General features: G+C 59.9%; 53 protein-coding genes and 1 riboswitch (2 of these 54 cut by a window edge). Of the genes, 30 read left to right on the forward strand and 23 right to left on the reverse strand.

The genetic code is table 11. The features are described 5' to 3' along the window. A protein-coding gene (locus tag HGK27_RS29860) for a hybrid sensor histidine kinase/response regulator (protein ID WP_206245808.1) crosses the window boundary here: on the forward strand, positions 1–496 show its 3' portion. The gene continues 1418 nt to the left of window position 1, outside the view; only the last 496 of its 1914 coding nucleotides appear in the window; its start codon lies off the left edge, out of view; the stop codon is at positions 494–496. Positions 497–526: 30 nt separating this feature from the next. Here the strand turns inward: HGK27_RS29860 and HGK27_RS29865 are convergent, their stop codons facing one another. Next, positions 527–811 carry a hypothetical protein gene (locus HGK27_RS29865; RefSeq protein ID WP_322099076.1) on the reverse strand — a complete coding sequence of 95 codons (285 nt, stop codon included), beginning with the start codon at positions 809–811 and terminating at the stop codon, positions 527–529. A gap of 284 nt (positions 812–1095) precedes the next feature. Here HGK27_RS29865 and HGK27_RS29870 point away from each other — a divergent pair, with 284 nt between their 5' ends. Together HGK27_RS29870 and HGK27_RS29875 are read left to right on the forward strand one after the other, a co-directional pair. Then, positions 1096–1704: a PRC-barrel domain-containing protein gene (locus HGK27_RS29870; RefSeq protein WP_322099077.1), complete on the forward strand. Its 609-nt coding sequence runs from the start codon at positions 1096–1098 to the stop codon at positions 1702–1704. Between the two features lie 4 nt (positions 1705–1708). After that, positions 1709–2635 carry an NAD(P)/FAD-dependent oxidoreductase gene (locus HGK27_RS29875; RefSeq protein WP_206245761.1) on the forward strand — a complete coding sequence of 309 codons (927 nt, stop codon included), beginning with the start codon at positions 1709–1711 and terminating at the stop codon, positions 2633–2635. A gap of 1241 nt (positions 2636–3876) precedes the next feature. Here HGK27_RS29875 and HGK27_RS29880 read toward each other — a convergent pair. Further along, complete coding sequence (locus HGK27_RS29880; protein ID WP_241127987.1) at positions 3877–4488, reverse strand: sigma-70 family RNA polymerase sigma factor; 612 nt, start codon at positions 4486–4488, stop codon at positions 3877–3879. 429 nt (positions 4489–4917) lie between these two features. Further along, positions 4918–6093, reverse strand: coding sequence for a YihY/virulence factor BrkB family protein (locus HGK27_RS29885; RefSeq protein ID WP_206245762.1), 1176 nt, complete (start codon positions 6091–6093; stop codon positions 4918–4920). A 284-nt stretch (positions 6094–6377) separates the two neighbouring features. On the opposite strand from HGK27_RS29885, the gene HGK27_RS29890 reads away from it, so the two are divergent. Both HGK27_RS29890 and HGK27_RS29895 read left to right on the forward strand, forming a co-directional pair. Next, on the forward strand, positions 6378–8306 hold the full coding sequence (locus HGK27_RS29890; RefSeq protein ID WP_206245763.1) for a mechanosensitive ion channel family protein: 1929 nt from the start codon (positions 6378–6380) through the stop codon (positions 8304–8306). A gap of 135 nt (positions 8307–8441) precedes the next feature. Further along, positions 8442–9335, forward strand: coding sequence for an SDR family oxidoreductase (locus HGK27_RS29895; protein WP_206245764.1), 894 nt, complete (start codon positions 8442–8444; stop codon positions 9333–9335). 36 nt (positions 9336–9371) lie between these two features. Here HGK27_RS29895 and HGK27_RS29900 read toward each other — a convergent pair whose 3' ends face one another. After that, entirely contained in the window at positions 9372–11147 is a 1776-nt protein-coding gene (locus tag HGK27_RS29900) for a glycoside hydrolase family 15 protein (RefSeq protein ID WP_206245765.1), read from the reverse strand. A gap of 315 nt (positions 11148–11462) precedes the next feature. Here HGK27_RS29900 and HGK27_RS29905 point away from each other — a divergent pair, with 315 nt between their 5' ends. The 3 genes from HGK27_RS29905 to HGK27_RS29915 all read left to right on the forward strand — a co-directional run bounded on the left by HGK27_RS29905 (position 11463) and on the right by HGK27_RS29915 (position 14188). Beyond that, entirely contained in the window at positions 11463–11891 is a 429-nt protein-coding gene (locus HGK27_RS29905; RefSeq protein WP_206245766.1) for a DUF1810 domain-containing protein, read from the forward strand. 261 nt (positions 11892–12152) lie between these two features. Continuing rightward, positions 12153–13163: an SDR family oxidoreductase gene (locus tag HGK27_RS29910; protein ID WP_206245767.1), complete on the forward strand. Its 1011-nt coding sequence runs from the start codon at positions 12153–12155 to the stop codon at positions 13161–13163. Between the two features lie 572 nt (positions 13164–13735). Then, positions 13736–14188 (forward strand): PA2169 family four-helix-bundle protein, encoded by a 453-nt coding sequence (locus HGK27_RS29915; RefSeq protein ID WP_206245768.1) that lies wholly within the window; start codon positions 13736–13738, stop codon positions 14186–14188. 519 nt (positions 14189–14707) lie between these two features. Here HGK27_RS29915 and HGK27_RS29920 read toward each other — a convergent pair. Both HGK27_RS29920 and HGK27_RS29925 read right to left on the reverse strand, forming a co-directional pair. Continuing rightward, positions 14708–15058 carry a hypothetical protein gene (locus HGK27_RS29920; RefSeq protein WP_206245769.1) on the reverse strand — a complete coding sequence of 117 codons (351 nt, stop codon included), beginning with the start codon at positions 15056–15058 and terminating at the stop codon, positions 14708–14710. A 255-nt stretch (positions 15059–15313) separates the two neighbouring features. Then, on the reverse strand, positions 15314–15547 hold the full coding sequence (locus tag HGK27_RS29925; protein ID WP_241127976.1) for a helix-turn-helix domain-containing protein: 234 nt from the start codon (positions 15545–15547) through the stop codon (positions 15314–15316). Between the two features lie 497 nt (positions 15548–16044). Between HGK27_RS29925 and HGK27_RS29930 the strand changes: the two genes are divergently transcribed. The 5 genes from HGK27_RS29930 to HGK27_RS29950 all read left to right on the forward strand — a co-directional run bounded on the left by HGK27_RS29930 (position 16045) and on the right by HGK27_RS29950 (position 21465). Beyond that, positions 16045–16821 carry a histidine phosphatase family protein gene (locus tag HGK27_RS29930; protein WP_206245770.1) on the forward strand — a complete coding sequence of 259 codons (777 nt, stop codon included), beginning with the start codon at positions 16045–16047 and terminating at the stop codon, positions 16819–16821. Continuing rightward, positions 16814–17722: an NAD(P)H-hydrate dehydratase gene (locus tag HGK27_RS29935; RefSeq protein WP_241127978.1), complete on the forward strand. Its 909-nt coding sequence runs from the start codon at positions 16814–16816 to the stop codon at positions 17720–17722. The genes HGK27_RS29930 and HGK27_RS29935 overlap by 8 nt, the downstream gene beginning before the upstream one ends. Positions 17723–17778: 56 nt before the next feature. Continuing rightward, complete coding sequence (locus tag HGK27_RS29940) at positions 17779–20007, forward strand: hypothetical protein (protein WP_206245772.1); 2229 nt, start codon at positions 17779–17781, stop codon at positions 20005–20007. A 306-nt stretch (positions 20008–20313) separates the two neighbouring features. Beyond that, a complete protein-coding gene (locus HGK27_RS29945; protein ID WP_206245773.1) occupies positions 20314–21204 on the forward strand; it encodes an iron-containing redox enzyme family protein in 891 nt (296 codons plus the stop codon). 81 nt (positions 21205–21285) lie between these two features. Beyond that, entirely contained in the window at positions 21286–21465 is a 180-nt protein-coding gene (locus HGK27_RS29950) for a hypothetical protein (RefSeq protein ID WP_206245774.1), read from the forward strand. A gap of 672 nt (positions 21466–22137) precedes the next feature. Here the strand turns inward: HGK27_RS29950 and HGK27_RS29955 are convergent. Continuing rightward, on the reverse strand, positions 22138–22428 hold the full coding sequence (locus HGK27_RS29955) for a hypothetical protein (RefSeq protein ID WP_206245775.1): 291 nt from the start codon (positions 22426–22428) through the stop codon (positions 22138–22140). Between the two features lie 148 nt (positions 22429–22576). On the opposite strand from HGK27_RS29955, the gene HGK27_RS29960 reads away from it, so the two are divergent. Continuing rightward, entirely contained in the window at positions 22577–23209 is a 633-nt protein-coding gene (locus HGK27_RS29960; protein WP_206245776.1) for a type IV toxin-antitoxin system AbiEi family antitoxin domain-containing protein, read from the forward strand. 177 nt (positions 23210–23386) lie between these two features. On the opposite strand, the gene HGK27_RS29965 is transcribed toward HGK27_RS29960, so the two are convergent. The 3 genes from HGK27_RS29965 to HGK27_RS29975 form a co-directional block, all read right to left on the reverse strand. Beyond that, positions 23387–24151, reverse strand: coding sequence for a hypothetical protein (locus HGK27_RS29965; protein ID WP_206245777.1), 765 nt, complete (start codon positions 24149–24151; stop codon positions 23387–23389). Positions 24152–24566: 415 nt separating this feature from the next. Further along, entirely contained in the window at positions 24567–24725 is a 159-nt protein-coding gene (locus HGK27_RS29970) for a hypothetical protein (RefSeq protein ID WP_206245778.1), read from the reverse strand. A 306-nt stretch (positions 24726–25031) separates the two neighbouring features. Next, on the reverse strand, positions 25032–25205 hold the full coding sequence (locus HGK27_RS29975) for a DUF6771 family protein (protein ID WP_206245779.1): 174 nt from the start codon (positions 25203–25205) through the stop codon (positions 25032–25034). Between the two features lie 686 nt (positions 25206–25891). Here HGK27_RS29975 and HGK27_RS29980 point away from each other — a divergent pair. Continuing rightward, positions 25892–26128, forward strand: a complete 237-nt coding sequence (locus tag HGK27_RS29980) for a hypothetical protein (RefSeq protein WP_206245780.1) — start codon at positions 25892–25894, stop codon at positions 26126–26128. A 1002-nt stretch (positions 26129–27130) separates the two neighbouring features. Here the strand turns inward: HGK27_RS29980 and HGK27_RS29985 are convergent. Beyond that, entirely contained in the window at positions 27131–27397 is a 267-nt protein-coding gene (locus tag HGK27_RS29985; RefSeq protein ID WP_206245781.1) for a hypothetical protein, read from the reverse strand. Between the two features lie 173 nt (positions 27398–27570). Here HGK27_RS29985 and HGK27_RS29990 point away from each other — a divergent pair, with 173 nt between their 5' ends. After that, a complete protein-coding gene (locus tag HGK27_RS29990) occupies positions 27571–28080 on the forward strand; it encodes a GNAT family N-acetyltransferase (RefSeq protein WP_206245782.1) in 510 nt (169 codons plus the stop codon). A 182-nt stretch (positions 28081–28262) separates the two neighbouring features. On the opposite strand, the gene HGK27_RS29995 is transcribed toward HGK27_RS29990, so the two are convergent. Beyond that, on the reverse strand, positions 28263–28997 hold the full coding sequence (locus HGK27_RS29995; RefSeq protein ID WP_206245783.1) for a metallophosphoesterase family protein: 735 nt from the start codon (positions 28995–28997) through the stop codon (positions 28263–28265). A gap of 311 nt (positions 28998–29308) precedes the next feature. Further along, positions 29309–30241, reverse strand: a complete 933-nt coding sequence (locus HGK27_RS30000) for a LysR family transcriptional regulator (RefSeq protein ID WP_206245784.1) — start codon at positions 30239–30241, stop codon at positions 29309–29311. Between the two features lie 66 nt (positions 30242–30307). Here HGK27_RS30000 and HGK27_RS30005 point away from each other — a divergent pair, with 66 nt between their 5' ends. After that, entirely contained in the window at positions 30308–31372 is a 1065-nt protein-coding gene (locus tag HGK27_RS30005; protein ID WP_322099079.1) for a zinc-dependent alcohol dehydrogenase family protein, read from the forward strand. A 58-nt stretch (positions 31373–31430) separates the two neighbouring features. On the opposite strand, the gene HGK27_RS30010 is transcribed toward HGK27_RS30005, so the two are convergent. Beyond that, positions 31431–31979 (reverse strand): TetR/AcrR family transcriptional regulator, encoded by a 549-nt coding sequence (locus tag HGK27_RS30010; protein WP_322099080.1) that lies wholly within the window; start codon positions 31977–31979, stop codon positions 31431–31433. A gap of 143 nt (positions 31980–32122) precedes the next feature. On the opposite strand from HGK27_RS30010, the gene HGK27_RS30015 reads away from it, so the two are divergent. The 4 genes from HGK27_RS30015 to HGK27_RS30030 all read left to right on the forward strand — a co-directional run bounded on the left by HGK27_RS30015 (position 32123) and on the right by HGK27_RS30030 (position 42651). Next, positions 32123–32848, forward strand: a complete 726-nt coding sequence (locus tag HGK27_RS30015; RefSeq protein WP_206245786.1) for an SDR family oxidoreductase — start codon at positions 32123–32125, stop codon at positions 32846–32848. Between the two features lie 633 nt (positions 32849–33481). Then, positions 33482–35110 (forward strand): ShlB/FhaC/HecB family hemolysin secretion/activation protein, encoded by a 1629-nt coding sequence (locus HGK27_RS30020; RefSeq protein WP_206245787.1) that lies wholly within the window; start codon positions 33482–33484, stop codon positions 35108–35110. A gap of 11 nt (positions 35111–35121) precedes the next feature. Then, positions 35122–41595 carry an MBG domain-containing protein gene (locus HGK27_RS30025; protein ID WP_206245788.1) on the forward strand — a complete coding sequence of 2158 codons (6474 nt, stop codon included), beginning with the start codon at positions 35122–35124 and terminating at the stop codon, positions 41593–41595. Positions 41596–41853: 258 nt separating this feature from the next. Continuing rightward, complete coding sequence (locus tag HGK27_RS30030) at positions 41854–42651, forward strand: alpha/beta fold hydrolase (RefSeq protein WP_206245789.1); 798 nt, start codon at positions 41854–41856, stop codon at positions 42649–42651. A gap of 208 nt (positions 42652–42859) precedes the next feature. On the opposite strand, the gene HGK27_RS30035 is transcribed toward HGK27_RS30030, so the two are convergent. Beyond that, complete coding sequence (locus HGK27_RS30035) at positions 42860–43453, reverse strand: TetR/AcrR family transcriptional regulator (RefSeq protein WP_206245790.1); 594 nt, start codon at positions 43451–43453, stop codon at positions 42860–42862. A 60-nt stretch (positions 43454–43513) separates the two neighbouring features. On the opposite strand from HGK27_RS30035, the gene HGK27_RS30040 reads away from it, so the two are divergent. From HGK27_RS30040 to thiD, 3 genes are all read left to right on the forward strand, one after another. Then, entirely contained in the window at positions 43514–44440 is a 927-nt protein-coding gene (locus HGK27_RS30040; RefSeq protein WP_206245791.1) for an alpha/beta hydrolase family protein, read from the forward strand. A 40-nt stretch (positions 44441–44480) separates the two neighbouring features. After that, entirely contained in the window at positions 44481–44882 is a 402-nt protein-coding gene (locus HGK27_RS30045) for a tautomerase family protein (protein WP_206245792.1), read from the forward strand. A 36-nt stretch (positions 44883–44918) separates the two neighbouring features. Further along, a riboswitch (TPP riboswitch) is annotated at positions 44919–45034 on the forward strand. 116 nt (positions 45035–45150) lie between these two features. Beyond that, positions 45151–45948, forward strand: coding sequence for a bifunctional hydroxymethylpyrimidine kinase/phosphomethylpyrimidine kinase (gene thiD / locus HGK27_RS30050; protein WP_206245793.1), 798 nt, complete (start codon positions 45151–45153; stop codon positions 45946–45948). Between the two features lie 126 nt (positions 45949–46074). On the opposite strand, the gene HGK27_RS30055 is transcribed toward thiD, so the two are convergent. From HGK27_RS30055 to HGK27_RS30065, 3 genes are all read right to left on the reverse strand, one after another. Next, on the reverse strand, positions 46075–46917 hold the full coding sequence (locus HGK27_RS30055; RefSeq protein WP_206245794.1) for a hypothetical protein: 843 nt from the start codon (positions 46915–46917) through the stop codon (positions 46075–46077). A 73-nt stretch (positions 46918–46990) separates the two neighbouring features. Continuing rightward, positions 46991–48001 (reverse strand): pyruvate dehydrogenase (acetyl-transferring) E1 component subunit alpha, encoded by a 1011-nt coding sequence (gene pdhA / locus HGK27_RS30060; RefSeq protein ID WP_206245795.1) that lies wholly within the window; start codon positions 47999–48001, stop codon positions 46991–46993. A gap of 7 nt (positions 48002–48008) precedes the next feature. After that, positions 48009–48338, reverse strand: a complete 330-nt coding sequence (locus HGK27_RS30065; protein ID WP_206245796.1) for a DMT family transporter — start codon at positions 48336–48338, stop codon at positions 48009–48011. Positions 48339–48551: 213 nt separating this feature from the next. Here HGK27_RS30065 and HGK27_RS30070 point away from each other — a divergent pair, with 213 nt between their 5' ends. Both HGK27_RS30070 and HGK27_RS30075 read left to right on the forward strand, forming a co-directional pair. After that, positions 48552–49451: a LysR family transcriptional regulator gene (locus HGK27_RS30070; protein ID WP_206245797.1), complete on the forward strand. Its 900-nt coding sequence runs from the start codon at positions 48552–48554 to the stop codon at positions 49449–49451. Between the two features lie 83 nt (positions 49452–49534). Beyond that, a complete protein-coding gene (locus tag HGK27_RS30075; RefSeq protein WP_206245642.1) occupies positions 49535–50242 on the forward strand; it encodes a hypothetical protein in 708 nt (235 codons plus the stop codon). A 35-nt stretch (positions 50243–50277) separates the two neighbouring features. On the opposite strand, the gene HGK27_RS30080 is transcribed toward HGK27_RS30075, so the two are convergent. The 5 genes from HGK27_RS30080 to HGK27_RS30100 all read right to left on the reverse strand — a co-directional run bounded on the left by HGK27_RS30080 (position 50278) and on the right by HGK27_RS30100 (position 53630). After that, complete coding sequence (locus tag HGK27_RS30080; RefSeq protein WP_206245643.1) at positions 50278–51204, reverse strand: NAD(P)-dependent oxidoreductase; 927 nt, start codon at positions 51202–51204, stop codon at positions 50278–50280. Further along, complete coding sequence (locus tag HGK27_RS30085; protein ID WP_206245644.1) at positions 51161–51610, reverse strand: NUDIX hydrolase; 450 nt, start codon at positions 51608–51610, stop codon at positions 51161–51163. Before HGK27_RS30085 ends, HGK27_RS30080 begins: the two co-directional genes overlap by 44 nt. Before the next feature lie 26 nt (positions 51611–51636). Beyond that, positions 51637–52296, reverse strand: a complete 660-nt coding sequence (maiA, locus tag HGK27_RS30090) for a maleylacetoacetate isomerase (RefSeq protein ID WP_206245645.1) — start codon at positions 52294–52296, stop codon at positions 51637–51639. A gap of 109 nt (positions 52297–52405) precedes the next feature. Further along, entirely contained in the window at positions 52406–53014 is a 609-nt protein-coding gene (locus HGK27_RS30095; RefSeq protein ID WP_206245646.1) for a glutathione binding-like protein, read from the reverse strand. A 124-nt stretch (positions 53015–53138) separates the two neighbouring features. Further along, entirely contained in the window at positions 53139–53630 is a 492-nt protein-coding gene (locus tag HGK27_RS30100) for a winged helix-turn-helix transcriptional regulator (RefSeq protein WP_241127915.1), read from the reverse strand. A gap of 92 nt (positions 53631–53722) precedes the next feature. On the opposite strand from HGK27_RS30100, the gene HGK27_RS30105 reads away from it, so the two are divergent. From HGK27_RS30105 to HGK27_RS30120, 4 genes are all read left to right on the forward strand, one after another. Next, positions 53723–54835 carry an NmrA family NAD(P)-binding protein gene (locus HGK27_RS30105; protein WP_241127917.1) on the forward strand — a complete coding sequence of 371 codons (1113 nt, stop codon included), beginning with the start codon at positions 53723–53725 and terminating at the stop codon, positions 54833–54835. Between the two features lie 334 nt (positions 54836–55169). Then, positions 55170–55979: an AraC family transcriptional regulator gene (locus HGK27_RS30110; protein ID WP_206245648.1), complete on the forward strand. Its 810-nt coding sequence runs from the start codon at positions 55170–55172 to the stop codon at positions 55977–55979. 100 nt (positions 55980–56079) lie between these two features. Continuing rightward, positions 56080–56502: a hypothetical protein gene (locus tag HGK27_RS30115; RefSeq protein ID WP_206245649.1), complete on the forward strand. Its 423-nt coding sequence runs from the start codon at positions 56080–56082 to the stop codon at positions 56500–56502. 3 nt (positions 56503–56505) lie between these two features. Beyond that, positions 56506–57671, forward strand: the 5' portion of a protein-coding gene (locus HGK27_RS30120) for an efflux transporter outer membrane subunit (RefSeq protein WP_206245650.1). 325 nt of this gene lie beyond the right edge of the window; the window shows 1166 of its 1491 coding nt (coding positions 1–1166); the start codon lies at positions 56506–56508; its stop codon lies off the right edge, out of view.

Consider the following 57671-nt stretch of genomic DNA (forward strand, 5'->3'; position numbering starts at 1 on the left):
GGTGGGAGAGGGCACCACCGTCAGCCTCTGGCTGCCGGTTGCCAAGGATACAGCGCTCGAGGCTGCGCGACCTGTGGCGGTCGCCAGGTCCGACGGCCCACGAGGTGCGTTGACCATGCTTGCGGTCGATGACGATGACATCGTGCTCGTCAACACCGCTGCGATGCTGTCCCATCTGGGTCATACGGTGCTTAACGCGACGTCTGGAGCTCAGGCCCTGCGCCTTCTGGCCGAGCATACGGTCGATGTGCTGCTCACCGACTATGCCATGCCTGGCATGACCGGCGCCGAGCTGGCCGATGCGGCCCTGGCGGGATGGCCCGACCTGAAAGTTGTTGTGGTGACGGGCTACGCCGAGCTGCCAACGGGCGTGACGCTGCGCTTCCCCCGCTTGAGCAAGCCTTTCCGACAGTCTGATCTGGAGGTTGCCCTTGCAAGGCTGCCGAGATCACCAGCAGATCCGGCCAACGTCGTGGACTTGCGGCCCCGTCGTTAGAGCGCCCTTCCCGGCTGAAGCCGGGAAGCGCTATTCGGGCGGGCCGCCTTCATAATCCTCAAGGGCGGCCTGCACCATCCTGCGCCAAATGTCGGCATCGCCCGCATTGGCCATCACGATGTCCGGCTCGCGCAGCGTTTTGAGGATGGAAACGGCGCGGTCGATATAAAGATGCCACTCCGCCTCCACCTCATCGGCCGCCGAGGGCACATACCCTTCGGCGTTGAAGCTGATTTGTTCGGCGGCGAGCACACGCGCGATCCGCTCGATCGCGCCAAGTTCTGAAATAGGCATGCAACCTCCTGTTTCCGCCATTCCGCGTCCGTCCACACCACAGCCGGCTATCACGAATCAAGCTGCGCAACCGCATCCTGGTTTTGCAAACCTCGGAGTTAACCGCTTCGTTTCGGCCAGTCGGCGAGCCGGGTTACCAATGGGTAATACGGGAAAGCGCCGCATGTTGCAGGTGGCACGCTACCAGCATCATGCCCAGAACCGGCATGCGCAACATGGAACCTGTTCAGGCATTTGTCGACTTATGCAATGAGCATGGAGGCAAGTAGAATGGCTTATCCCGGAGCCGGGAGCTTGAGACCCCGATGATCCTCGATGACCTGCCTGCCTGGATCGCACCGGCGGCCACCATGATCGCGGCCATCATGACAGCCGCCAATCTTGGGGCGCGCGTTACCGGGTGGAGCTTTGTCGTCTTTACCCTCGGCTCGGTCTGCTGGTCATGGGTCGGCATTGCCTCAGGCCAGACCAATCTGCTTGCCAGCAATGGATTACTCACCATCGTCAATCTTGTGGGCATCTGGCGCTGGCTGGGGCGTCAGCGTGCCTATGAGGATGGCGGCAAGTCAGCGGCCGATGCGAGCCGACGCTCGGCCCATCCAACGCTGTTTGCCGGGACGCAGGTCGACGGCATGGAGGTTCGCGATTGCGAGGGTAACGGCGTGGGGCAGGCCGTTGAGGCGCTCATCTCCTGCAAAGATGGGTTGCTCAGCTACATCGTGGTGAGATCGGGAGGCATTGGCGGCATGGGCGAAGATCTACGGGCCGTCCCCCGGGCCCATGTGACCTTTTCCTGCGACCACGTCACTCTGCGCTGGGACAGCACATGGTTTGCGTCGCTTGGAACGCTTCAGGACGGGCGGTGGCCGGTGATACCCGACGTCCCGGCGCCGGCTGAGAGCGATGGTAGCTGATCACATGGCGAAGGATGATGAGGACGTTCTGGATTGTCTGGTGATCGGAGCAGGTCCGGCAGGGCTGACGGCCGCGATCTATCTGGCCAGGTTTCGTCTCCAGCTCAGAGTGGTCGATGCCGGGAAAAGCCGGGCGGCGATGATCCCGCGCATGCACAATCATGCAGGGTTTCCCGGCGGGATCGCCGGCAGCGAACTCTTGGCCCGGATGCGGAAGCAGGCAGTTTTATTTGGCGTAAACGTAACTGCCGGGCTGGTCGAGAGCCTGGCCCTGAAGGACGGCATCTTTACCGCCCGGGTCGCCGACGGCCTCCTTCGGGCAAGAACCGTGCTTCTCGCGACCGGTGTGGTCAACAATTCACCCCGGATCGCTCCGGAAATCCATGAGACAGCCCTCGCGCGTGGGCAGCTGCGCTATTGCCCGGTGTGTGACGGCTTTGAAGTGACCGACAAGCGCATCGCGGTCATCGGGACGCAGACGCATGGGGTCAATGAGGCCCTGTTCCTGCGTATGTATTCGCCGGACATCACGCTGATAGCGCCCGACGGTGAGCACGCCCTGAGCAGGGAAGATCAGGCGAACCTCGCGCAGGCCGGCATAGAGATTGTGCATGGGCCGTGCGGCGCCATGAGGGTCGAGGGCGAGCGCATGATCGTACCGGTTCGCGATGCCACGCTCACTTTCGATACTGTGTATCCAGCCCTTGGGTCGGTGATCCGGTCTGAGCTGGCGCTGATGCTTGGCGCGGAGGCAAGCGAGGAAGGATGCCTCGTCGTCGACAGCCACCAGCGCACCAGCGTTCCTGGCCTCTATGCCGCCGGCGATGTCGCCAGGGGTCTCGATCAGATCAGCCATGCGATGGGCGAGGCTGGCGTGGCCGCCACAACCATCCGCAATGATCTGGCGAAAAGCCGTGCCCTGTACCGTTAAGAGGGGATTTGTGGCCGGTAATCGGACGGTTGTCTTACCTCGTACGTCCCTGGGGAGGCAGTATCATTTTTTTGCGTCGCTGTCTTTGGTATCGGGCGTATCGGCAGGCACGGTCGTATCCGACGCGCATCGGTTGCCGGAGCTGATTTTGGCCCACCTATTGAGAGAATGAGGCGCAGGCCGATGACGACCGCATCTGGCGCGCCACCTCCGGCTGCCGGATGGCGCAGGTTTTGCGCGTCGGGTTGCATGCCCAGCGTTCGCTCAGTTTCACCCGATAATTGGCCTCGAACGAAGTCTCTGCATGGGGCAAATCTGACAGGGCGAAGGCCAGCGGGCTGATGCAGGTGGGGGCGAACGCCAAGCTGAGACGATCTTCATCTCGGCCCGGAATAGGCCCTATGCCAATCAGGCCTCCTCCAATCCGGGATCATATTTGCAATCGTATGAAACAGGGCGGCGCGATGGCGCTTTCCTTATGGCCCAACTTGGTCAACGTCAGCGCCGAAGCGGAAGAACATTGAGGCAGGGGCTGAGCGGGCCGGTGGGATCAATCAGCCGACTTTGGTCTTCTGGGAGAGGACTTATGCGTAATCAGGCTATCGACGATTGCATCAGGCGACTTGCTGTCATTCAAGAGCATCTACGTCACGCCGGGATGCACCAGGCCCTCCAGCATGTTTCTACGGCCATCTCCGAGCTAAAATTAGCGTTCCCCGGCTCGGATAGACGGGAGAGCTCACATAAAGGGGGCCCGCGAGCCCGAAGCGAAGAAGACAGCCATTCCGGTGGCCAGTGCGGCTAATCTTCCAGTCACCGAATGGAGTTGCAACCAAGCCCGCCCTCTGCGGACGGCGAAGCAGCGGGTGTGCCATGACGTGCGTGAGATCAAAAAAACGAACCGAAAGGGCGCTCAAAGCGTCGTGGGGATGTCGGCGCTCTGTGGGAATTGTGAAATCTGCAAACCGCAGGCGTCTTTGTCAGCAGACCAGGTCCTGTTGAGGTGGACAGGGCATCATCCTCGATGCCGGCCGTAGCGCCGGGCATCGTCTTAGCTCGCCGATTGAGCCGCTCGGCCCGCAAACTTCTTCCAGCCAGCCCGACTGGTCCAAGCCTCCCGGGCGGGCTGCGCCGTTATGCTACCCGTCGCCTGGTGACGCTGCGACACTTGTCGGGGTGACAATGCCCACAACACAGGTCAAGGCTTCGTGCCTCCGAATTTTGTGAGCCTGGCAGAATGTTCAAGCCGCAAGCTGTTCCAGAATATGGTCCGGTGCGACCTTGCGAAGCTCAGCGAAGAAAGCGTCGAGCACCTCGCCCTTCAGCACAAAGCTGCTCCGCGCGTCGGGCAGCACACCACTATCGATAGCCGCCGAAAGCGCTGCCCGCGCGCGCGCGATCCGGCTCTTTACGGTGCCAAGTGGGGTGCCGCAGATCTCAGCGATTTCCTCATAGGAAACGCCCCCAACACACACCAGCACCAGCACCTCTCGTTGCGCAGCAGGCAGAGTGGCCAGCGCTCGTAACACGTCGGCCGCTTCCAGACGGCCCTCTTGAGATCCGTGCATGTTGAGCACGCGTTCGGCCTCAGCCTCATCGTAATTTCCGACAAAGCGGTCACGGCGCATCTGGCCAAAATAATGATGACGCAGGATGGTATAGGTCCAGGCGCGCATGCTTGTGCCGCCGACAAAACGCCCTCGTGCCGCCCAGGCTTTCATCAGCGTTTCTTGGGCAAGATCATCCGCGCGATCCCTGTCGCCGCACAGCATGCGGGCAAAGGCCCTCAGGTGAGGAATGACAGCCGTAATTTCGCGGTGGAAGTCGGCATCAGAGAGCGGCTCGCCCTCGATCTTGTTTTTGGGCTTGTCAGCGCTTTCCTCTAACGAACATTGGGCCAGGCCAGCATCGCGACCGATCGGCTGCGACACCGCAAGGGGCTCAAAAGTTTCGATTTCAAGGTTGCTCACGGTGCGCCTCCAGGTCTCACTTGCAGTTTTCAACAAATGATTTCGAAACCGGTTCCGGCAAAATTTGCCTGTCGCCCCCAGAGGTTACGTGTCGGATTATATGGCACGCTGTCGCGACCATCTGCTGGTTTCACAGGATGGGGGCATTCGCAGGCCGGCGCCGGCAGCATGTGCTAGCGCCGATATGGCATAAGACAGATTGAAATTTGGCTGACCACGCTGGTCAAGTCAGATTGCAGGCCGAAGGAAGAGCCATCATAGGCAACCGAACTTCTGGCATCGTTCGATATTAAATCGTAAAAACGTGCGTAGTTAACCCCTCGTCTTCTTGCGCCGCTGGAGAAACTCAGCCGCGGCACCCAAAGCAATCAGCGCAAATCCTTTGCCGTTTCCCGCGCGGCTCCTGATCAACGAAAGGCCCATCGCTGCAAGAGAAAGCGGGAGCACCTCGCCGACGTCGCCCATTCGCAATTCGGGTCGTTCCGTTGATTGAAGCGCGAGTGCCGGAGCGGTTGTGACTCGACCGTCGGTAGCCTTGTCAGCATTCCATTCCTGGATCACTTTGTGCGGCGCTGACCGATTGATCTTGATGCGTTCCGAATTCAGTTCGGCCCCGAAGAGCAGAGCGTAGCTCGAAGAATAGAACCAGGTCAGCACGACAATGACTGCGCTGAGGGAGCCGTAAGTTGCGTTGTAGTGGCCAATTCCGGCGGCGTAGGCGCCAAAGCCCAGGCTCACAACCAGCCAGCTGACTGATGCCAGGACCGACCCGGGCGTTATCCAGGACCAGCGTATGTGATCGAGCGCCGGGCCATAGCGGTAAAGCGTCGCAGCCGCGGCCATTCCTACGCCGGTGAGCAGGGCATAGGAGACTATCTTTCCAAGCAGCAAAACCGCTTCCGGCAAGGTGGGCAGGAGGTGCTCAAGGTGGCCGAGGGCGGCAATGGCTATCAGTCCCAGGATCACCGTTACCACGGCCGCTCCGGTAATCGCGAGCGCCAGGCCGTTCACGGCCACGAAACTGCGATGCTCCTTGACCTCGAACGCGACATTGAGAGCGGTGATGATTGAGGCGGCTCCATTGCGGGCGCCAAACAAGGCGATCGCCAGGGCGGCAACGACGCCGAGTCCTTTTTTGCCGTCGGAGGCTTTGACCAGCTCCATAAGCTGCTGTCCGATCAGACGGGCGGCATCGGCGGGCATGACCGCTGCCAGCCTTTTGACGTCGTGAACGACGGTTCCAGGCTCGGCAAACATGCCATAGGTCAGGATGACGGCGGCAAGGAGGGGGACCAACGCCAGAAAGCCATAAAACGCGACGCCGGCGGCGATCAGACCTATGTTGTGCTCGCCCGCTTCACGCCAACTTTGCAGGAAGACCTTCTTCCAGCCTGACAACGGCAATCGGACTCTCTTCTTCATTGCGTGAGGCCAGGGATGAGAGAGCCATGCTGAAACCCTTAACATGTTGAAGATCAAAATAGGCATGGCGCGGCCGCACCTTCGGTCTGTCGCGACAGGCCCGCGCTCACGTCTAGCAACGTCCCTTCGTTGAAAGGGGTCCGGGACGGCGGCTTAGTTCTTGCCGAGCCATGGTCATCGAGTTGATGAGCGGGCGTTGCTCGTCTGCGGTTTGTGCAAGCTTCGAAGGGCGCGCGCTGCCACAGGAGGAAGACAGGTTCGAACCTTACAGCCGTTTGAAAGTTAACACTTGTGGCTGGCTCGCTTGGAGGGGTCGGCAACGCGGAAATCGGACGTCGAGGAGCGGTTTGGTGGAACATCGAAAAAAGGCCCTTTCCCTGGTGTTGGCCCTTTGTCTGCTCGGTGTGGCTGCCGGACCCGCACATGCCCAGATCGTTACCGATGCCAAGCTTCCAGTGCTGGAAGCTCTCCAGCGGGACCTTGGTACGGGCTCGTCTCTTCTCGAGCGTCAGCTCGACGAACCTTTTACCAACAGTTTTGGTTTTCCTCTCCTCCTCGCAATGCTGGGTATCGCGATCGCGGTGGTTTGGCCTGTCCGCCTGCGACTTCTCAAGGTCTACACCACCTGGCTGGACAGGCTCGCGCTCGACAAGAGACTGTCGGTCAGCGCGACTTCAGTGGGGAACGTGGTTCTGACCACATTGCTGGTGGCGCTGTCAGGGCAGTTTTTGCTTTGGGCTCTTGAGGCCAATCTATCTCTTCTCCCCGAAACGCTGATCCTTGCAAAGGCACTGGCGATCGGCATCGGCATCGCCGGTCTTGGTCTGGGCGTCGGCAGAGCGCTCGAGGCTCCTGACGATCCGGGTGACCGGCCCCTTCAAATACCGCCGGGGCTTGAGGAAACTGTCGGGCACTATCCCTTCGCGGCGGGAATCATGCTCGGCCTGACGAATCTGATCGATCAGACGTCCAGACTGCTCCACGCGACAAGCACCAGTTGGAACCTTGCGCAAGGCGCGATCGCGTTGATTGAGGGCATCGTCGTGGCCCGCTTCCTCATTCTTGCGGGCAAAGCGCGGGAAAGAGAGGTCGAGGCCGCGACTGCCGCGAAAAAGGGGCCTGTGGTCCCTGCCATTTTTGGCATGACGGCCATTGTGTGGATCGCTCTCGCGGCCGCGGGCATTGCCTGTCTCTTTGACCATATCCCGTTCGGCATCCTTATTCTTCAGGAGTTGCTGTGGTCCGGCCTCGTGCTGACGATCGCCTGGCTCCTGACTGGTTTCCTTGACGCGCTCTTAGCTCAGCTCTTCGATGCTGATCGAACCGTCGGGCGTTTTGCAACAGCTGTGATTGGTGTTCGCCGTTCCCGCGTGAAGCAGCTAGCCTTGCTGGCGAGCGCGTGCCTGACTGTCATGGTCTGGCTCTTTGCCATTGGAATGGTGGCAGCACCTCTTCACAGTGGCCACTCCATTGTCATCGATCAGATGAGGCCGCTGCCGCTTCTCAACTCGGTGCGCTCGCTCGATCTCTCTCCGCGCACCATCGGCATGGCGCTGCTGGTTCTGTTCATCGGCATTGCGCTGACGCGCATGGTGCGTGGTTGGCTGGAGAAGCGGTTCCTGCCCTCAACCACGCTCGACATCGGCGTGCGCACCTCTCTGGTCACCGGCCTGAGCTACTTCGGCATCCTCGCCGCTCTGCTCGGTGCGACAAATGTGCTGGGCGTTCAGCTGGAGAAGATCACACTGATCGCCAGCGCCCTGTCGGTCGGCATCGGTTTTGGCCTGCAGTCAATCATCCAGAACTTTGTCTCGGGCGTCATTTTGCTGATCGAGCGCCCGGTCAAACCGGGGGATTGGGTTTCGGTATCCGGCGCGGAGGGCACGATCCGCAGGATACGCGTTCGCGCGACCGAACTGGCGACGACCGATGGAGGCACCGCCATTGTTCCCAACTCGTCCTTCATCTCCGGCAACGTCTCCAACCAGGGAAACACGCGCATGGCCGAAAGGCTGGATCTGACATTGGCCGTCAGCGGTTGCTCGAGCCCGGCGGCCGCGCGTCAGGCGCTCCTCGACCTTATCGCCGATGATGACCTGCCGGTCAGGGCTGACCCGGCGCCCGATGTATGCCTCACCACGCTGGGCGACGGAGAATGGACCTTCAATCTGAGGCTTTTTGCCAAGCCCGGTGCCAATCCGAGAACGGCGCGGAGCGACATCTTGCTTCGCCTCGCAGCCCAGAGCGAGGCCAAGGGCATCAAGATCAAAACAAGCTGAAAACGGGGCGCAGCGTCTGGTCTTGGCCTTGGCTCGTCTTACCCCGGAAGGCTCGAACGCGTGGGGCCACGGGTGATCCCGCGCATTGAAAGCCTCGTCCCCCAAGCAATGGGGCCCCAAAAAAAGGAGCATTTCATGACCGATCGGCTCACTCTCCAGGACCCGCGTGTCCAATATCCCCGACCGCCCTTTCCGCGCCAGCCCCAGCCTGTGCCAGGTCTCGCCACGCAGATGGATCCCAAGCCTGATCATGGAGAGAAAAGCTACAGGGGCTCAGGCAAGCTGACCGGCCGCAAGGCGCTGGTCACAGGTGGGGATTCCGGCATCGGCCGGGCTGCCGCCATTGCCTTTGCCCGCGAAGGCGCGGATGTGGCGATCGTCTACCTGCCCGGCGAGGAAAGCGATGCGAAAGAGGTTGTCGCTCTGATCGAGGCCGACGGCCGCAAGGCCGTTGCGCTGCCCGGCGATGTAACGGACGAAGCGTTCTGCCGCCAACTGGTCGCAAATGCCGTTGAGGGTCTGGGCGGCCTCGATGTGCTGGTCATCAACGCAGGCCGCCAGCAGAATCGTGAGGATATCTCGAAGGTCACCTCCGAAGATTTCGACAAGACGCTCAAGACCAATCTTTATGCGCTGCACTGGATCGCTCAGGCCGCCATGCCGCATCTGAAAGCCGGGGCCTCGATCATCACGACGGCCTCGATCCAGGCTTATGAACCCTCAGCCATTCTGCTCGACTACGCGACGACCAAAGCGGGTATCGTCGCCTATACCAAGGCGCTCGCCAAGCAGACCATTGAGAAGGGCATTCGTGCCAACGTCGTGGCGCCCGGACCTTTCTGGACGGCTCTGCAGTCGAGCGGAGGTCAGCCGCCTGAGGCGGTCATGAAATTCGGCGAGGAAAGTGTTTACGGCCGCCCGGGTCAGCCGGTCGAGATCGCACCTGTCTATGTCCTGCTGGCCTCGCAGGAAGCGAGCTTCATCAGTGGTGAGGTCTATGGCGTGACGGGCGGCGCCGGAATCGCCTGAGGCCAAGCGCGGGCGGGTGCCAGGGCGCTCGCCCGCTCAACCGAGCGATGCTGCGGCGTGGATCAAGGCAAGATGGCTCAGCCCCTGAGGCATGTTGCCGAGGAAGCCGCCGGTCTCGGGGTCGATCATCTCGGGTAGTGTCTGGCCATGGTCGCCAATCCGATAGAGGAGTGACTCAAATTGGCTGCGTGCCTCCGCTTTACGCCCGAGCGCCGCTTTGGCGGATACCACCCAGAAACTGCATGCCAGAAAGCAACCTTCTTCGTCCTTGATGCTGGTGAGCCGACGATGAAGGCCGTTCGATCCCAGCACGCGATCAATGGCGTCAAGGGTGAGCGACAGGCGCTCTGCACCGTCAAAACCAAAAGGGACGGCAAGAGCAAGGGAGGCATCGAGTTCGTGGCTTCCCGCCCAGGCGACATAGCTCTGATGCTCAGAAGACCAGCAATGCTCACCGATCCACTTTTCGATGCGGTCCCGCACCCGCTCCCAGCGCGGCACACAGCGATCCGCGATATGACCATCCCGCGCCAGCTCAACCGCGCGCGCCAGGGCCTGCCAGCAGCTGATTTTGGACATGGTGTAATGGCGCAGTTCCGGTAGCTCCCAGATTCCGCTGTCTTTTTGCATCCAGCTGTCGGCACATTGGTCGGCAAGCTGAGAGAGGACACGCGCGGAGCGATCATCCAGCACATTGCCATGGGCGACAAAGGCGGCCGCGACTTCGAAGATGTCACCGTAAATTCCGTGCTGGTGCTGATCGGTGGCGATGTTGCCGCGCCGCACCGGCTGAGACTCGCGGTAGCCGGGCAGGTCGATGTCCCGAGCATCGGGCACCATATCGCCGCCCAGCGTGTAGCACACTCGAGCGCCGTGCTCATCGAGCCTTTTGATCAGCCAGGTGAAGGCGGCCTTTGCCTCCGGCTGTGCGCCGATCAGCAGGAAAGCCTTGATCGTGTATCCAGCGTCCCTGACCCAAGCGTAGCGATAGTCGAAGTTTTTGGGACCGCCGATCTTTTCCGGCAGGGACGTGGTCGCGGCAGCGGTGATGGCGCCGGATGGCGAGTAAAGCAGAAGTTTGAGCGCCAAAGCGCTGCTCAGGACCTGCTCCCGAAACGGACCGTCATAGCGCAGACCTTCGCTCCATTGCCGCCACTCCCTGTGCGAGGTTTCGACTCGCGCGTCGATCTGGGCGATTGTGGGCACCACCATGGGCTCGTCATCCCCGGCGACCACAGCAACGATCTCGCTTTCTCCGGCCGCCAGGGACAGCCGACCCCGAAAGATCAAATCCTCATCCTGCTCGACATGCAGCTTTTTACCATGCCGGATGAGGCCGAGCACGGTCCCCGCATGGAAAACCGTCCCATTGGCGGTGCGCACGAGATAGGGACTGCAGCTGTTGGCTCGCGTACCGATCCTGATTTCAACGATGAACGATACATGGCCTTCCACACCTTCGATCCGCCTGGCGAGTTCGCACCATGGGAGCCGCCCTGCCGGGCCGCTGTTCAAGGATTCGACGAGCCGAGCCGTTCCTGTTTCCGTCGAAAACAATGTTTCATGCACATTGCTCCCCGGGCGATAGGATTGCCGGGTTGTGAAAGGGCTATCAGGCGTGATCGAAAAACGACCACCTTCGTCAGGCCAGAGCAGCCGGTCGAACATCGGCGGTGCGTCCATATTGGGGACACACCACCAGTCGATAGATCCATCGGCGCCCGACAGAGCCACTGAGCGGCCGTCACCAAGCGCAGCATAATCGCTCAGTTCGAGCCACCCGTCACGGCGCGTGCCGGAGGGGGCCGTCATCGTTTGGACGTCAACCGGCGGGCAGCGCAAGGCGCGGGCGAGGTTCGCTGAGTCATTGGATCTGTCTCTTTGTCCCGGAATGGAGGCTGGCGAAGCGTTTAATGCGCTGATTTGACGCCTGTTCCACCGGGCATTCGCGAATGAGGCTCGGTTTCATCGGTCGGCATAGACATCGCTGCCTGTGTATCTGCGGGTTGCACTGGCCTTATGCCGGGGCAGGCGCTTGACCAGGATCTTTTTCGTGAACGCCGGCTTCATCCAGGATGAGGTTTCGACCCGTTTGTCGGGACCTGTGATCCGATGGAGGCATCAGCGATGGCTGGACTAAAGGCAGATGACCCGTTTGATCTGGATCGCTTCGTCGAGGCACAGACCGCGATCTACGACACCGCGCTTGGTGAGATCCGGCAGGGCGATAAACGGAGCCACTGGATGTGGTTTATATTCCCCCAGATCGTTGGACTGGGGACAAGCCCGATGGCGCAGCGCTACGCGCTCGAATCCCTGGATGAAGCCCGGGCCTATCTCGATCACGCTCTTCTCGGCCACCGATACCGCGAATGTGTCGGGGCTCTTCAGGCATTGTCCGAGCGCGATGCCGAAGCAGTCTTTGGGCCGGTGGATGCTCTGAAGCTACGCTCGTCGCTCACGTTATTTGTCAAGGCCTCAGGTGACAGTCTGATTGAGGATGCGCTCCAAGAGTGGTTCGGGCAATCCGATCCCGAGACCCTGAAGCGGCTTTGAAAATAACACTTGGACATGGCCGTCACCGTGAGGCCGCGGGGGCCGCATCTCATCGCCTGATGCGGTAGCGTTCCCTTCAGCCTCACCAGCCTTACGTCGAACCGGTTCTTACACCACTGACGGGCGGGCTCGGTCTGGATCAAGCCCGTTTTCCCCATTTTGCCTAGTGGTCTCTAAGCGCTTGGCGAGGTTGGAACAGCCGTGCGCCTCAGAGCTTAGAACAGCGTAGTCAGCCATGTCGCGGCGAACCGGAGTTCCATCATGCCCCCTCAGACGCCTGCCGCCTCGTCGCAGCCTCGCCTGCGTACCGCCGTCATCACAGGTGGTTCAAGCGGCATCGGCCAGGCCGCTGCAGAGGCGTTTGCCCAAAGCGGGTGGCGGCTTATTCTGGCCGCACGTGGAATTGAGGACCTCGAGGCGGTGGCTGAACGATGCCGGTCTCATGGCGTCCCGGTGTTGACCAGAGTCTGCGATGTCGGCGATGCCGAGCGCATACAAGCTCTGGCGCAGGAGGCGCGAGAGTTTGGCGATGGGATCGACCTGTGGTTCAGCAATGTCGGGGTGGGAGCAGTGGGCAAATTCCTCGATGTTCCTATCGCCATCCACGATCAGGTCATTCGCTCCAATCTGATGGGCCACATGCATGACGCTCACGCGGCGCTGCCGATCTTTCTACAGCAGGGGCAGGGGGTCTTCGTGAACATGATCTCGCTGGGTGGCTATGCCTCGACGCCCTTTGCTGCCGCCTATGCTGCCAGCAAGTTTGGGCTCCGGGGCTGGTCTGAAGCTCTGCGCGCCGAGCTATCCGACCGCCCGCGCGTGCACATCTGTGACGTCTATCCCTCTTTCGTGGATACCCCTGGGCTGCGCCATGCCGGGAACTTCACCGGCAAGCGTCTTTCCGCGCCACCGCCCCTGCTTGATCCCCGCCAGGTCGCGCAGGCGGTGGTTCGCCTGGCGGACAAGCCGAAGCCCTCGACAATCGTCGGGGTTCCCACCTGGGCCATCCGCTTGGGACACGTCCTGTCGCCGGCTCTGAGCGCGCGCGCCGCCAATATGCTGTTCGAACGCTATTTCGCCTCGGCCCGGCCGACGGAGATCACGAGCGGCAACGTGCTACATCCTCGGCATGATGGCGCAGGCATCGACGGTGGACTGCGCGCCTCGCCCCTGATGCGCAAGCTAGGCATGGCAGCAGCGGTTGCGGGCGCCCTGTTGGCCGGACATCTGGTGTCGAAAGTAACTCAGGGCCGGGGTACCGAGCGACCCTGATCAGGTCGGACGAAGCAGAGCAGCAATGCGATCGGGGATCTGCACTGTCTTTGGGATACATAAGGTCTTAGCCAGAATGGCGGGGCGTAGCGAGCGCCATTCAGGTGAGCTAGCCGCATGGCGCCTTTTGAGGGCGGCCGTCGGTCCGAGCACGAAAATAGGCATCAAAAGGCCGATTCATCGATACATCCTGCCTGAGCGGGCATGCATCGCATGCGCCGATTCGGAACATTGATTTTTTTGGAAGGCGAGCTTTCGGGCAAAATCAGGTCGTCGGCTGGCGATAATGTCTTCTCCCGATAAGGCTCTTCGCTGGGCTCAAGGTCAGTCGACAAGGCAACTGACCACGTGTTTTAGGGAAAGTCAGTCCCTTCACCATGGCACAATAGCAGGCGAGCGGGCCAACCGACCTCACAACAGCCGTCTGAAGACGGAACCCGAACCTCGAGATGGCGCTCCTCCGCCAAGCTGAAGAAAAAGTTTGGAGCTGACCGGGGTACTTTTTGCCCGCTGGGCCATTGGGTCAATGAGTCTGCTGCCTCCTGCGGCGATTCTCAATCTCAGGAGCTATTATGACCGAAGCCTCCCATGACATCTCCGTGCTCAACGGCCTCATCGCTGCCACGCTTGACAGCGTGGATGGCTATACCGAAGCTGCGACGGAGACCCAGAACGGCTCCTTTGCCACTCTCTTCAATGGCCTGGCGAGCGAACGCCGTCAGCTCGTGGCGCGCCTTCAGCAGGAAGTCGTGGCGTTGGGTGGTGAGGCCGAAGAGGATGGCACGATCCTGGCAAGCGCCCATCGCGTTTTCCTCAACCTCAAGGCAGTCGTGACCGGACATGACGACAAAGCCATCATCAACGAGGTTGAGGCGGGCGAAGATCACATCAAGGCGAAGTTTGAAGACGCGCTGAGCGACGACGAGCTTTCCGCATCGGTGGTGACATTGATCGGATCGGCCTACGACTCCGTCAAGGCCGGTCATGACGAGATCCGCGATATCAAACATTCGTTTGAGCAGTGATCCAGGTATGGGGTGGGGGCGGAACACCGCTCCTGCCTTCCGGCCTCATTTATGGCAAAGCATACATCGTGAGCCTCGGGCAGCGACAGCGTGGAACGCTGCAGGAAGGCCCATACTTTGAATTACTGAGATCGCGTAGAAGCGATGAATCAGTGCGGCTCGGTCAATATGTTGGACCAGCTCTCCGCCCAGTGTTGAGCAAGCGACGCGGGTTTCGCCCGTTGGAACGCCTCCGGGCAGGAATTTACGCCGACGCGATCTGTCCCCGACCAGGCGGTGCGGTCGCGCATGAGGAATTACCCACGCCGCGCCGAGCGCGACGACGCCGACCAGCAAAGTGGCAAGCGGGCGATAACCGGAATTAAGTTTCCGAAAACTGGAAGTGTGTTTCCGGTGTATCGCTCGATCCGTCACTCGATCATCATCCGAACGGGCCAGCACCCAAAGGGACTCGCTGAGGCGGAGCCGAGCAGAGCGCCGTCCCGGCCTATGCCGAGAGAGGGCTTGGTGGCCTTGTCGCTAGTAGGAAAAACTTCCGGCCTTTGCCTTGGAGAAACCGCCCTCCCTCGGCCCCTTATCAATGGGTGTCTTGTCGCCGGGCGCGCGAGGAACAAAGCTGAAGCGATCACCCACCAGCTTTTCGCCCTCGATCTTGAAGGTTCCTGAAAGAGAGCTGCCCGACAGGATCACGTTTCCGTTGCTGACCTCGTAGTTGCCGCTCGCACCGGTGGAGAGGCTGAAGGTTTTCTCGCCAAAGGTCGCGACCACGCCCTGAGCCGGTCCGTTGACCATATTGTAGGTGCCCTGCACCGATCTGTGGCAACCCGCCAGGGCCAGCGCGCTCACCATTACCAACCATGCTTTACGCATTTCCGCCTCCTGCCGACCGCTCACCTGCAGCGGTATACGTGCCTATAAGCTAGGTCGATTCGCGCTGAAAGGGCAGGCCAAACAGGACAAGGAGCAGACACCTTTTTTGATGCCGGGCATCTCCGGCCCCGCAGAACGGGATGCCATTATCCTTCTCGGCGGTGCTACAGCCGGTGCCATCCTACTGTGAGCGGGCCTAGGCATCTTAGGGCGGGGATTGCTTCACACTGCCCTGATGCCTGTATGACCTCTAAATCAAGTGGGAAGCCTAATGGCCCCGAAAAATAGGCCGCAGGCCACCATATGGGCGCTGTTACGCGCGCGCATCTTGAGTCTGATATTTTCGATGTATCGCTCGACTGTGCGGGGAGCCAAGCTAATATGTCGTGCAATCTCTTTGGCAGACATTCCTAAAGCCACAAATGCAAGAATCTCAGATTCTCGCGCCGTTAGACGCGGTTGAACATCCACCAGTTGGGTGATCAGCACGCAGTGTCTCCCTGTTTCTTTATTATGACAATTGCAAATCGGTTGAGTTTTTATCTGTCCAGAGATCGGTATTTTGAATTTAGATATTTTTAACTCGGCGTAATAACCTTTTTGGAGTGGAAACGTTCCTGCGGGACTGATCCTGGTTAAAATGAAATGTCAATCTTTCAGATTTTGGCTTTTCATTCAGATCTATCGCAGCCGATTTCTTCTAGCGGATTAGCAATAAAACTTGCGAGCCAGCACGAGCCCGGTTGCGCGGCAATTGAGCGCGCAGATCTTGCAGGGCGGTTCTTAAGCGAGGGGCTGATTGCCTTCCAAAAGCTGCGTGGTGGCGGGAATGGTGCGGTCAGTGCATGATGGGTGTCCTCTCTTTTTTCACTGAACTAACCTGGATCAGTGCATTAGTTTCCGCAGCCGTTTTCTTCCCGCCTTGGGGAACGCAGCGGCATCATGGAACATTCCGGCAGGGAGGCTAACTGATCGAAAGCGAGCCCATGAGCGCCACCAAATCGTCCCCGGGCCTGCGCTGGCCCAGCATTCTGTGGCTCGTCCGCCATGGTCAGAGCGCGGGCAATGTTGCGCGCGATCTCGCAATGCAGCAGGGTCAATTACGCATCGACCTCACAGGTCGCGATGTCGACGTCCCCTTATCCGCTCTGGGTCGGCAACAGGCCAAGGCGCTGGGCCGCTGGTTCGGGCGGGGCGAGGACCGGCCCGAGGTTATCATGAGTTCGCCTTATGCCCGCGCCCTCGAGACAATGCAGCTCTTCCGGCAGGCAGGGGGCAGCGAGTCCCTCGAGACCCATGTCGATGAGCGGCTGCGCGAGAAGGAGTTCGGCATTCTGGATGGATTGACCACAAAAGGCATTCATCGGTTGCATCCAGAACAGGCGGAATTTCGCCGCAGGCTGGGGAAGTTCTATCACCGCCCGCCGGGCGGGGAATCCTGGACAGACGTCATTTTCCGCCTCCGTGCGGTGCTCGATACGGTCTCCCTGCATCACGCAGGCCGACCGGTTATGATCGTGGCGCATCAGGTTGTCGTCCTGTGCCTGCGCTACATTATCGAGGGCCTGAACGAGGCCGAGATCTTGGCAATCGATCGCGCAGGCGACATCGCCAACTGCGCGGTGACCGAATATCGCTTCGATCCGGCGGTTGGCCATCACGGCGGCCTGCAACTGACGCGCTACAACGCTGTCGTGCCCATGGATGAACATGCGGCTCTTGTCACCAGCGAGCCCGATCATATGGTGGCGGCGCGTGGATAGGGGCGCCGTTACCCTCGATCTGGCTTGTCTGGGCGATCACCCGCTGCCCGAACCCGACCCGCAAACGGACAAGAACGGGCGCGGCCGAGTCCTGGCGGTCGGGGGCTGCCGCGAAGTGCCCGGCGGCATAGCCCTGACGGTCGAGGCCGCCCTTCGCGCGGGGGCGGGCAAGGTTCGTCTCGCCACCATCACATCGGCAGCGCTGACCTTGGGCATTGCCATGCCCGAAATCGCCGTGGTGGCCTTGGGCGAAAGCGCAGACGGACATATCGCCAATCTCGATGCCCTTGCAAAAAGCGAATGGGACGCAATGGTCGCAGGACCAGCGATGTCCTGTCACGATGGATGTTCCGCTCTGGCTGAGCGCCTCCTCGGCTTCGACGACGGTCACGCGGCGCTTATTCTCGATGCAGCACTGCTGATGGCTTTGCCCCGTTGTGGCCAGTCGCTCAAGACGCGCAGCACGCATGCCGTTTTGACGCCTCATATCGGCGAGATGGCGGCCATGTTGGAATGTGACGTCGAGGCGATAAAGCAGGACGGGGCGCGGGCAGCCCGGGAGGCGGCTGATCGGTTTGGCGCCGTTGTGGTGTTCAAGGGAGCGACGAACTGGATTGCGACGCCGGAAGGCCAGCTCTTCCGCTATAGCGGCGGCAGCGTCGGATTGGCCACAGGTGGTTCGGGCGATGTGCTCGCAGGGATTGCCGCCGGGCTGGCGGCACGGGGCGTCGGCCCCTTGAGCGCAGCGCTGTGGTCTGTCTGGCTGCACGGCGAGGCCGGGCGCGTATGTAGCGCAACCATCGGCCCGCTGGGCTTTCTGGCGCGTGACTTACCTCTTCACGTCCCGGCGCTGATGGCGGCTGCCGCAGCAACGAAACGTGTTGCACCCGATGACTCATGATCACCCGCACGAGCCTGGAGCCTGCGAAGATAAGACACTGTTATGCGAGAGTGACAATGAGGGACCAAGACCATAGCGACCATAGCCAGATTGCGGGATTGAGCCCGCAGGTTCTCGCGCTGCGCGCTGAGCTGGCCGAGCGTTCCATGCGGAGCATCGATGCCTTCAGTCTGGGAGATCTCACGGTCAATGTCTCTGAAGGTCGGGACTCGCTTTGGGCGCTTCTCCGCCGGCCCGGCCGGGGTGGACTGGCAGTTCGGTTGGCTTATGCTCCGGGCGGATTCGAGAAAACGAGCAGGCTTCGCCGCCGTGCCGGCGAAACGCTGCGGCTTTCGGCTCGAAGTGCCATCGGGCGCCATCTCGTCGTCTTGCGCACCGAAGGTCTTGACCTGCAACGTTTGCATTTCACCGTTCAGCTCACACCCGCCGCCGATCTGCTGCTGCCCTTCCTGCCGCGCGATATCTATCCTCTCGACGCTGACGACGATCCGGCCGGAGTTGTCGGCAATGTCGAAGCAGCGCAGCGCGGGCTGAACACAGGGCTTATCTATTTCCACCTCGACAAGCCGGAGATGGGGAGCGTGCTCTATCTGCAGAACCTGACGGCGCTGAACGACTATTTTCGTGCAACCCATACGAAACCTGACGGGGCCGTGGGCGGGGAGTGGCCCGAGCTCGGCTATTTGCCGCCCACGCCCCCGCAAAGCGGGACGCCGCCCACCCATCCCTTGCCCGCAGGCAAGCAATTGACCATTGCGGATGGTATTCTCGTACTGCGCGACAGCGCGCCGCCTGATGAGCGCGATTCAGCCCGGCGCTTTATCCAGATGCTCGGGGCTGCCTACACGGCGCTTGAGCTGCCCCCCATCGAGTACCATGATTGGGTTGATCGGGCGGAGCGCACCATCTCGGATCTGTCCCGCTCGCCCAAAGCCACCGTCCGCCATTACGGTCATCGCTATGCCCATCCTTACACGGCCAGCGAATATCCCGACATCATGGTCCAGATGGCACTTCTTGCACAAATGCACGATTTTGCCAGATGGAGCGAGACCCCTATCCCGCTCCAGACAGATTTCGAGGCAGGGCTCGAGAAATTCTACGACCCCAGGCTTAAAGCGCTGCGTCGCTATCTGCCTAATGTCGGCCAGGACAAAGACGCGGACGCGGTCGATAGCTGGTATCTCTACCACCCGCTGATGAACCTCTGTCGCCTTGCCATCGCGGGCAACGACAAGGCGCGAGACCTCTTCGGGCGCTCGATCGATTTCGGCATCAAGGCCGCTCACCATTTCAAATACAAATGGCCGGTGCAGTATAAGATTACTGATTTTTCAGTGATAACCCCCGTGGCGCCCGCTGACGGGCGCGGCCAGACCGATGTGGGCGGCATGTATGCCTGGGTCATGCTGCAGGGGTACGAGCTCACGCGCGAGGAGCGGTTCTTGCATGAGGCACAGGCCGCACTTGATGCCGCCCAGGACCTTCGCTTCAACCTCAACTACCAGGCCAATCTCACGGCATGGGGTGCCGCAGCCTGCCTGCGCCTCTGGCGCATCACAAACATCGATCGCTATCGGCTGCAGAGCCATGTCTATCTGGCCAGCTTCTTCCACAATTGCGCGATATGGGAATCGGACATCGCGCAGGCCGTGCATTACCGGAATTTCCTGGGCGTGACCTGTCTGCAGGACGCTCCCTACATGGCAGTATACGAGTGTTTCGACAGCTTCTGTGCCTTTGAGGATTACCTGCGCGATAGTGGCCCCGAGCTGGAACCGGCCGCACGCATGCTCATCAGTCAATATTGCCGCTATGCGCTCGACCGGGCCTGGTACTATTATCCCGACACCCTGCCCGAGGGCGGCTTGGCGCAGGACATTCGCAACGGGCATATCGATCGTAGTCTGTCGTTCCCGCTGGAAGACCTTTATGTTGATGGTCAGCCAGCGGGACAAGTTGGTCAGGAGATTTATGGTGCGGGGGCCGCGCTGGCCTTCGCTGTCCGGTCATTCCACCCGGTTGCAGGCGCAGCCTTCCGTTTGTTCTGTGACCACTTTATCATGGCAAGTGAGCGCACTGGAGAGCGAGCGATCACGATAAGCCTCGACGGCGGCGAGACATGCTCTGCCTTGCTGTCGGCAACACCTATCGGAAAAGAGCCTTTACCCAAATTCATCGTTCTGACAGCGGGTGGCGATCGCTTGCGCCCCTCTCGAACTGTCCCGGAAAGGATCGAGTTCCAGGTGCCTGCCAACGGCCGTCTCCTCATCAGCTGGATCTAAGCCCCGTCGGCGCACCGACCTACCGTGGAAACGAAAGGAGCACCGCAACCGGTTGACTGATTTCATGATGGCATGAGGCACATTGAACACAGACATGCTCGATCGGCAGTTGGTCTCGTATATCCCTCACCTGAGCCAGGGAAACGCTACGGCGACGAACTGTCGAACAGGCGTGTTCTCGCTAGTCTGGCGCTCCTGGCATCTTCGCGGGATCAATCTGGGTTAGCGCATTTGCGGCCCTGGTCGGCGAACAAAGGCATTCCCCGCAGCTTTCTTCAGCAGACCAATTACAAGAGTGGATGCGTCATGGCGACCAAATTTGAGCAACAAGAGAGAGCGTCACAGTTCCTCAACGATGACTTTCAGCGCGGCCTGGCTCAATGGAACAGACTTCGTCTGGCCCCGGGCCTGGCGGACGGCGATTGGCAAGAGGCACTCGAGCGTGACCACAAGATGCTTCGGCTGCAAGGTGGTTTCCTCGAGGAATTGCGCGACGAGGTAAGATCTGAAGCTGCGGAAGTACCGACGGAGGCCACCGCGTTCGTAGAATGGTTCGAGGATCTCAAAATCGAAGGACCGGGCCAGGGGGATGCTCTTTTTCCATGGTTGGCCGAGGAAGCGTCGCGCGACGAGCTCACATGGTTCTTCGAGCAGGAAGCGGCAGGAGAGGCTGGATTTGACGACTTGGTGGCCATGACGCAGGTCAAGCTGCCTGTCGGCCCTAAGCTGGAACTGGCTCGAAATTATTGGGATGAAATGGGTCGGGGAAATATCCGCGGCATGCATGGGCCCATGCTTGATGCGCTGGTCGATACGTTAGACGTTCGACCCTCCATTGGGACGACAGTCTGGGAAAGCCTCGCCCTGGCCAACGCTATGACGGCGATGGCTTCGTCTCGCCGATACGCATGGCATTCCGTCGGGGCACTCGGTGTGATCGAACTGACCGCGCCCGGTCGCTCCGCGCTCGTCGCGCAGGGACTGCGACGGGTGGGCCTGTCCGGGAAGGAGCGGCGTTATTTCGATCTTCATGCGGTTCTCGATGTGAAACACAGTCAGGATTGGAACCGCGAGGCGCTGACACCGGCCATTCAAGAAAACCCTGCCCGCGCCCAGGCTATTGCTGAGGGCGCTTTGATCAGATTGCGCTGCGGCGCCCGCTGTTTTGGACGCTATCGAATGCATCTCTGGGAATGAAACGCTCTCTCTGAACGTCGTACGGAGCAGCCTGCCTGCTGAAGTACCGGGACAAAACAACTCTCACCCAAGGAGAAACTCATGGTTGACCAAAAACGCGAAGGCCCGTTGGGCGACGTCATCCCGACCCCAGATGCCCCTGACATGGAAACACCGGGCGGGCAAAAGCCTGAGAAAATTGAGGACCGGCCCAATGTTAGCCACGTGACGCCAGAGGATTACCCCGAGGAGGAACGCGCCAAGCTCGAACCGAACGAATGAGCGGGCCAAGCTTGGCGAAGAGCTGAAGCTGCAGTTCGTCATAGCCCATGCCGGTTGGCTCGGTGCGATGAGGGCGATCAGCGGAAAGCCTCACGCCGACCGCATCGCCCGCCAGTATGAGCAGATCTATGCCATCGATCTGCACCGCGCAATTCAAGGCACGCATGGCTTCCAGCCCAGAGAGCAGCGGCATGCGCCGCAAGATGCGTCCATGCCCAACTTTATCCCGAGAGGACGAGACATGGGGCGACCTGCGATCATCGCGGGTTCTCCCGTTTGCCCGTTGCTTTTCAGCACATTGGCGCCAGCTATCATCTCAACATGCCCAATCCCATGGCGTACTCCTCAACGGGAATGATGGACAATTTGATGATCAGCGCCCCGGAGCTTCAACAGATGGGCATCATGAACCACGAGGCGCGAAGCTAGGGCACGCACACCGGGCCGGCCCCGATTGCACCGTCACCACCCCCTGCATTTGCCCCCGGAGATGGTGCGGAAGCCGTGAACAGCTATGTCGCAAGCATCTCTCGGCGGGACGCATCGCGCGCCGTCCAGTTGCCCGCGGCGCCTCCATCACCGCGGGGTGCAGAATGTGTGCAACAGCGTGGCGCCAGCCCTCGCACACGACCCGAAGAATGGCTTCGGCTGCGTATCGCGGGGGAGGCGAAGCTAGATTTCACACTCGTCAAAGCCAGTTGGCGGCACATTAGTGAAGGGAAATGGCCTGCCGATGCCGTTGCCCAATATCGAAAAAACGTCGCTCAGGGGCTCGCACGGGAGGGCGTCGATCTCAATGCCACGCAGCCCACTGCGGAAGGCTTTGTCCCAAAGTGAGTGTGAGAAAGCCTCGCGAAACGCGAACGAGCGGATCGCCCGCAGCAGCGCAATTGTCGAGGAACCGCCAAAGGGGCGGCAAAACAAGTCGCAAAACAGCCCTTGCGCAAGCAGGTGTGCAAGCACCTCCCGGAATCCCGGGCCTGAGCGCTTACGCCATTCAAACCAATGGCAGCTATTGGCGCGCCGGTTAGGGCAAGATGCTTATGGCTGAGTGCCGGCACGGCAAGGAAAGCGGCGATACACCTTTCACCGCTGTAGAAGGATCCGTCCAATGATCGTGCCTGAAAGATCTCAACGTGAGAGGCTTTTAGCCCTTTTTCAAACTCGGTCGGTGATGAAGGCCAGTGAGATTAAGGAGGCCGGCATCACTGCTGCGGCGCTTTCCAAGGCTATCGAGGATGGCGATCTAGAGCGGATTTCTCGTGGACTCTATCAGCGCTGCAATGTCGACCTCGCACATCATCACGCTCTCGCCGTCGCGGCAATGCGGGTCCCCAAAGGAGTCATTGCGATGCTATCGGCCTTGGCGTTCCACGAACTAACCGTTGAGGAACACCCTCGGGTCTGGATAGCGATCGGCGCAAATGGCTGGGCGCCAGCGCCGGCCTGCCCGCCACTGCGCATCGTTCGTTTCACTGAGCCCAGCCTTAGCCAGGGAGTCGAACAGCATTCCATAAGCGGGATCAATGTACCGATCTATTCTCTCGAGAAGACGCTGATTGACGTCTTTCGTCACCCACGGTTGATTGACCGTGAAGTGGCCCTATGCGCGCTTAATCAGGCCTTGCAGGAAAAGCGCGTGGACCCGGAAGCTCTACAAGAAAGCGCGCATGGCGCGGGGATATTGCCGGTCATACGGCCATTTCTCGCGCATTCGCTGTCGAGAATGGTCCGCGCTTCCTGAAACGCTAATACCTGCGTTCCGCCTTGGAATATTCCCGCTAAACATAGCGTATGGCTGGCCCAGCGGCCAATCACCGCTCGCTCCATAGGCCAGTGGCGGTTTTCAGGCAGCTTGCCCGGGCACCTTAAGTTCAAAGTACTCGCCCGGGCTTTAGAAGGGCAAGGGGATTTATCATGATCACGCTGCGGCCGAACGAGAGGTGATGGGCAGCGCTCCAGGACCGGCCAGCACGCGAGCGCCTCGGACCTGCGTCATGTACCTGCCATCCGGCATCCGGTTCATGACAATGGTCCTGTCTCGAAAGACCAGATCGAGATGCTGGTCTTCGCCGAGGACCGCACTGATCTCCTTGTCCTTGGCGCCCGAGCGCACTTCCATATAGACCTGCACCAGCACCCGGTCGCGCAAGGTGAGGTAGTCCTGCAGATGGTCGCGCGAAACGCGCGCCCGGGTCGGTGAGAGGTGCATCGCTTCGAACACGGCGGGCGCATCGACGATCGCCACGTCATTGTGCGGTTCCATCGGATCATCCCAGTGGATGCTGCCATCGGACCCAGCCCGTGGGATCAGACCGTAGGTCATGGCAAAGCCCGGATCGAGGACCAGTGTCGTGCGGTTGAGCGATTCCCAGTTCAGAATCAGAGGTTCAAGCTTGAGGCATTCTTCCTCTATCCATGCCTCGATCCAGAACTCGGGTCTATATCGCCCAGCTTCGCTTTCAAGCGGGCGGGGACCGTTGATTTCGACATCGGCGCCGAAGCTCGAAAGTTCGCCATTGAGGCGTTCCAGATCAGCAGGAGCGATCAGGGCGGTCGATGAATAACGCTGGCCGTCAATCGGCCCCTCGAAACTGCGCATCTCAGCCACCGTAACCATGGGAGCGGCCCACGGGTCTTCCTGCGCAATATGCTTCAGCAGGTCGGGCCACCATGTGTCATCCATTCGGGCTACCTCTCATCAAAGCCTGAAGCTGGTTGATGAGGTGTGCGGGGCCAGCAAGTCAATGTTGAAGACCCGTACCGAATCTTGCCAGCCACGCGAAGGCGCGCCGGTGCAGAGTTCAGATGTTAGCATCAGGGGCGCGTGAGAGCTCACTCGAAAGGGCATCTGATGCGCGGAAACCCTAAGTTCCTGGCCCCGGTTGGAACCCGCCCTCTGCCGAAAATCCAACGCGATAACAGACGTCATGTCCAGGGCGCCAAAGGGCAGGGGCTTGCTGTGACGCACGCTGGCCCCGCTATGACCTCAGGTCGTGGTCTCCGGAACGGCTCTTATCGGTGTCGAGAAGGCCTTATCTGCTGTTCGTTCATCGCCATAGGAGCTTAGTCGCCGACATGATTTTCAAGTCGGATTCAGGCTATGCCGCTGCTGATCCCATGAGCGCGCAGGCTTTCTTATCAAAGAGGTCGGCCCTTATCCGATATTTCTCAGCGATATGAGGGTTTGTTTGGTTGGCTTTCTCACGCTCTTCGCGCGCACGCATGCGGCAATATGCCGCGTCGATTTCGTCAAACATTGTCATTCCTCTCTAGGCGGTCGCCTTTGGCGACTCACAGAAGCCGTCTAAAACCACGAGGGCTGCCTTCGGCGTCGAATGTTACACGGAAATGGCTTTCCGGTGCGCAAGCGCTAAATGGCGACGAGGAGGGCCTCGCTCAAGCCCAACAGCTTCGAACACCGTACTATGAGGACAAAATGATGGAACGCCGACGTTGCAACGGTGACGTTGATCCGGGTGCCGTAACGCTGCCGCCTTCAGCAGGGTGGTTGCCTGCAAAGCGCCTGTAGCGGTCAGCGGGCCACCTCACACGGTCAAACTTAACTAACCGTCGTCGAGTTCTGGCGGCAGAGTGTGCCGCCTGTCGATAACGGCGTTGGCCAGTTCCTGCGCGGCGTCTTCCCGCACTGAGGCCTTGGGGGCCGTGATGCCCGCACGCGCCCAAGCGGGGGCGGCGAGGATAGCCTGAGCGATAGGGGTGGGGTCGATTCGTTCCATGGACATATGAGAACAAATATGGAACATCGGCGCAAGATGGAATGTCGAGGAGCCGATTCGATGTCTCTGGAATATGATCACTCCCCCCGTTTGGCTGAAGCCGTAAAGCTGGATGTGCTGGTTCGCCGAATATTAAGGCGGTGCGCGCATTCGTCAGATCATGAAGTGGCGATCTCGGGGGCCCGGACTGACGCGGCTCACTGAACGCTATGGACCTCATGCAAGCCTTGGCCGTCGTCGACTCAGTGGCGGATCGCGCGGATGTGTTACCAGAGCGCGGTCAGAACCTCATCGATGCGATGGCTTGCTCGCGTGACTGGGGGATCGAGCGTTCCGAGCTTGTCGATTTCTGGATATGCCTGGAGGATGATCACCCTGTGGGCCGGTGGCAGAGCGCCAACGCGCAGCGCAATCGAATAAGGCATCTGGTGAATGATCGTCGGCGGGCTGTGAAGGAGCGTCAAAACCCGAGCCATGGGGATTGGTAGTGCTGTGCGCAGCGGCGGAGGAGGATATATCCGCCGCGATCAAACGTGAAATGGCAGAAATCCGCCATTTTGTGCTATCAGATCGAGAACGCGATACTCCTACTGATATCCCACATTTTCGCTGTCTATTCCCATTTTCAGGAATAGGCAGAGCAATCCGAAGCGACCATCCTTGGGGCCTAACCCTAGGAGATCACCATGGATGAAGACGCGCTCATGGCCTTTGGTGCCGTGCTGACCATCATAGGCGGCCTACTGGAGCGCGCCGGAATATCCTCGAATGCGGAACTGGCCGGTATGCTGCGGAACATGGCTGCCGCGACAGATCTGTCTGGACCGCAGTATAGCGGGCAGGCCGCCTATATCACCGCCTGGTCCTCCATGGTGCAGTCTGCGGCGATGTCCCTGCCGGAAGGGGGCGGGAAGCCAAACTAACCCAGATCATGGGTTTATGCGGCATTTGCCCCTTCCCATTCCACGAGAACCCGGTACGCAGGCCGCGCGGGATCTCGATACCAAACCAATCCCGTGCGTTTGACGGTTGCGACCCGTTCGATGGAAAAGTCTTGGCGCCTTCTTTGACCACCGATTGACGGCGCTGAGAAGGTTGGCTCGGTATCGAGGGGATCGCAAGATCTCGGGCGAGCCAACCGCACTTGCGATAAGTGGTCGGAACCAATGCGCAGATCCTGCAATTTACATGCAGAGGCGCCTTCGAGCGTCGCGAGCGTTCCCTACGTGCTCCGCCCCCCCCGCCGGTCGGGAACGCTCGCATTCCCCGGAAATCATGGAGGTTTGCAAAATGCCGCTTGCGAGGTTTCCCAAGCAGAGGGTGTCCCGTTTCTGGGAATTGTGGGATAATTTTGCAGCACAGAGCGGATCGATGATCAAGCCCGTCCTGCTTCCGACCGAGCCCATGGCTCGGCTGTTTCTGGTCGATGATGCATTCGGAGAATATCTGAACCGCAGAAAATTCTTTGACGGAGACGGGACCGCAGCCGCAGGTTAGGCGGCGTCGCAAAATGGAACATGCACGGGGGCTGCATCTCTGAGCGATGGGCGCATGTAACTATGTAAGGTGAACCGCACGGATTTTTCGGAGGGTCCACCTCGGGAGTGCCGGATGAACGAAGGCCCGCTTTCGACGGTTACAAAAGGACGCGTGAGGGCAAATTTGTCCGCGGGAGTGGCCGGTCAAAACGCGCCGCCAGAAAGCTGCGATAATAGAAATTATGTTAAAACATCTGCTTCAGATAGGTCAAGGCCGACTTCTGGCGGTGAGCTGAATAAACCTGAACGCATGTCCTCTTCCATCCATGATCTGCTAACTCATTAGTCGATCACCCGACGAAGCGTACTTTAAGTTGGAAGTCTAATCCATTTCCCAACGAGCTCGACGGATCCGCGGCCATTTGTTCAAGCGTATCACCCAAGGCGTCAATTTACCATTGCGATGGCGATCGGATCACTTGGATCGAAGCCGTTCATCGTGCACGCCAAACTGGCAAGCCGAGGCCCACAGCGTGCAACCAGTATGGTTTGCATCATCGCTGCATCATACGCAATGGTCGCATGGAAAACTCGCAGCGTCGCATCACGCTTGAGATCCACAATCGTCGAGCTGAAGAGGCATCGGCGATGCCGTTGCGGTGACATTGCGACCTTCGCCATATTTTGTGGGTCTAGTGCCGGCAGCAGATCCATCTGTGCGGATTTAAGATCCCGGAATCACGAGCCGTTCCAGGAGACGGACCGGGTTAGCCGCCTTTCTTGACCGTCGCGAAAACGGTGGTTCAGCGAGAACACGAGGCCTGCCCGAGACGACATTGCGAACAGGGAGTGGTGACAAGCACTATAAAGCGTTATTGAATGGAGCCATGAAAACAATCAAACTCGTCCCGCTTCCATTATTGACACTCAAGGCACTTGGCGCTGGTGATCTCATATCGGCGAACCATACCGCACCAATTCCGCTAAGCGAATATTTCGTGCGTCCCGATTGCCGGAGCACTTGGCACCGGCGAGCTTTGCAGATTGCAAAAGACCCTCGCGCCGAAGAATGGATCACGCGAGTTATTGTCGATACAGATCGAGGAATGGCGATCGGCCAAGCTGGATTCCACGGGCCGCCGGATGCCCTCGGTATGGTCGAAGTCGGCTACGCAATAGACCCGCTTTTCCGGAGGCAGGGATATGGTCGCGCTGCTCTTGCGGCCCTACTTAGTTGGGCGATGAAAGACGAGACTATTAGAAGGGTTAGAGCCTCCATCAGCCCAGAAAACCTCCCTTCACGTATGATTGTTAGCAGCTTTGGATTTGTCGAGGTGGGTGAGCAGTGGGATGATGAAGATGGTCTTGAAACAATTTTCGAGGTTGAAGCCTGCTAACCCGATAGGAACCCGTTTTTCGCCCCCTCCATCAGGAACCCAGTCCGAGACGGCTGCACTCGACCGAACGTCAGAATTTTAAAAACGGCTTGCAACGCGGGAGCCAACCACAGATGCCGTTCCGGTCCCGACGACGGTGGCGTCCATCCACTCAAGGCATGCACGACACTTTGAAGAATGCCTCAGTTCCGCCCGGTTCTCAAAGCGATGGCCCATTCTTGGCGCCCATTGCTCAGCGCGACACAGGCCGCCTGTTCCCAATCATAATCGACGCAATGGATTTCTGCGGACCAATCACCGCCATTATCCGACACGATCGCATAGCGTGCTTGCGGTGACCCAGCCTCAACAGAGTGGGGATAGGGGTGGTCATCGGTATAAGCTGGCAGACCTACACTGCCGGGGTTCACGATCAGACGACCATCATGCAACCTTTCCACGCGCGCCAGATGGGTGTGACCGCAAAGGATGACTCGGGCATCACAGTTACCTGCCCGATCCTTAATCTCGGCTTGTGTCGCACGGCGCAAGCCTTCGGGCGTGACGGTCTCAAGCAAATAATCCAAATCGCTATTTGGCGTCCCATGCACTAGCAGGATATCTTCGTTCAGCCGGATAGTTTGGGGCAGGCTGTCGAACCACGCCAATTGCGCTGGCGTGAGCGTTTGGGCAGCGTACCGATCCGATGGGCCCATCCGATCAAGTGGGAGGGTCAAAACCTGTCGTTCGTGATTTCCCCGAATTGTTGGAAATTCCAGAGGTATAAGGCGATCGGCCGTCTCGCGTGGAAACAGGCTACCTGAACAAATATCGCCAAGATTGACGATCTGATCGATTGAATGCTTCGCTATATCCCGAAGCACTGCATCAAGGGCAGCAATATTACCATGGATATCTGATATCGCAGCAATTTTCATATCACCTCTTATTAATACAGAGAGTTCAATATATCATGCTTGTCCGATTTACCTGTTCGATCGCACCCCATTACCTGGGGAAGAAATTTTCGCCTTCAAGATTAAATTTCAACTGCGTAGCTTTTTTATCAAAGCGTTGTAGCGTGGAAAACTCGGACGCATCCTTCTTCACTTTCTATTTTATAAGATGATACACGTCTTTCTGCATCATTTATATTGTTATCCTCGAATAAAGATCGGCCTCGTTTTTCGGGCGAAGATGAAAATGACTTGATTACGCTTTTGGCAAAAATCGTCTGATATTCATACTATTATGAAACTTGATCATCCCAGGGCGCTAATGGCATGAACCTATCAACAAGCGCGTCAACCACCGCTCGAACTTTGGGCGCTAGATCGCGGGATCGCGGCCAGATTGCGGTTATGGCGCCATCCGTTACAGGTGTCGCCAGGGCAATTATCTCGAGCTTACCGCTGCGCAACTCCTTGTCGGCAAGCCAGGTCGACAAATAGGACACACCAAGCCCATCTACTGTTGCGTCGCGCAAGGCTTCTCCATGGCTGATAGTATGGCGAGGACGGACCGCTATTTCACGAATCTGCCCGTCGCTTTCTTGAAAGCGCCAAGGCAACGCACGACGGTCCTTAGCGTAGGCGAGGCAATCGTGAATGGCCAGATCATCGACGGAGCTTGGCCTCCCTCTTCGGTCCAGATAATCCGGCGAGGCGCAGATCACCGACTTCTGCGATCCTATGCGGCGCCCGGTCACGCTTGCCATCGTCCCAGGATCGCCCAGCCTGATCGCGAGATCAATCCCCTCCTCAACGAGATCCACGTAGCGGTCGGTGAAGCTCACCTCCAATTCCAAGTCCGGGTTGTCCGCCGCCATCACCTCAAGAATCGGCATTACGCACAAGCGTCCGAATGAAACCGGCAGATTGATCCGCAAAAGGCCAGAAACCGATCGCTTGCGGGCCGCGAGCAAAGCCTCTACCATATTCAGTTCTTCGAGCACTTTAAGGCAGCTTTGATAATAGGCGTGACCTTCTGCCGTCAGGCTCAAACGCCGCGTTGTGCGTTCAAGCAGCCGGACTTTGAGGCGTTCTTCTAGGCGCGAGACACTTTTGGCCGCAGCTGATTTCGACACACCCATACGCAGGGCTGCCGCAGTGAAATTACCGCTTTCCACCGTATGCACGAAGGCTGAAATGCCTTGAAGATGGGAATGAACGTCCAGCGACATAATTGGCAACCTGATGGAGGAAATGATCGGAATTCATAGCGCAACATAAGCCAAGGGATTGTCAATATGATGAGCTTCCAAAATCTGGAGGCAAGGATGAAAACAGTCATGAAGCAATGGCAACTGCCTGCCTTTGGGCAGCGAAACCTCGAGCTTGCAGAACGGCCGGTCCCGACGCCCGGGCCTCGAGATCTGCTTGTACGGGTCGCGGCCGTCTCCCTCAACTATCGGGACCTCCTGGTGATGGAAGGCGAACTCTTACTCGAAAAGCCGACCATGCCTTTCGTCCCCACCTCCGACATGGCGGGCGAAGTGGTGGGGGTAGGCCCTGACGTATCCCGCTTCCGTCCCGGCGACCGAGTGCTCGGCCATTTCTGGACCCAGTGGATCGACAATGCCCCACCAACCGGGATGGAGCGACACGGACAGTCGCTGGGTGGGCCGCTGCCAGGCATGCTTAGCCAATATGTCGTCCTGCATGAGGACAGCGCGGTGGCTGCACCCGTGTCGCTGAGCGACGAAGAAGCCTCCACCCTGCCGATCGCCGCGTTGACCGCCTGGTTCGCGCTGGTTGTAACGGGTCCGGTCAATGCGGGTGATACAGTGCTGATTCAGGGGACCGGCGGTGTAGCCCTTTTCGGGCTGCAATTCGCGCTAGCATTGGGCGCGCAAACGATTATCACCTCCAGAAGCGGCGATAAGCTTAATCGTGCCAAGGCTCTGGGTGCTACGACGGTGATCGACACTAGCCTCACCCCTGACTGGGCTTCGATCGCGCGGGAAGCTACAGCCGGCAAGGGGGTGGACCATATTATGGAAATGATTGGAGGCGACAATCTGATCCGTTCGACAGACTTACTGGCGGCTGGTGGACGCATTGCCCTGATCGGTTTTCTCGATGGACAGATGCTCCAGTTGCCAGCCGTATCGATGATGTTGAAGAGGTCGATCCTTCAGGGCATCTCCGTCGGCCATCGCCGTGCCTTCGAGGATATGAACCGCGCCATAGACGAGCTTGGCATAAAGCCTGTCATTGATGCAATCTACCCCTTCGCAGCGGCGCTCTCTGCCTTCGATCACCTGAAACGGGGCCCCTTCGGCAAGGTTGTTATCAAGGTGGCGCAGGATTAATGGATATCGCAGTATATCTCAAACAAGCCGGCGCCTTATCCGGCATACTTCCAGCATCCTACTGATATTTTTGGCCGAACAAAAGGTCCGTCAGTGACATGGCTGTCTTCCGTAAGCGGGTTTCATCACGATGGACCCGCTCCATGACTGCAAGTCCCCTTGTGAAGGTGATAACGATGTCTGCTGCCGCCTCCGCGCTGATATTGAGCTGCAGCCTTTTATCCATCAGAACAAACTGCACCATTTCTTCGAGTTGATCTAGGAGACGCTGCAAACGCTGGGTGACCTTGGTATCAACCCTGTCCATCTCGATCGCCGTCCGCGTAGTTAGGCATCCGCGAGCCGGGGTTCCATCAGTCATATTAGCGATCGCAACGTCAAGGAGTGCTGCGATGGCAGACCGAGGATCGCCCTGCGTGAGTGCCGCTTTGGCATTTTCTAGGAAGCGATCTGCGTAACGATCAAAAGCTAGAAGGAAGAGTGTCTCCTTGTCTCCGTAAGCATTGTAGAGGCTCCCTCGCTGAACCCCTGTCGCGACAGCCAGTTCGGGCATGGACGTTGCGCTGAACCCTTTTCGCCAGAATAGATCCAGCGCCTTGGCCAACACATCATCCTCGTCGAATTGCCGCACTCCCGCCACGCATCACCCCACTATCCTTGACAGAACTGTCAAACTTGACACCTTTGTCAAGAATAACCTCGCTTGACAACCTTGGCGAGCACAGATTCGCTCTATGAGTGGAGGAGGCGATGTCGTTCGTACTGGTCACCAATGTCACTCAATATGCAGGCCCCGGGGCAGTCGATGGTCTCTTGGCCGAAGGTCATCATGTACTATGCCATGATCCCTCCTTTACCGATGACCAAGCCCGAGAAGAATTCGAGAGTCGCGCAGGCTCGATCACTGCTTTGGCCGGCCAGATTCCAGAAGAAATCCATTTAGAAGTTCAACGCCGTTTCGGCGTGCCAGATGCAATCGTATCGAACGATGCCCACCCCATCGCCCGAAAGGATATTGAGACTATACCGGTCGATGACTTCGGCGCCACCTTCGACGCCGTGGTGCTCAAACCCATTCAGCTAACCCAACTCTTCCTTCCCGCTATGAAGGCGCGGCGCCGAGGAAGCTTTGTTTTCGTCACATCCGCACGCGAGGCGCGGCCCGAGCCGGGCTATGCGGTACCAACCACCTTACGCGCGGCGACAACCGCTTTTGCCAAGGCACTGGCAATCGAAGTAGCGCCTTTTGGTATACAATCTAACGTCGTCGCGCCAAACTATCTCTACAGCGAACTTTATTATCCGCGCGCGAGCTTCGTCGATGATCCGTCCGGGCGCGAAGCCATCGCTGCACTCGTACCCTTTGGGCGGCTGGGTGAGCAGTCCGAAATCGGTGCCCTCATCGCCTTTCTAGCCTCAGGCCGCGCGGCTTTCATGACCGGCCAGATGGTGCACTTCACTGGTGGCTGGTCATGAGTGAGATCTTCGATGCAGCATTGCGAATCAGCACCATCGATAACAACGCGATTGCGCGCTTTCTGATGCTATATCGCAAGGCGATCCGACGTTCTCCGTTCGAGTTTCGGTTGATCCTCCATTCGACGTAAAGGAGGCCACATCGATTTTCCAGACTGATAGATATGATGGTGTAGCTCTTTTCCCGTTTCTTGGTTCTATCGCCACTCGCGACCTGCGCTTATGAATTTTAACATCCGAACCCTTGTGGATTCGGCGCCCTTTGCGGAGATAAAAAATGGCCTGTGGTACCGTTGCGTGCTGGATGGCAAACCGTGCTTGCTGAATGACAAGAAGACGTGCCCGAGATGTCACGGCATACTCGCCTAAAAGATCGACAGAGGCACTTGCCAAACATAGGTATTACGACTTATTTTTGCATAATTATTTGTAATTCAAATTAAATCTGGACGATCTCTCGGTATGGGAATAATAGTCCCGCCGAAAATCAATTCCGAAATTGGGGGCATGTGTACGATGGAGAAATGTCAATCGCGCGGTTTGCGCGCCAAATGGCGTGCGTCCGTCGTCTTCGCGGCTGCATTTCTCACGGCATCGCCGGCCCTCGCCCAAACTGCACCTTCGGCAAGTCGCGTGGCACCTGAAAGCCTGGCCCCCTTGAAGCCGGATGAGGCAGGGGCGATCGCCCTGCCCGAACGCGCCACTGCCGATGCCCCACCGGGCGCGGACAGGTTGAACGTCACCTTGCGGCAGGTCCTCGTTGAGGGCGGTCTCCCGGAATTCGCCGGGATCACGCAGCAGGTGACCGCCGAACTGGCCGGACACAATGTGAAGGTATCCGATATCTACACCGCCGCCGGCCGGATCGAGGCAGCCTATGCACGAGCCGGCTATGTGCTCACGCGTGTCACCCTGCCGCCGCAGCGCATCACCGATGGCGGAGATGTGAAATTCCTGATCATCGATGGCTATATCGAGGATGTCGATGCCAGCGGCGTGCCAGCCCGCGTACGCACCGCCGTTCGCAAACGGGTGGCCGGTCTCGTTGGCGCCAGGGGCCTGACCCTGTCGCAGATCGAGCGTCGTGTGCTGCTGGCGGGCGAGGTGCCGGGCGTGCAACTGCGCACAACCCTGATCCGCGGCAGCGCCGTGGGGGCCACGCGCCTGATTCTCGAAGCCAAATACCGGCCGATCTCGGCTTCGCTCGGCCTTGAGAACGATCTTGGCTATGCCTATGAAAATCAGGCACTCTCTGCTCAGTTCGCGCTGAATTCGGTGCTGGGTCTGGGCGAGCAGCTCTATGTTCAGGCCACCACCGGGCCCGACATTGGCACGCTGTTCAGGGGCGAGCCGCGCCGCCGCGTGCTGGGTGCGGGCGCCATTTTCGCGCTTGGTGACAATGGGCTGACCTTCAACCCCGAATATACGGTCGTGGACACCAACCCCCGCGTACCTCAGGGCGGCGTCCAGGTCACCGGCCACTTCGAACGCCTGTCCTTCCGTGCCGCCTATCCCCTGATCCGGACGCGTCGCGAAAAACTCGGCCTGTCAGCAAGCTTCGACCTGCTCGCCGAAACCGAGGCAGCGAAGGCCTTTAGCCTCACTTTGAACCATGACCGTTTGCGCATGGCCAACATCGGCCTGAATTGGTCGCGATCGCTGGCCGCAAGCACCGTCATCGCAACCGACGCGCAGTTCACGCAGGGCATCGCTGGCTTGGGCGCGCGCACCCTGAGCGATGTCATCGCCACCAACATCCCCTTCACGCGGCAAGGGGCGAAGCCTGATTTCAGCAAGCTGGGCGGCCATTGGCGCAGCGACACGCAATTGGGCGGTGGTTTCAGCCTGACCACCATCGCGCGCGGGCAGGCCTCGCTTTCGGGCGTCCTGCCCGCCCCGGCCCAGTTCTCGCTGGATGGCAGCGATGCGCTCTCCAGCTTCTCACAAGGCTCGGTCAACGCCGACAGCGGCGTCAGCGGTCGCGCCGAACTGGCGCGGGCCATGGCCTATGGAAGGCAAAATCGCGGGCTCATCACCCCCTATGCCTTTGGCGCCGTGGGCTACGGCCACGTCAGCGATCCAACCGTGCTGGAGGTGGCCAACATCAACACATGGGCCTTCGGCGGCGGCCTGCGCATGCTGGTGGCAGCCTATGACACCGGCCTGACGGGCTTCAGCATGGTCGAGGTCAGTCATGGCCACAGCACAACGCTGCCGCAGAACCCCACGCGGGTCTCGTTCAGCTTCACGGTTCGGTATTGAGGGGGCGGCACATGCAGCGTTTCACACAGATCAAACTCGCGGCAAGCTCTAGCGCCCTGGCCCTGCTGGCCGCCATGACGGGCAGCCCGGCATGGGCTCAGGCTCCTCTTCCGGCGGGTGGTACGGTCGCTTCCGGGCAGGCCCAGATCGGCGCACCCAACGGCGGCAACCTGACGATCAACCAATCGAGCGCCAAGGCAATCATCAACTGGCAGAGCTTCGATGTGGCCCCCGGTCTCAGCGTGGTGTTCAACCAGCCTGATGCCAGCAGCGCCACATTGAACCGCGTAACCGGCAACACCGCTTCGACCATTGCGGGCCAGATCAGTGCCAATGGCAGCGTCTATCTTATCAACCCCAACGGCATCCAGATCACCGCATCGGGTGTGGTCAATGTCGGACGCGGCTTCGTCGCCTCGAGTCTCGATATCGCCGATGCAGATTTTCTGGCCGGCAAGGGCGCCTTTGGCGGCACGGGCGGGGCCATCGCCAATGCCGGGTCGATCACCACCAGAACCGGCGGCTATGTTGGCCTGCTGGGCGGCAGCGTCAGCAACACCGGCCTGATCCTTGCCCCGGCAGGACAGGTGGTGATCGGTGCGGGCACCACCGCGACACTCGACCTCAATGGTGACAGCTTTCTGCAGGTGGCCCTGCCCACCGATGCCGCACTGACCGCCAATGGCGCGGCAGCCGCGCTGACCGGTGCTCAGGCCCGCGATGCGCTGCGCAACATTGTCAATCTGCCCGGCAGCATCAATGCGCGCAACGTCTCGGGCGAGAGCGGCAATGTGGTGCTGAGCGGCACAATCAATGTCGATAGCAGCAGCGGCGATGCTGGCCATATCATGGCACTGGGCAACAGCCTGACCGCCAATGGCACGCTGACCGCCCGCGCATTGGGGGCAACAGGCAAGGGCGGCTTTGTCGAAACCTCCGGCAACAGCGTCGATTTTACCGGCATTCATGTGGATACCATTGCGGCAGGTGGCAAGACCGGCACATGGCTGGTCGACCCCACGGACCTGACAATCGACAGCGCCGCCGCCAGCACCATCGCCGGCAATCTGGCGAGCACCGGCGTTACGCTGCAGACCACAAACACTGGATCAAGCGGTACTGGCAATGCGTCTTCCGGGCTGGGCGATATCAACGTTAACAGCGCTATCACTTGGAGTTCGGCCAACACGCTGACGCTGGACGCTTTTCACAGCATCATCTTCAACGCTGCGCTCACCGCAACCGGCAACGGCAAGTTGGTCCTGAACACCAACAACAATGTGAACGGCACCAGCAGCGGCGGAGCGCTGACCTTCAACAGCGCGGGCAATGTGCAGTTGCAGGGTGGCGGCGCGACGCTGACGATCAACAACCAATCCTACACGCTGATCCATAGCGTAGCCGACCTTCTTAACATCAACAACAATCTTTCAGGCAAATACGCGCTGGCCCAGACCATCGACATGGGGGGTACGAGCTATGCCCAGAGCCCTATTGCGCCCTACGTCGGCAGCAATGATTACTTCACCGGTAATTTCAATGGCCTGAACAACACGATCAAAAATCTGACAATCAATGTCACCAATGCAAATGAACTTGTGATTGGTATGTTCGGTCAGATCGGTGCGAACTTCAACGACCCCGCCACAGTCTCCAATCTCGGCCTTGTCGGTGGGACTGTTATCAACAATATGACGACAGGGTCAGCGGTGGGTGCGCTTGTCGGCCAAAATTTAGGCCAAATCTCAAACGTCTGGTCTTCAGTCAATGTCTCGAGCAATCAGACCAATGCCTTGATTGGCGGTCTGGTCGGTTACAACTGGGGCACGATCACGGGTGCCCGTGCCACGGGCACCGTTACCAGCACTGCTCTGGGCAGTTATGCTGGCGGGTTGGTCGGCTTCAATGACGGCTACTCCGGACAGTTGAGCGTCATCAGCAATTCCTACGCGACCGGTTCTGTGCAAACCGCTGCAGGGCAAGGCGGAGCCAGCAGCGGCTTAGGTAACGGTTCGGACAGTGGCGGGTTGCTCGGCTTCAACAACGGTACTGTTACCAATGTATATTCGACTGGCGCGCTCATCGGAGGCGCGGGCACCTATGTCGGCGGACTGGTGGGAGAAACTGCGTCGCTGGGTACGGTCACCAACGGTTATTGGGACATCAATACCTCGCAAACGTCCTCTTCAGGCCAAGGCAACGCAGGTACTGGCCTGTCCACCGTGCAATTTAAGAACGGAACGTTACCCAACGGCTTCTCCTCAACCGTCTGGACGGCCAGCAGCGGATCCTATCCGCAGCTTTTCCTGACGCCGATCATGACCACGCCGCTGACCTATAGCACAATCCCCACCTCCAGCACTTTTGGCACTCAGGCCACGCTGAGCACGGCGATCCTGTCAGGCAACCCGGCTAATGTCAGTGGCACGGTCAGCCTGTACACGACCAACAACAACGGCGTTCTCTCGGGCATGGTCGCGCTGTCACCCACGCTGGCGGCAGGAGTCTATTTCCAAGGCGTTTCTGCCCTCACCGGCTCGGCTGCGGCAAATTATTCCATCGCCAGTTCGGGCAATACGATTGGCGCTCTGACCGTCAACAAGCTGGCGCTGACCGGCAGCATCGTCGCGGGCAGTTCAGCCTATGGTGCCGTCCTGGCACCGGGCACCGTCAATCTCACTAATCTTGTCAGCGGAGCCGGCAATGTCTCTGCTACGGTAACGGTGTTCACTGCCGGCAACACCAGTTCCAGCGGTAACCTCAAGGCAGGCAGCTACTCCGGCATACAGCGCGTCACCTCGCTCTCGGGCACGGATGCCGGCAACTACACCTTCGCAGGCATAACAGGTGACTACACCGTCACGCAGCGAGCTCTGACCGGCGCACTATCATCGAGTTCGTCGACCTACGGCTCCGCCCTGACGCCCGGCACCGTCAGCTTCAGCAACCTGCTGTCTGGCGATGTGGTCAATGCCGGTACGGTGTCCGTCAACACCACCGGCAACCTGAGCGGCAGCGGCAACCTCAAAGCGGGCAGCTACACTGGGATTGAAAGCGTTTTCACCATCAGCGGTGCGGATGCCGCCAACTATAGCTTCGCCGGGCTGACAGGCAACTATACCGTCAATCAGTTGGCCCTGACTGGCACGCTGGGTGCAGGGTCCTCGATCTATGGCTCCTCACTGACGCCGGGCACCGCCAGCTTCAGCAATCTGGTCGCAGGTGATGCGGTCAATGCCGGTACGGTGACCGTAACCGCAGCTGGCTACACCAGCAGCAGCGGCAACCTCAAGGCAGGCAGCTACACCGGGATCGAACATCTCTCGACCATCAGTGGTGCGGATTCTGGTAATTACAGCTTTGCCGGCCTGTCGGGCAATTACACCGTCAATCAGCTGGCCTTGACTGGTTCACTGAGCGCCGGTTCCTCGACTTATGGCTCGACATTGACGCCGGGCACCGCCAGCTTCAGCAACGTGATTACGGGCGATGTGGTCTCGGGAGGTACAGTCACGGTCACGACCACCGGGAACCTGAGCAGCAGCAACCATCTCAAGGCCGGCGCCTACACCGGGATCGAGAGCCTTTCCGCCATCAGCGGCGCCGATGCCGGGAATTACAGCTTCGCAGGACTGACCGGCAATTACACCGTCAACCAACTGGCCTTGAACGGCACGTTGACGAGCGGCTCGTCGGTCTATGGCGCGGCCCTGACCCCTGGCGCTGTCAGCTTCAGCAATCTGCTCTCGGGCGATATCGTGAATGCCGGTGCTTCCACGATCACGACCGCTGGCAACACCAGCAGCAGCGGTCATCTCAAGGTCGGCACTTACACCGGCATTGTGAACCTTTCGACGATCAGCGGCGCGGATGCCGCCAACTACAGCTTTGCCGGGCTGACGGGTGACTACAGCGTCAGCCAGCTTGCGCTGGCAGGCACCTTGGGAGCCGGTTCCTCGACCTATGGCTCGGCGCTGGCGCCCGGCGCCGTCAGCTTCAGCAATCTTGTGGCGGGTGACGCTATCACCGCAAACCCGGTGGTCATTGCGACCACCGGTAACCTGAGCGGCAGTGGCAACCTCAAGGCTGGCAGCTACACCGGCATCCAGAGCGTTTCGGCCATCAGCGGAGCGGATGCTGGAAACTACAGTTTTGCCGGTTTGACGGGGAATTACACCGTCAACCAGCTGGCACTCAGCGGCACGATCACGGCTGGTTCTTCCAACTATGGCTCGGCCTTGGCGCCCGGGGCACTCAGCTTCAGCAATGTGGTCGTGGGCGATGCCGTCAATGCCGGTCCCGTGACGATCACGACCACCGGCAACACCAGCACCAGCGGCAACCTCAAGGCCGGAAGCTACACCGGCATCCAGAGCGTTTCGGCCATCAGCGGCGCTGATGCCGCCAACTATAGCTTTGCGGGGCTGAGCGGCAACTACACCGTCAACCAGCTGGCGCTGACCGGTACGATTGCGGCAGGGTCCTCGACCTATGGCTCCACGCTCATGCCCGGCACCCCGACCTTCAGCAATGCAATCGCCGGCGATATCCTGACCGGCGGCGCGATCACTGTTGCGACCTCGGGAAACACGAGCAGCAGCGGTCATCTCAAGGCCGGCAGCTACATCGGCGTCGAGAGCCTTGTCGCGATCACCGGCGCCGATGCCGCCAATTACAGCTTCGCGGGGCTGACAGGAAACTATACCGTCAATCAGCTGACGCTGAGTGGTACGCTGGGCGCCGGTTCCTCGGTCTATGGCTCGGCGCTGACGCCGGGGGCCGTCAGCTTCAGCAATCTCTTGACCGGCGACGTGGTCACCGCCGGCGGCGTAACCATCGCCACCACCGGCAACACCAGCGGCAGCGGCAACCTCAGAGCGGGCAATTACACCGGTATCCAGAGCGTCTCCACCATTACAGGGGCTGACGCAGCGAACTACAGCTTTGCCGGTTTGACGGGCAATTACACTGTCAACCAGCTCGCCCTGAGCGGTACGCTGGGGGCGGGCTCCTCCACCTATGGTTCGGCGCTGGCGCCGGGCGCCGTCAGCTTCGCCAATCTGGTCTCTGGGGATGCTGTCACGGCAGGCCCGGTGACCATCGCGACCGCTGGCAACACCAGCACCAGCGGCAACCTCAAGGCTGGCAGCTACACAGGCATCCAGAGCGTTTCCGCGATCACGGGGGCGGACGCAGGCAACTACAGCTTTACTGGTCTGACGGCCAATTATGCCGTGAGCCAGTTGGTGCTGAGTGGCGCGATCACGCCCGGCACTTCCACCTATGGCTCAGCCCTGGCTCCCGGTGTGGCGAGCTTCAGCAACGTCGTCGCTGGAGATCAGGTGACCCCAGGCAGCGTCGCTCTGACCACCACCGGAAACACCAGCAGCAGCGGAAACCTCAAGGCTGGCAGCTACACCGGTATCCAGAGTGTCTCTGCCATCAGCGGCGCCGATGCCGCCAATTACAGCTTCGCAGGGATGACGGGTGATTATGCAGTCAACCAGCTTGCGCTGAGCGGTACGATTGCCGCCGGTTCCTCGACCTATGGAGCGGCGCTCGCGCCTGGCGCGGCGAGCTTCGGTAATCTGGTGGCGGGGGATCTCGTCACCACCGGGCCTGTCTCCATCGTCACGGCAGGCAAAACCAGCAGCAGCGGTCATCTCAATGCAGGCAGCTATAGCGGCATCCAGACCCTCTCCACGATCAGCGGGACGGATGCGGCCAATTACAGCTTCGCGGGCCTCACCGGGAACTACACGGTCAGCCGTGCCGCGCTGAACATCGCGGCCAACGGCGGGCAGTCGAGTGTCTATGGTTCGGTCATACCGGCGCTGCTGTACACGCAGTCCGGGCTTGTCAGCGGGGACAGCCTCGGCGGGGCATTGACCACCGGCGCCGCTCAAGGCTCGAATGTCGGCACTTATGCCATCAATCAGGGCAGTCTCTCGGCGGGCAGCAACTATACCGTCACCTATACGGGGGCAAATTTTGCGATTACCCCGGCGACGCTGACGTATGTCGCCGATCCGGTCAGCCGCTTTGCCAACACCGCCAATCCGGTCTTTTCTGGGAGTGTGACGGGCTTCCTGCTCAAGGATACGGTGGCCACCGCCACCACAGGTTCGCTGAGCTTTACCAGCACAGCCACGGCGCAATCGGCGCCCGGCCTCTACGGCATCGTCGGTTCTGGTCTCAGTGCTGGCAATTATGTGTTCGTGCAGGCGCCCGCCAACGCCGTCGCGCTGACGATCAATCCGGCGGCGACAGAGGCGGCTTCACGCACGGTCAGCCAGGATACCATTGCCAACAACAACCAGAGCAGCGTGGGCGACATTCGCGCGGCCTCTTCGAACAATGATGTCGATCCGGCAGAGATCATTGATCGCACCGGCCCATCCGATCCGAGCAAAGCGGGAAATCCGCCTCAGGGGCCTTGCGTATCCTACGGCGCGGGCAAGCCTAAAGTATGCATCTCGCATTGAGCTGGCTTGTGGCGGTGTCGCCGTTGTTGGAGGCACCGCTGGCTTTTCACCGTACCCAGCCTGGGATTGCTGGCGTAGTTCCCAACACATAATCATCCCGACGGCGATCAAATCCGTTATTAGGGCTGCTTAATGCCGGGCAGAGCTGCCTTCGAATCATCAGCCCCGTTGGCCTCGTAATTTTTGGTTATCTCCAGGCTTTATAAATTGGAGGCGGCCTTCAGAGACATTCATGCTTCCGGAGCAGGGTGGACAGTCATGATCTATGAGAAAAGGAATATAGACGGCATTGTCGTGTATCATCGCGGTGGAGATGGCGACCCGATCGTCCTTTTGCCCGGTGTCATGGCCGATGCGGAAAGCTGGATCCCCGTAGCGGACGCAATCGACGCACCCAATCCGTTGTTGATCGTCAACCGCAGAGGTCGTGCCCCGAGCCGAGAAATGGGCGCCGACTACGCTGTAGAATGCGAGATTGCCGATATTTCCAGCGTTGTCCGTTCGCAGCCGGGCTCTGTTCATCTGGCCGGCTGGAGCTATGGTGGGCTGATAGCACTTGAAGGCGCTGTCACAGGTTTAGATCTTGCATCTGTCATAGCCTATGATCCGATCTCACGCCCCTTCGCGCCCGAGACGATCACTCCAGTGCGTGATGCGCTCGCGCATCAAGATTTTGATCGGGTCGTGGAGATCGTCAACCGGGATGTATCCGGCTTCTCCCAAGACTATGTCGACGCCTTGCGAATGACCCCGGCTTGGCCGCAACTTTGTCGCCTCGCAGCGTCCCTGGGAGATGAACTGGCAGCGATCGAGCAGTTCGAGCCACATTACGAAAGCTATGCGCAGCTCGAGATCCCTGTGACGCTAATCGTTGGCGAACATAGCCTGCGGCAGGCGCCCTATGGCTCCGCATTCGAACGCTTCGCGCGAGCAATACCAAAGGCGCTCATAACGCAACTGGTTGATCAGGGACATCTGGCTCATGTTTCCGCTCCTACCTTGCTGGGGCGAATGATCGCCTTGGCGGTTAGCGAGGCGGACCCACATGCTCGATAGTCGGTCGAGACTTTAGCGGCCAGGGGCCTCTCGTACCACGCTCTCCCGCCGTATACCGATCGGGGCAATTGGCTCGACGTCGGACTCTGCTTGGGAGAAACACCAGACAAGAGCACTTGCCAGGAGGCCGCGCAGCGCATCCTACAGAGACTGGGAGGTGCCGACACTCTTTGCTTGCCAAGCCGCCGGTCGAGCAAAGCGTCGACTGCTACATTTCTGCGCCCACCAGCGCGAAACTTCGGATCAAACAGGCGGCGGCCTCCCCCGCACTGTCGAGATAGCTCGGATCGCGATGGAGCAGGACGACCGCGAAGGCACCGTCCAGCAGCAACATGATATGGCGCGCCAAGGCCTCAGCCTCCTGCCCGTTCCGTCCCTCCTGAAACACGCCTGCCAGCCACGCCTCGACACGCTTCTTATGTCGGCGCGCCGCGACGACCGCCGGATGCCCGGGCTGATCGACCAGTTCGACCGATGTTCGCAGGAAGCCGCAGCCCCTCCAGGCCGGATGGCGCGCTGCCTTCGCAAGATGGCGGAAAATGCTTTCGACGCGGGCGGCAGCATCCCCTTCCCCCTCGGCGAACCAACACTGGAACAGGGCCAGATTGGGCTCGTCGCGCGCCGCCAGATAGGCGGCGATCAGATCGTCCTTGCTGCGGAAATGGTAATAGACGGTGCGCTTGGTCAAGCCTGCATGCTCAGCGATGGCGTCCAGGCTGGTGGCGCGGATGCCGGCTCCCTGAAACAGTCGAGCAGCGGCCTTGAGGATGCGTTCGCGCGCCGGGGGAAGCTGTCTAGCCATGGCCATGTATACCGTATAGTGAATATACTCGAGGCAGGCACCTGCCTTATCCTCGTGCTCATGGCAAGCGTGGTCGCCCCCCCCTCCGCCCCTCATGGTGAAACCGTGTCGTTCCGCTGCGCCGATGACGTTACGCTCCATGGCCATGTCTGGGCGGCGCCGCCCGGCGCCAGCCACGGGAGCGTGATCGTTAACGCCGCGACCGGGGTGGTGGCGCGCTATTATCACCGATACGCACGCTTTCTGGCGACGCATGGGTTCGACGTGCTGACCTATGATTACCGTGGAATTGGTGCCTCCCGTCCGGCCAGCCTGCGGGGATGCCACTACCAGTGGCGCGATTGGGGCGAGCAGGATTTCGCGGCCGTACTGCGCTTCATGCAGGAGCGCAGCCCCAAGTCCTCTCTGGCGGTCGTGGGCCACAGCTTTGGCGGTTTTCTGCCGGGTCTGGCCCGTGGCGCCGGGCGGATCGACCGGATGCTGACCGTCGGCGCCCAATATGCCTGGTGGGGCGATTACGCCCTGAGGGCCCGCGCGCGACTGCTGCTGAAATGGCATGTAGCGATGCCGTTGCTGACGGCGCTCTTCGGCTATTTTCCCGGTCGGCGCCTTGGTTGGCTGGAAGACCTGCCGGCAGGCGTTGCCCATGAGTGGAGCTTCCGCCACCAAAGGTTTGAACGGAACCATCCGGTCGGCGAACGGCAAGACGTGTGCGATCGTATCGCCCAGGTGACCGCGCCGATCCTGGCAGTTGCTGTTGCGGATGACGACATCGGCACAGTCGCGGCCCTGCGGCGCACGCTGGACTATTATCGCCGCGCCCCGCGGACATTGGTCTGCCTGAGGCCTCAGGACTACGACCTGACCGCCCTCGGCCATTTCGCCCTGTTCCATGATCGCCATGCACCGGACTTCTGGACGGACACGCTGCGCTGGCTGAGAGACGGGCAGAACCCCTGGGCGTCCCGGATCGTGGAGGTCCGATAAGGGGAACCCTTTCCGCCATTGACGCAATGGAGTTTCGACTATGCCCTTCACCAGAATTTCGCTGCTCGCAGGCAAGCCGGCAGCCCATCTCTCCGCCATCGTCAACAGTCTGGACCGCGCCATGGTCGAGGGCTTCGAAGTGCCCGAAACCGACCAGTTTGTGGCGATCCATCAGCATCAGCCGGGCGAGCTGATCTTTGACCGCCACTATGGTGGCGGACCGCGCTCGGATGATTTCGTGCTTTTCCATATCACGACGGGCCGGGTCCGGGCGCAGGCCGTGCAGCAGGATTTCTACCGGCGATTGGTGGCGGGACTAGCGGCCAACCCCGGCATTCGGCCCGAGGACGTGATGATCGTCATCGTGAATTCCACCTTCGACCACTTTTCCTTCGCCTCGGGCATCGCGGCGTCGACGATAGCTGCAGGACAACCTCGATGAAGCCGATGGACAGTCTGCTTTAAGAGACTAAGCTGGCAGAACACCGAGGGGAGCTTCGACAAGAAGCTGAGATACCGTTGGCCCAGGCAGCGCGGTGACCCTTTGAACCTGATCCAGATCACACTGGCGAAGGGACGGGTCTGTATCACCTCGCGCTGGCGGATTGCGCCATCGCCATGTCGGCCAGACAATCCTTTCCTCGCGGCAGATCGATACCATGCGTCGGCTGCGCAAGACTGGCAGCCCTTGTCGTTGAGGAGCGCTATTCATGATCGCGAACGTTCTCACCATCGCCGGAACCGATCCGACCGGAGGCGCCGGCATTCAGGCCGACATCAAGACTTTCTCTGCCCTGGGCGCCTATGCGATGTCCGCAATCACCGCTGTGGTCGCGCAAAACACGCAGGGTGTACGTTCTTTCGTGGCTCTCGAACCTCAATTCGTCGCCGCTCAGATCGATGCGGTCTTTGAAGATGTCCGTGTCGATGCCGTCAAGATCGGCATGGTGGCCACGGCAGAGATCGCCGCAATCATCGCGGATCGCCTCCGCCATCATGGCGCGCGCAACATCGTGCTGGACCCCGTGATGGTCGCCAAAAGCGGCGATCATCTGTTGCTTCCCGACGCCGTGGCGGCGATTGCGGCAAGCTTGGTTCCTATATCCACGGTCATCACCCCCAATCTGCCCGAAGCGGGGGTCTTGCTGGGTTTCGAAGGGGAATGGACACGGGAGGAGATGCGCAGAAGGATCGCCGATCTCCGCATGCTGGGCCCACAGTGGGTGCTGCTTAAGGGCGGCCATCTGCGGGACGGGGGCGATAGCACCGATTTGTTGCTTGGCAGCGGCGACATGATCAAGCTTTCCGCAAGGCGCATCGTGACCGTTAACGACCATGGTACCGGCTGTACCTTGTCGGCCGCGATCGCGGCGCTGTTGCCGTCGCTTGGGGTGGAAGAAAGCGTCCGCCGCGCCAAGACATTCATGCACAATGCGCTGGCAAACGGCGGAAAGCTCGATGTAGGAAAGGGACATGGGCCGCTCCATCACTTTCATGCGTATTGGTGAAAGTTCGATTGGGAGCGCACGCCCCCAGCCTCTGCACTAGGTCCGCACAGGGTTGCCGCGATCGATGGATCGAAGGCGCGAGCTCGAGATGCACGCGTAAAGTTCCTGCCGGTGCGCTGCCCGCTGTCAGATGAGCCGATCGATCAACAGGCCATGACCGCCCGCCACCTTCGCGCTGGAGACAGAGTGGCTCGATACAAAGGCAGGAGCAATGATGCCTGCCTCAAACCAGGGATCGGGGTTGACCTGAGCCCCATACAACACATGGCCGTTGGCCAACCGGGTTACGACACTGCCGTCCTGCAGGGCATCAAGTTGCCTCTTGGCGTCGATCATTCCGGAAAGCGAATCCGTCCGCGCCTGCGCGAGGTCGATGCCCTGCCCCTGCCCGTCCGTATAGGTCGCATCGCTCAGCCAGCCCGTCTGCCCCGCCTTGTTCACCACGCCCTGCATCATCGCGAGGAAATGGACCGAACCATCGATTTTAGCCGCTGTCGCTGCGGTGTCGTCGACTGCGGTTTCTGCATTGACACCTAAAAGGTGCCCCAGATCCGCATTGAACATTCCAACGGCTCCGACAAGACCGGTGTCGGAATTGAGACGCTGCTCAAGCCACTGGCGATCGGTATCGCCCAGACCGCTTGCCTCGACCTTGAGCTTGCCATCGTCGGAGGTGAAATCGAAATGCGCGTCAGCAAGATCGGGGCGATCGGCTATAATCGCCTGGAAGGCGGCTCCTATGGCGTTGGCCAGCGCCTTCGTGTCCTGGCTCAACGCAGCTTGTGCTTGCCATTGACGGTACATGTCTGACGTCGTGATGTCGGGAGGTTGCGCGACAGAGATCTGGAGTGCGCTTGCGTCCGCCCAGCCACGATTCCCATCTGGCCCCGCATTCTCAACGCCTTTTACCGTCAAACTGGGGGAAAGCGTCGGGATCGAAATTGGCGATGCTGGAGTGAGGCTCGTCATGCTGTGCCTTTCTCTGGAGATTAAACGGCAGAATTTCATGTTTTCGATGACATTCCAGAATCAGTGAAACCCTTCAGGCATAGACATCCGTATAGAGTTCGCTCAGATCCGGCTCCGGGCTGATCGTGGCGAACTGGGCCGCCTTGATCGCCACCTCTTTCATGCGCCGGTCGATCTCCTTCAACTCATCGGCAGGCAGTTTCCAATCGTTGAGCAGGCGGCCCATGACGCGATCAATGGGATCGTTCTGCATCTTCATCTGCTGAACTTCTTCGCGCGAGCGATATTTGGCAGGGTCGGACATGGAATGGCCGCGATAGCGGTAGGTCAACATCTCCAGAATATAGGGGCCCTCTCCCGCCCTTGCCCGGTCCACCGCGCGCTGCCCTGCCTCACGCACGGCGCGCACGTCCATCGCATCGACCTGCTCGCCGGGAATGTTAAAGGAAGCGCCACGCTTCGAAAGATCGATGGTAGCTGAGGCTCGCTCGATGCTGGTGCCCATGCCATAGCGGTTGTTCTCGATCACATAGACAACCGGCAGGTTCCAGATCTTGGCCATGTTGAAACTCTCGTAGACCTGTCCCTGATTCGAGGCACCATCCCCGAAATAGGTCAGGCAGACACGATCGTTTTCCTTGTATTTGTTGGCAAAGGCCAGCCCCGTGCCGATCGAAACCTGCGCGCCAACAATGCCATGGCCGCCATAGAAGCCCAGTTCCGGGCTGAACATATGCATCGATCCGCCCTTACCCCGCGAGATGCCGGAAGCACGGCCAGTCAACTCTGCCATCACGATGTCAGGATCGACACCCAAGGCCAGCATATGACCGTGATCACGGTAGCCCGTGATGACCTGGTCTCCCTCCTCGATCGCCATCTGCATGCCCACGACGACGGCCTCCTGCCCGATATACAAGTGGCAGAACCCCGCGATCAGCCCCTCGCCGTACAATTGACCGGCGCGCTCCTCGAAACGGCGGATCAACACCATCTGTTCATAGGCGCGCAGATCCTCTTCTCTGGTGAAGGTTGAAGGGGCGGCTTTGGTCGTCTGCGATTTCATAGGCTTGCCTTTGTCCATCTCGCCGTCACCGGCTCGTGAGTTTGAGGCCGATCATCCCAACGAGGGTGATGGCGATCCATGCAAGGCGTGCAGTATCGACCGCCTCGCCGAAGAACAAAATGCCCGCCACCACCGAACCGATGGCACCGATCCCGGTCCAGACGGCATAGGCCATGCCAAGGGGCAGAAGCTGCAGGGCCCTCCCGAGAGCAAAGATAAACAGTCCTAGCAGGACGAACGAGGTGAGGCTCCACCCCACCCTGCTGTAACCGGCGGCCTGTTTGACGCTCACAGCCCAGGCGACATCGAGGAAGCCGGACAGGATCAGCAAACCCCATGCGCCCGCCTGACTCATCGCCGAAGTCCATCACACGGAGTGAACCCAACACCATGCTCTATGCGTCTCTTTCTGTTCATGAGGCGAACATAACCCTTTGACCCATTGACGAGATTTGGCATTTCGAAAGTGCCATTTGTCCTTCCGCAAAGGCTCATCCAGCCTTTTGCCTTGCCCTGGGGGATTGCACGGGCCAACCAGCAACCGAGTTCACTCAGATGGAACGTCATCATGGACTGGAATGATTTTCGCCTGATCCTGGCGATCGGGCGGCAGGGCTCCCTGAAGGGAGCGGCCAAGGCGCTGGGGCACGACCACTCGACGATCTTTCGTTGGCTCAATGCGCTGGAGGGGCGCTATCAGGTCCAACTGTTTGACCGCAATGCGGGCTCCTACACACCGACCGAAGCGGGGCAACGGATGATCCAGGCGGCCGAGCGCATGGAGCGTGAGGCCCTGTCGGTTGACCGCGACATCTCGGGTCTGGATGCAAGGCTGACCGGCCATCTGCGCATCACCTGCTCGGAAAGTCTTGCCTATCGGCTGCTCAACGATCTGCTGGCCGGTTTTCGTGCCCAATATGATGGCATTACGCTCGAACTGCTGGTCGACAATCGACAGCTCGACCTGCTGCGCCGGGAGGCGGATATCGCGATCCGCGCGACAAGGCCCACAGAGGGCGAGCTGTTCGGGCGCCAGATCGCGGAAACCGCCTGGGCGATCTATGCCACGCCCGCCTATCTGACTGAGCGGCCGCCCGTCGATACCGCTCCCTATGCCGGGCACAGCTTCATCGGTTGGCACATGGAAGCCGCAGCGGCCGCAGCCCAATGGCTGACCGATACGGTCTCTGACGATCAGATTATCTATCGCTCAAGCAGCTTGATCAACCAGATGATGGCGGTGAAGGCGGGCATCGGCATGGCGCTGCTGCCCTGCTATCTGGGCGATCAGGAGACGGATCTGATGCGCGTATCGGGCACTGCAGCCGCGCTCACCCGGGAGCTCTGGCTCATCACGCATAAGGATCTGCGCAATACCGCGCGTGTGCGCGCCTTTTTCGACATGGTGGGGCAAGGCCTGATCGACAGGCGCAGCCTGCTTGTCGGCGCCAGCAAAGTTCACGCCTGACCGGTTTGACGTGGCCATGTCAGCCGCGCCGCCACATCCATCATCAACGCAACCGGACCATTTGGCCTGAAGGACCCGATCTTATGACTATCCTCAAGGGCATGCTGCTGTCGGCACTGGCCGTCACGTTGACGGTGACCCAATCGAATGTCGCTGCCGCACAGCCAACCGCGCAAGTCACTCCGGACAACTTCACGACCGACCCGCTTTTCCGACAATATGTCAACGACGAGTTTCAGTTGAGCCGCGCATTGGCGACTGCCATGGCCAAGGTGATCGACGACAGTCACTTTACGCCCGAGATCAAGTCCCTTGCCCCTGCTCTGCCCGGTTGCATGGATATCATGCGCAAGGCCATGTTGGCTATGGTCGATGACCAGTCGATCCACCCGCTGATGAGCAAGCTGCGCAGCCTCAGTTTTGAAGAGCGCCAGCATTTCGCCACATTCAGTGAGTTTCTGCACACGCCCGATGGCACCCGGCTGATCGCTCTCAACCATCAGGCCATGGCCGTGTCGGATCAACTCGACTCCGATGGCTTGCCGCAACTCACCAGCGAGCACGACAGCAAGCTGGCAGAGATGGGAACATTGCTGCAACGCCAGCCCAAAGCCAGCGAATTGCCGCAGACCCTTTTCGGCCTTGCTCTCTATATGCAGGCCATCACAGATCAATCGCAAAATGACGGTGAAATCGACGAAGCTCGCAAGAAAGTCTTCGCCACACCGCCCTGCGTCGCTTTCAAACAACAGGTCGAGGCCTATGATAAGATGCATCCCAAGAAGCAGTAACAACGCATTACAAGGCCTGTCAGGGCCAGCAAGGCTCAAGTCTGACCGGTTTGCGCATTGCGTTCAAGCGCCCGCAAGACTGCGATCATGTCTTCGTCCCCAAGGCCAAGCCGCTCGGTCTCGCTATAAAGTCCAAGGCATGCATCCAGCAAAGGCGATGCGCTCGCCACCTCCCGCGCGGCATCGAAGACCAGCGCGCTGTTTTTCAGCACATCGCTGATCGAGGCCTGACGCGAAAAATCCCCGCTCACCAGCTTGCCGATCTTGCCGCGCGCCACATCGCTGGCCATCGGCCCGGCCTCGATGATGGCGGCCAGTTCCTTCAGATCCAGTCCGGCGCGCTGCGCGAAATGCGCCGACTCGACAAGCCCCGTCACCATGGTGATGAGAAACAGATTGACTGCCAGTTTCATGCGCAGCGCGCCGGGAACCGGACCGCAAGCGAAGGACTGGCGGATCATCGGCGCAAGCATGGGGCGGATGGCCTCGATCGCCTCCGGCTTCCCCGCCAGCATCGCCACGAGTTGCCCGGCTTTGGCAGGCTCACGCGATCCGGAGACAGGCGCCTCCACATAATGGCCCCCCGCCGCCTCGATCTCGAGACCGAGGCGCTGCGAGGAAGAAGGCTCCAGCGTGCTCATCGAGACAATGGTCCGCCCCGCCACATTCGCGCGAAACGCCAGGCTGTTACGGCCAAGCACGGCGTCACTCGCCGCGCTGTCGGACAGCATCAGGATGATCGTGCTGCATCTTGCCAGAACGTCAGCCGCGCTCTCGGCCACCAGAGCGCCTGCCGCCGCCAAGGTCTGGCATGGTTCCGGCGATCGGTTCCAGACCAGCAGAGGAACCCCGCTGGCCACAAGGTTGAGCGCCATGGGCTGCCCCATCGTGCCAAGGCCGATAAAGCCAAGCTCCGGTTCAGTCTGCACCAAGGGCAAGCCTCCATCCCTGCCGTGCCACATCGGCCACACCGAAGCTCATCGCCAGTGCCTCGCTCTCCAGCACGTCAAGCCCGTGCCAAGCCGCCTCAAGCGCATCATCGCCCGCCAAGGGTATGCCCGTCACCCATCGGCACAGCACGGCGATCAGGACGTAATGCGCGCGGGTCTCGCCCATCGAGTCCTGATCCATGGCATCGACGGCGTTAAAGACGGGGCCCGCCTCCGCCAGCACACCGGTTTCCTCAAAGAGCTCGCGCACAGCGGCCTGCTCGATGGTTTCACCAAACTCGATCTTGCCGCCCGGAAATCCCCAGAGCCCGGCGTCAGGCGGATTGGCACGGCGCACCAACAACACGGACCGATCCTTGATCACGACCGCGATGGTGGCCGGGATCGGGTGACGGATGGCGGGGTTGGGGTTCGACATCGGCATTGTCCCTTGCGGCTTAGGGTCTAATTATGCATGCGAACAGCACGATAGCCAGCCTGTTCAAAGGGATGGGCCTGAGCAAAAGCCGGGAGCGAGAAGCAGACCGCACCCAAAGCTGTCACCCTTGGGAAGGCCGTCCTATCCATACCATAGACATCCGCCAGAGCAATCTGGCCAGCGATGGCGATATCGGCGATCGTGGGCTCCGCCCCCAGAACAAAGGGAGCCGCAGGGCGCAGGGTCAGGAACCGCTCATAGGCGGCAAGGCCCTCACCCGTCCAATGTCGGCACCACGCCTCGATGGCTGCGGGATCTGCACCGAAGGTCTCTGCCAGATGGCTGCGCACGCGCGGCACGGTCAAAGGATGAACGTCTGCCGCCAGAATCATCGCCAGAGAACGGGCATAGGCTCGCTCCCGCGAATCTTCGGGGAGCAAGCGGGGCTGCGGCGCGATGTCCTCAAGATATTCGATGATAGCCAGTGACTGGGACAGCGCATGGCCATCATGCATCAGCGTGGGGACCATATGCGCGGCATTCACCTGCGCATAAGCAGGATCGAACTGGTCGCCCGACAAAAGATCGACATCGATCTCCTCGAAAGCCAGGCCTTTGAGAGCCAGCGCGACGCGAACACGAAATGCCGCATTCGAACGCCAAAAACCGTAGAGTTGAAATGTCATGAGAAATCCTCGACTTGCTGAAGGCAATCTAGCGCGCCAATCGCGATCAGTGCCATAACCGTCTGGCAAGCGTGGTTTGCGAAACTGCAGAGAGCTTGGCAGCCTCGCCTTATCCGTGTCGCGCCAGGGCAGCCACCATGGCTGGTCTGGCGGCGATACGCTCCAGATAGGCCGCCAGCGCAGGCCAGGGCTCCAGATCGATACCCTTGCCCGGCGCCCAGCGCGCTATGGCAAAGCAATAGGCATCGGCTGCGTGGAAGGTATCGCCGAGCAGATACTCATGCTCGCGAAGATGCGCATCGAGATAATCGAACCGCTGCGCAATGCGGGATCGGGCCACAGCAGCGGCCTGCTCACCATATTCCGGATGGAAGAGCCAGGGGCTGAAGCTCTTGTGCAACTCCGTTGCGATGAAGGTCAGCCATTCGAGGCCGCGATAACGGTCGGTCATCAGACGCGCTCGATCAACCTCTGATGCATGACTGCGGTCGGCCAGATAAGTCAGGATGGCCACACCTTCGGTCAGGGCATGGCCTTGCTCGGGCAACAGCACCGGAACATAGCCCTTGGGATGGATGGTGCTGAAATCAGTACCATCCTGCAGGCGATGAGGCGCGGTTCTGATATCCACCTTCTCAAGATCGAGATGCAGTTTCCCTTCTTCCGCAACGATAAGGACCGCAAGCGAACAGGCACCGGGCGCATAATAGAGTTTCATGAGCATCCTCCATCCAGAGTGCCTCCCATCATAACAAGGCAGCCTGCAGAGGACATTTTCCATTCGGCAAAATCATTTTGGCATCATGCAACCCCGTAGAGCGGCTTGGCCTTGGCAGCTTGTTTCAAGGGCTTTTCCGGCTGGCTCTTTCATCCGCGCCACGCTCGATCCGCCAATGCATGATCTCATCGCCGCCCGGCCCTGCCTCGATCCTCATATCGGGCGCGTGGCCGGGCTGATGGGCACCCATGACTGTCAGCGTGAGCCTCACATCCTGACCCGAACTTGCATCGACAAAGCGCAGCGGCGCCTCCTGCCCGCTGGAACGCCGCCATGTGTCGCCGACCTGCACCATGGCCATCACGACCAGAGACAGATCACGCCCCTTGGGAGTTGGCACATAGTCGAAGCGGTCCGGGCGCGTCTGATACTGCCGACGCTCGATCAGCCCTGAAAGCTCCAGTTCTTTCAGCCGCGCCGACAGCGTGGCATTCGTCGCGCCGGACGAGCGCTGCAGATCATCGTAGCGCGTCAGGCCAAGCAACAGGTCGCGCATGATGATCGCACCCCAGCGATCCACCATGGCCCCCATCACCTCGGCCATCGAACAGGCCATTCCCTCAAATCCCTTGGAACGCATCGCCAAAACAGCCTTTCACGCATTAACTCTCATAATAAGAGTTGATATACTCTCATTATGAGAGTTAAATGCGCATCTCGCAAGCGATTGGAGTCGGCATGCAAAACATCTCTCGAATTTTCGTGATTGGCGCGACCGGTGCGCAGGGCTTGCCAGTGGTGCGTGGCCTGGTGGAAGACGGTCGCTATTCCGTGCTCGCGCTGACGCGCGATGCGAGATCGCCGCGCGCGAAAGCACTCGCCGCGCTGGGAGAGGTTGAGTTTCTGGAAGGGTCTTTTGCCGACGAAGCAGTGCTGCGCGAGGGTTTTCGCTCCTGCGAAGGGGCCTACATTAATATTGATGGTTTTAACGCTGGCGAAAAGACGGAGACCTATTGGGCAATCCGCTGCTACGAACTTGCACTTGAAGAAGGCGTGGCCTTCTTCGTCTATGGCAACCTCGACTACACGCTCAAGAAATCCGGCTATCGCTCGATGTTTCGCACCGGGCACTATGACGGCAAGGGCCGGGTAGGTGACTGGATTCTAATTCAAAATCAGGCCAATGGCGACCGCATGGGCACCGCCCTGCTCACCACTGGCCCCTATATCGAAATGGCCTTTTCAGGCGGAACGCCAATGACGCCTAGGATCGAGGATGGAGTCCTGACTTGGCGTGTGCCGCTTGGCGACGGCGCCGTGGTGCATGTCGCGCTTGACGACTTCGCTTATTACGCGCGCTGGCTCTTCGACAACCGTGATCGCGCCAATGGTATGGATCTCGAGGTCGGGATTGCCGACATAGGCTACGGCGAGCTGGCCGAGGCATTCAAACGCGTAACAGGCCACCCAGCACGCTTCGTCGACATCGATCTCGAAACCTATTTTTCTCGCATTCCTACCCTCGCCCAACAGCCTGCTGGGTATAATGCCGATCCTGCCGACAAGAGCACGATGAGTTTCCAGGACAATTTTACCGGCTTCTGGAATCAGTGGAAGCACAGGATCATCACCCGTGACTACGCTTTGCTGGACGAGATCCACCCGCAACGGATCAGAAGCGCCGAGGACTGGATCAGGCGCGCGGAACAACGCGCAAAAGAAGACGGTTCAGAAGCGCTCTGGCAACGGGTACAGCCAGAGACATTGCCGCAGCGGCCAATCCTAAAGCTGAGCGAAGACGGGCGGCAAGGCATCCTCTGACCATTGCACTCGGCATGGGTTCTGATGGCGTTTGTCATGGGGCCTATGCCGAGCTTGCAGTTCCGGCTGAGAGCCAATTATGTTCTAACACCCAGTTGCAAATCGCGATAACGAGGATATTTCTTACATTCGATGTCTTCCCTATCCGACCGAACATCGATTCCCATGCTCTCGCGTAAATTTGTCGGCCACCCAAGGCAATTCTTTCTTCATCGCCGAGTCGTTCGGACATCGATTTATTTTCATTAAATTTTATCCCTTGGCAGCGTGATATTGTCATTCGTGATATAGATTCATACCTCGGGAAATGGATGAATCACATCGGAACCATTTCATGCGGACGAACAAAGATCCCGAAGACGCGTTTGAAGACTATAACCTCCTGCGGCCGATTTCCTCGATGGTTGTAAAGCAGGGTTGGGAAAAGGATCGGCATGCTCATCGCCGTTCCCAGCTTCTGGTCTCTGTCAGAGGCCTCATCACATGCGAGGTCGAGAACGGTCTCTGGCTTGTTCCTTCGCACAATGCCTTGTGGATTCCTCCAGGGATCGACCATAGTGTGCGCTGCACGGGCGACGTCGAAATCTATCTCGTCTTCATGGATGAAGCCGTCATCTCGGCCCTGCCCGGACAATGCTGCACACTGGGAATCTCACCGCTGCTACGTGAACTCGTCCGCGCCGTGTCGCAATTGCCACCTCTTTATGACGAGGCGGGCCCTCCTGCCCCACTCATCCAGACGATGCTGAACGAATTAGCCGTTGCGCCCGTCGAGCAACTGTATTTGCCTGTTCCGGCCGATCAGCGACTGCGCAATGTCGCAGAAGCGTGGACAGCCGAACCAGCAGACCGCACGAAGCTGGGTGGCTGGGCATCGCGGATCGGCATGAGCGAGCGCAGCCTGTCCCGCCTCGTTCTAGAACAGACTGGCATGTCCTTCATACGCTGGCGACAGCAGTTTCAGATCATGCTGGCTCTGGAGCGGCTTACGCGCGGCGTGAGCGTTCAGACCATCGCGTTCGACCTTGGTTATGAAACCCCGAGCGCTTTCATCGCAATGTTTCGCAAAATCCTTGGCGCTTCACCCAATCGCTATCTGGCCCAAGTCGAGAAGCGGTCCCGGCGTGCCTCGTCGCCTTACTGATTTTGGCGAGATCGAGCGATATAATGGCTCATTGCGGCGATCCGGGCGAGGAATTTGACGGTAAATGCATGTACATCGCAAATTCACTGGATTGCACGATATGCACCTGAAAGCTCATGCCTTTCCGATCGTCCGGATGGACTTTGATCAAGATAGTCCTGGCGGACTGGATGAAAGCCTTGCCACATTCGAGGCCCTGCTGGCTCGACGCCAGGAGTTCGTCCTGATCGGTCGCGGCGCTAACCGGCAGGAGCAGGACCACGAGGAACGCAAGACGCTCGCGATCTGGATGAAGAGGCACCGTGACTCACTTCGGAGTTACGTGTTGGCTCTCGTCTATGTCGCGCCCGAGGCCGACGACCGCCTCGCCGCCGAGGCTGGCGCTGCCACTTATGAGAAATTCTGGGGCTATCCGATGCTGGTGACAGCCAATGACGCAGAAGGCCTCGCCATGGCCGGCTGCCTTCTCGCCGGAGAGTCAATCAGCGTCGCCACGCGTACGCACCAGCAGGCGGATCGCTGATCCATGCGCGCCCTCCGCATTCTGGTGTCTGGCCTGATGCTGGCCGGCAGCGGCTGCACACTCGGTCCCAATCACACCCCGCCCCCTGCCCTGACCCCACCCGATGCCACACAGTCCGCCGCTCAGGCCATGCTGGGGCAGGAGGGCACGATCAGCGCCGCCTGGTGGCAGAGCTTCCATGATCCGGTGCTCGACCGGCTCGAAGCGCAGACGCTGGACGGCAATCTCGATCTGGCCGAGGCGACGGCGCGGATCGGGAGCGCCCGGGCGCAAGACCACATGGCGGGCGCCATCGGACGCCCTCACATCGCTGGAAACAGTTCCTATCAGCGCGAACGAGCCAGCCCGAAAGGCATCCTCGCGCTGACCGGCGCGGGGAGCCCTGCCCCCTCCGCTGCAGGCGGTGGTGACCCTTTCGGCACCTCCACCTTGCCGCCCGGTTCGAAATCGGATGATTATGATCTGTTCCAGGCTGGCTTCGACGCCAGCTGGGAACTGGACCTGTGGGGCAAGGCGCGCCGCATCCGCGAGGCGAGCCGCGCCGAGGCACAAGAAGCGGTGCTTCAGCGCGATGCCGTCCGCATTTCATTGAGCGCCGAGGTCGCAAGGACCTATATGCGGCTGCGCGGCGCCGAAGCGCGCCTGACGATCTTGCGTGACAACCGCAAGGCCGTCGCCGCCGGGGAGCGTATCGCCCAGCGCCGCCTGTCGAGCGGAGCCTCGACACGCTTCGATGCCGCGACCGCAGGCGCTCAACTCGCCGCGATCGATGCCCAGCTGCCCCTGGCCGAACGTGAAGCCGCACAGGCACGCAATGCGCTGGCGCTTCTGGCAGGGCTTGAGCCGCATGGTCTCGATGCAGTGCTGGCTGGTCCTGAAACGGCCAGTGTGCAAGCCACCGCGCTTCCCGAAGGCCTGCCTTCCGACCTTGCCCGCCATCGCCCGGACATCAAGGCGGCAGAAGCAGCCCTGCATGCCGCCACAGCCCGGATCGGCGCGGCAAAGGCCGATTTCTACCCATCCATCACGCTGAGCGGCAGCTTTGGCCTGCAATCGGTCACGGCGGCGGATTTCCCTTTGTGGAACGCGCGCCAGTTCGTGGCCGGGCCTGTGCTGTCCTTGCCGATCTTTCAGGGTGGCCGCCTCAAAGGGCGGCTCGAACTGGCGCA

The sequence above is a fragment of the Novosphingobium terrae genome (genome assembly GCF_017163935.1).
GTDB lineage: Bacteria > Pseudomonadota > Alphaproteobacteria > Sphingomonadales > Sphingomonadaceae > Novosphingobium > Novosphingobium terrae.

Bases quoted from the DNA above. Each gene is read 5' to 3' on its own strand.
- maiA (WP_206245645.1), bottom strand. From the start codon at position 52,296: ATGACATTTCAACTCTACGGTTTTTGGCGTTCGAATGCGGCATTTCGT.
- HGK27_RS30075 (WP_206245642.1), top strand. From the start codon at position 49,535: ATGACTATCCTCAAGGGCATGCTGCTGTCGGCACTGGCCGTCACGTTG.
- HGK27_RS30070 (WP_206245797.1), top strand. From the start codon at position 48,552: ATGGACTGGAATGATTTTCGCCTGATCCTGGCGATCGGGCGGCAGGGC.
- HGK27_RS30015 (WP_206245786.1), top strand. From the start codon at position 32,123: ATGTCGTTCGTACTGGTCACCAATGTCACTCAATATGCAGGCCCCGGG.
- HGK27_RS29930 (WP_206245770.1), top strand. From the start codon at position 16,045: ATGAGCGCCACCAAATCGTCCCCGGGCCTGCGCTGGCCCAGCATTCTG.
- HGK27_RS30000 (WP_206245784.1), bottom strand. From the start codon at position 30,241: ATGTCGCTGGACGTTCATTCCCATCTTCAAGGCATTTCAGCCTTCGTG.
- HGK27_RS29875 (WP_206245761.1), top strand. From the start codon at position 1,709: ATGGCGAAGGATGATGAGGACGTTCTGGATTGTCTGGTGATCGGAGCA.
- HGK27_RS30115 (WP_206245649.1), top strand. From the start codon at position 56,080: ATGCACCTGAAAGCTCATGCCTTTCCGATCGTCCGGATGGACTTTGAT.
- HGK27_RS29965 (WP_206245777.1), bottom strand. From the start codon at position 24,151: ATGGATGACACATGGTGGCCCGACCTGCTGAAGCATATTGCGCAGGAA.
- HGK27_RS29995 (WP_206245783.1), bottom strand. From the start codon at position 28,997: ATGAAAATTGCTGCGATATCAGATATCCATGGTAATATTGCTGCCCTT.
- HGK27_RS30035 (WP_206245790.1), bottom strand. From the start codon at position 43,453: ATGGCTAGACAGCTTCCCCCGGCGCGCGAACGCATCCTCAAGGCCGCT.
- HGK27_RS30095 (WP_206245646.1), bottom strand. From the start codon at position 53,014: ATGAAACTCTATTATGCGCCCGGTGCCTGTTCGCTTGCGGTCCTTATC.
- HGK27_RS30105 (WP_241127917.1), top strand. From the start codon at position 53,723: ATGCGCATCTCGCAAGCGATTGGAGTCGGCATGCAAAACATCTCTCGA.
- HGK27_RS29910 (WP_206245767.1), top strand. From the start codon at position 12,153: ATGCCCCCTCAGACGCCTGCCGCCTCGTCGCAGCCTCGCCTGCGTACC.
- pdhA (WP_206245795.1), bottom strand. From the start codon at position 48,001: ATGGACAAAGGCAAGCCTATGAAATCGCAGACGACCAAAGCCGCCCCT.
- HGK27_RS29975 (WP_206245779.1), bottom strand. From the start codon at position 25,205: ATGGAACGAATCGACCCCACCCCTATCGCTCAGGCTATCCTCGCCGCC.
- HGK27_RS29970 (WP_206245778.1), bottom strand. From the start codon at position 24,725: ATGTTTGACGAAATCGACGCGGCATATTGCCGCATGCGTGCGCGCGAA.
- HGK27_RS29865 (WP_322099076.1), bottom strand. From the start codon at position 811: ATGGCGGAAACAGGAGGTTGCATGCCTATTTCAGAACTTGGCGCGATC.
- HGK27_RS29960 (WP_206245776.1), top strand. From the start codon at position 22,577: ATGATCGTGCCTGAAAGATCTCAACGTGAGAGGCTTTTAGCCCTTTTT.
- HGK27_RS29900 (WP_206245765.1), bottom strand. From the start codon at position 11,147: ATGACGGCCCCCTCCGGCACGCGCCGTGACGGGTGGCTCGAACTGAGC.
- HGK27_RS29905 (WP_206245766.1), top strand. From the start codon at position 11,463: ATGGCTGGACTAAAGGCAGATGACCCGTTTGATCTGGATCGCTTCGTC.
- HGK27_RS29980 (WP_206245780.1), top strand. From the start codon at position 25,892: ATGGATGAAGACGCGCTCATGGCCTTTGGTGCCGTGCTGACCATCATA.
- HGK27_RS30030 (WP_206245789.1), top strand. From the start codon at position 41,854: ATGATCTATGAGAAAAGGAATATAGACGGCATTGTCGTGTATCATCGC.
- HGK27_RS30025 (WP_206245788.1), top strand. From the start codon at position 35,122: ATGCAGCGTTTCACACAGATCAAACTCGCGGCAAGCTCTAGCGCCCTG.
- HGK27_RS29915 (WP_206245768.1), top strand. From the start codon at position 13,736: ATGACCGAAGCCTCCCATGACATCTCCGTGCTCAACGGCCTCATCGCT.
- HGK27_RS29990 (WP_206245782.1), top strand. From the start codon at position 27,571: ATGAAAACAATCAAACTCGTCCCGCTTCCATTATTGACACTCAAGGCA.
- HGK27_RS30065 (WP_206245796.1), bottom strand. From the start codon at position 48,338: ATGAGTCAGGCGGGCGCATGGGGTTTGCTGATCCTGTCCGGCTTCCTC.
- HGK27_RS30045 (WP_206245792.1), top strand. From the start codon at position 44,481: ATGCCCTTCACCAGAATTTCGCTGCTCGCAGGCAAGCCGGCAGCCCAT.
- HGK27_RS30100 (WP_241127915.1), bottom strand. From the start codon at position 53,630: ATGGCCTGTTCGATGGCCGAGGTGATGGGGGCCATGGTGGATCGCTGG.
- HGK27_RS30085 (WP_206245644.1), bottom strand. From the start codon at position 51,610: ATGTCGAACCCCAACCCCGCCATCCGTCACCCGATCCCGGCCACCATC.
- HGK27_RS29870 (WP_322099077.1), top strand. From the start codon at position 1,096: ATGATCCTCGATGACCTGCCTGCCTGGATCGCACCGGCGGCCACCATG.
- HGK27_RS29895 (WP_206245764.1), top strand. From the start codon at position 8,442: ATGACCGATCGGCTCACTCTCCAGGACCCGCGTGTCCAATATCCCCGA.
- HGK27_RS29920 (WP_206245769.1), bottom strand. From the start codon at position 15,058: ATGCGTAAAGCATGGTTGGTAATGGTGAGCGCGCTGGCCCTGGCGGGT.
- HGK27_RS30110 (WP_206245648.1), top strand. From the start codon at position 55,170: ATGCGGACGAACAAAGATCCCGAAGACGCGTTTGAAGACTATAACCTC.
- HGK27_RS30055 (WP_206245794.1), bottom strand. From the start codon at position 46,917: ATGACGAGCCTCACTCCAGCATCGCCAATTTCGATCCCGACGCTTTCC.
- HGK27_RS29985 (WP_206245781.1), bottom strand. From the start codon at position 27,397: ATGGATCTGCTGCCGGCACTAGACCCACAAAATATGGCGAAGGTCGCA.
- HGK27_RS30080 (WP_206245643.1), bottom strand. From the start codon at position 51,204: ATGTGGCACGGCAGGGATGGAGGCTTGCCCTTGGTGCAGACTGAACCG.
- HGK27_RS29950 (WP_206245774.1), top strand. From the start codon at position 21,286: ATGGTTGACCAAAAACGCGAAGGCCCGTTGGGCGACGTCATCCCGACC.
- HGK27_RS29945 (WP_206245773.1), top strand. From the start codon at position 20,314: ATGGCGACCAAATTTGAGCAACAAGAGAGAGCGTCACAGTTCCTCAAC.
- thiD (WP_206245793.1), top strand. From the start codon at position 45,151: ATGATCGCGAACGTTCTCACCATCGCCGGAACCGATCCGACCGGAGGC.
- HGK27_RS29940 (WP_206245772.1), top strand. From the start codon at position 17,779: ATGAGGGACCAAGACCATAGCGACCATAGCCAGATTGCGGGATTGAGC.
- HGK27_RS29885 (WP_206245762.1), bottom strand. From the start codon at position 6,093: ATGCCTATTTTGATCTTCAACATGTTAAGGGTTTCAGCATGGCTCTCT.
- HGK27_RS30005 (WP_322099079.1), top strand. From the start codon at position 30,308: ATGATGAGCTTCCAAAATCTGGAGGCAAGGATGAAAACAGTCATGAAG.
- HGK27_RS30040 (WP_206245791.1), top strand. From the start codon at position 43,514: ATGGCAAGCGTGGTCGCCCCCCCCTCCGCCCCTCATGGTGAAACCGTG.